Annotated in this window: 45 protein-coding genes and 2 pseudogenes; 15 read left to right on the top strand and 32 right to left on the bottom strand. The window is 72.5% G+C overall.

The features are described 5' to 3' along the window. Positions 1 to 157 precede the first annotated feature (157 nt). Complete coding sequence (locus AB0C36_RS18410; protein WP_358355256.1) at positions 158 to 1,357, bottom strand: MFS transporter; 1,200 nt, start codon at positions 1,355 to 1,357, stop codon at positions 158 to 160. 86 nt (positions 1,358 to 1,443) lie between these two features. Here AB0C36_RS18410 and AB0C36_RS18405 point away from each other — a divergent pair, with 86 nt between their 5' ends. After that, positions 1,444 to 2,634, top strand: coding sequence for an ROK family transcriptional regulator (locus AB0C36_RS18405; RefSeq protein WP_358355254.1), 1,191 nt, complete (start codon positions 1,444 to 1,446; stop codon positions 2,632 to 2,634). Between the two features lie 21 nt (positions 2,635 to 2,655). Here AB0C36_RS18405 and AB0C36_RS18400 read toward each other — a convergent pair whose 3' ends face one another. Beyond that, on the bottom strand, positions 2,656 to 3,165 hold the full coding sequence (locus tag AB0C36_RS18400; RefSeq protein WP_358355252.1) for a DUF1990 domain-containing protein: 510 nt from the start codon (positions 3,163 to 3,165) through the stop codon (positions 2,656 to 2,658). A gap of 131 nt (positions 3,166 to 3,296) precedes the next feature. Continuing rightward, positions 3,297 to 4,886 (bottom strand): glutamine-hydrolyzing GMP synthase, encoded by a 1,590-nt coding sequence (guaA, locus tag AB0C36_RS18395; RefSeq protein WP_358355250.1) that lies wholly within the window; start codon positions 4,884 to 4,886, stop codon positions 3,297 to 3,299. A 345-nt stretch (positions 4,887 to 5,231) separates the two neighbouring features. Here guaA and AB0C36_RS18390 point away from each other — a divergent pair, with 345 nt between their 5' ends. Next, positions 5,232 to 5,528: a chorismate mutase gene (locus AB0C36_RS18390; protein WP_358355248.1), complete on the top strand. Its 297-nt coding sequence runs from the start codon at positions 5,232 to 5,234 to the stop codon at positions 5,526 to 5,528. A gap of 612 nt (positions 5,529 to 6,140) precedes the next feature. On the opposite strand, the gene AB0C36_RS18385 is transcribed toward AB0C36_RS18390, so the two are convergent. From AB0C36_RS18385 to AB0C36_RS18360, 6 genes are all read right to left on the bottom strand, one after another. Next, a complete protein-coding gene (locus AB0C36_RS18385) occupies positions 6,141 to 7,715 on the bottom strand; it encodes a succinic semialdehyde dehydrogenase (protein WP_358355246.1) in 1,575 nt (524 codons plus the stop codon). Positions 7,716 to 7,848: 133 nt separating this feature from the next. Further along, on the bottom strand, positions 7,849 to 9,909 hold the full coding sequence (locus AB0C36_RS18380; protein WP_358355244.1) for a serine/threonine-protein kinase: 2,061 nt from the start codon (positions 9,907 to 9,909) through the stop codon (positions 7,849 to 7,851). Between the two features lie 260 nt (positions 9,910 to 10,169). Beyond that, positions 10,170 to 11,993: a serine/threonine-protein kinase gene (locus tag AB0C36_RS18375; protein WP_358355242.1), complete on the bottom strand. Its 1,824-nt coding sequence runs from the start codon at positions 11,991 to 11,993 to the stop codon at positions 10,170 to 10,172. Between the two features lie 131 nt (positions 11,994 to 12,124). Beyond that, entirely contained in the window at positions 12,125 to 13,906 is a 1,782-nt protein-coding gene (locus AB0C36_RS18370; protein WP_358355240.1) for a serine/threonine-protein kinase, read from the bottom strand. A 131-nt stretch (positions 13,907 to 14,037) separates the two neighbouring features. Then, entirely contained in the window at positions 14,038 to 16,197 is a 2,160-nt protein-coding gene (locus AB0C36_RS18365) for a serine/threonine-protein kinase (protein WP_358355238.1), read from the bottom strand. A 245-nt stretch (positions 16,198 to 16,442) separates the two neighbouring features. Continuing rightward, a complete protein-coding gene (locus AB0C36_RS18360; protein ID WP_358355236.1) occupies positions 16,443 to 18,152 on the bottom strand; it encodes a glycerol-3-phosphate dehydrogenase/oxidase in 1,710 nt (569 codons plus the stop codon). 263 nt (positions 18,153 to 18,415) lie between these two features. Between AB0C36_RS18360 and AB0C36_RS18355 the strand changes: the two genes are divergently transcribed. Together AB0C36_RS18355 and AB0C36_RS18350 are read left to right on the top strand one after the other, a co-directional pair. Beyond that, on the top strand, positions 18,416 to 19,363 hold the full coding sequence (locus AB0C36_RS18355) for an HAD family hydrolase (RefSeq protein WP_358355234.1): 948 nt from the start codon (positions 18,416 to 18,418) through the stop codon (positions 19,361 to 19,363). 89 nt (positions 19,364 to 19,452) lie between these two features. Next, positions 19,453 to 21,189, top strand: a complete 1,737-nt coding sequence (locus AB0C36_RS18350) for a serine/threonine-protein kinase (protein WP_358355232.1) — start codon at positions 19,453 to 19,455, stop codon at positions 21,187 to 21,189. 81 nt (positions 21,190 to 21,270) lie between these two features. Here the strand turns inward: AB0C36_RS18350 and AB0C36_RS18345 are convergent, their stop codons facing one another. From AB0C36_RS18345 to AB0C36_RS18320, 6 genes are all read right to left on the bottom strand, one after another. Then, a complete protein-coding gene (locus AB0C36_RS18345; RefSeq protein WP_358355230.1) occupies positions 21,271 to 21,594 on the bottom strand; it encodes a hypothetical protein in 324 nt (107 codons plus the stop codon). 309 nt (positions 21,595 to 21,903) lie between these two features. Continuing rightward, entirely contained in the window at positions 21,904 to 23,019 is a 1,116-nt protein-coding gene (locus AB0C36_RS18340) for a GuaB3 family IMP dehydrogenase-related protein (RefSeq protein WP_358355228.1), read from the bottom strand. A 159-nt stretch (positions 23,020 to 23,178) separates the two neighbouring features. Then, a complete protein-coding gene (guaB, locus tag AB0C36_RS18335; RefSeq protein ID WP_358355226.1) occupies positions 23,179 to 24,681 on the bottom strand; it encodes an IMP dehydrogenase in 1,503 nt (500 codons plus the stop codon). 249 nt (positions 24,682 to 24,930) lie between these two features. Then, positions 24,931 to 25,155 (bottom strand): hypothetical protein, encoded by a 225-nt coding sequence (locus AB0C36_RS18330; RefSeq protein WP_358355224.1) that lies wholly within the window; start codon positions 25,153 to 25,155, stop codon positions 24,931 to 24,933. Further along, complete coding sequence (gene shbA, locus AB0C36_RS18325; RefSeq protein ID WP_358355273.1) at positions 25,152 to 25,745, bottom strand: RNA polymerase sigma factor ShbA; 594 nt, start codon at positions 25,743 to 25,745, stop codon at positions 25,152 to 25,154. The genes AB0C36_RS18330 and shbA overlap by 4 nt, the downstream gene beginning before the upstream one ends. 106 nt (positions 25,746 to 25,851) lie before the next feature. Then, positions 25,852 to 26,463: a response regulator transcription factor gene (locus tag AB0C36_RS18320; RefSeq protein ID WP_235054757.1), complete on the bottom strand. Its 612-nt coding sequence runs from the start codon at positions 26,461 to 26,463 to the stop codon at positions 25,852 to 25,854. Positions 26,464 to 27,028: 565 nt separating this feature from the next. On the opposite strand from AB0C36_RS18320, the gene AB0C36_RS18315 reads away from it, so the two are divergent. Continuing rightward, positions 27,029 to 27,340 carry a WhiB family transcriptional regulator gene (locus AB0C36_RS18315; RefSeq protein WP_281468958.1) on the top strand — a complete coding sequence of 104 codons (312 nt, stop codon included), beginning with the start codon at positions 27,029 to 27,031 and terminating at the stop codon, positions 27,338 to 27,340. Positions 27,341 to 27,492: 152 nt separating this feature from the next. Here the strand turns inward: AB0C36_RS18315 and AB0C36_RS18310 are convergent, their stop codons facing one another. The 3 genes from AB0C36_RS18310 to groES all read right to left on the bottom strand — a co-directional run bounded on the left by AB0C36_RS18310 (position 27,493) and on the right by groES (position 30,625). Next, the gene (locus tag AB0C36_RS18310) at positions 27,493 to 28,302 is read right to left on the bottom strand and encodes an SDR family oxidoreductase (protein WP_358355221.1); all 810 of its coding nucleotides are present in this window, start codon (positions 28,300 to 28,302) and stop codon (positions 27,493 to 27,495) included. Between the two features lie 243 nt (positions 28,303 to 28,545). Next, positions 28,546 to 30,177, bottom strand: a complete 1,632-nt coding sequence (gene groL, locus AB0C36_RS18305) for a chaperonin GroEL (RefSeq protein ID WP_358355219.1) — start codon at positions 30,175 to 30,177, stop codon at positions 28,546 to 28,548. A gap of 139 nt (positions 30,178 to 30,316) precedes the next feature. Continuing rightward, positions 30,317 to 30,625 (bottom strand): co-chaperone GroES, encoded by a 309-nt coding sequence (groES, locus tag AB0C36_RS18300; RefSeq protein ID WP_235054761.1) that lies wholly within the window; start codon positions 30,623 to 30,625, stop codon positions 30,317 to 30,319. A gap of 555 nt (positions 30,626 to 31,180) precedes the next feature. Here groES and AB0C36_RS18295 point away from each other — a divergent pair. The 3 genes from AB0C36_RS18295 to AB0C36_RS18285 all read left to right on the top strand — a co-directional run bounded on the left by AB0C36_RS18295 (position 31,181) and on the right by AB0C36_RS18285 (position 33,510). Then, on the top strand, positions 31,181 to 31,780 hold the full coding sequence (locus tag AB0C36_RS18295) for a GNAT family N-acetyltransferase (RefSeq protein WP_358355217.1): 600 nt from the start codon (positions 31,181 to 31,183) through the stop codon (positions 31,778 to 31,780). A 149-nt stretch (positions 31,781 to 31,929) separates the two neighbouring features. Then, complete coding sequence (locus AB0C36_RS18290; RefSeq protein ID WP_358355215.1) at positions 31,930 to 32,226, top strand: hypothetical protein; 297 nt, start codon at positions 31,930 to 31,932, stop codon at positions 32,224 to 32,226. A gap of 105 nt (positions 32,227 to 32,331) precedes the next feature. Beyond that, complete coding sequence (locus AB0C36_RS18285; protein ID WP_358355213.1) at positions 32,332 to 33,510, top strand: THUMP-like domain-containing protein; 1,179 nt, start codon at positions 32,332 to 32,334, stop codon at positions 33,508 to 33,510. A 19-nt stretch (positions 33,511 to 33,529) separates the two neighbouring features. On the opposite strand, the gene AB0C36_RS18280 is transcribed toward AB0C36_RS18285, so the two are convergent. From AB0C36_RS18280 to rimI, 4 genes and pseudogenes are all read right to left on the bottom strand, one after another. Continuing rightward, entirely contained in the window at positions 33,530 to 34,504 is a 975-nt protein-coding gene (locus tag AB0C36_RS18280; protein ID WP_358355211.1) for a polysaccharide deacetylase family protein, read from the bottom strand. 592 nt (positions 34,505 to 35,096) lie between these two features. Continuing rightward, positions 35,097 to 35,363 (bottom strand): hypothetical protein, encoded by a 267-nt coding sequence (locus tag AB0C36_RS18275; protein ID WP_358355209.1) that lies wholly within the window; start codon positions 35,361 to 35,363, stop codon positions 35,097 to 35,099. A gap of 64 nt (positions 35,364 to 35,427) precedes the next feature. After that, positions 35,428 to 36,468: a tRNA (adenosine(37)-N6)-threonylcarbamoyltransferase complex transferase subunit TsaD gene (tsaD, locus tag AB0C36_RS18270; RefSeq protein ID WP_358355207.1), complete on the bottom strand. Its 1,041-nt coding sequence runs from the start codon at positions 36,466 to 36,468 to the stop codon at positions 35,428 to 35,430. Between the two features lie 184 nt (positions 36,469 to 36,652). Then, positions 36,653 to 37,135 (bottom strand): annotated as a pseudogene (gene rimI / locus AB0C36_RS18265) (ribosomal protein S18-alanine N-acetyltransferase); the annotation flags it as partial. Positions 37,136 to 37,641: 506 nt separating this feature from the next. Here rimI and AB0C36_RS18260 point away from each other — a divergent pair. Next, positions 37,642 to 40,116, top strand: a complete 2,475-nt coding sequence (locus AB0C36_RS18260) for a DUF8508 domain-containing protein (RefSeq protein WP_435839069.1) — start codon at positions 37,642 to 37,644, stop codon at positions 40,114 to 40,116. A gap of 141 nt (positions 40,117 to 40,257) precedes the next feature. Here AB0C36_RS18260 and AB0C36_RS18255 read toward each other — a convergent pair whose 3' ends face one another. From AB0C36_RS18255 to AB0C36_RS18245, 3 genes are all read right to left on the bottom strand, one after another. Continuing rightward, positions 40,258 to 41,472, bottom strand: coding sequence for an ABC transporter permease (locus tag AB0C36_RS18255; protein WP_358355269.1), 1,215 nt, complete (start codon positions 41,470 to 41,472; stop codon positions 40,258 to 40,260). 488 nt (positions 41,473 to 41,960) lie between these two features. Then, the gene (locus AB0C36_RS18250) at positions 41,961 to 42,692 is read right to left on the bottom strand and encodes an ABC transporter ATP-binding protein (protein WP_358355267.1); all 732 of its coding nucleotides are present in this window, start codon (positions 42,690 to 42,692) and stop codon (positions 41,961 to 41,963) included. 74 nt (positions 42,693 to 42,766) lie between these two features. Beyond that, a complete protein-coding gene (locus AB0C36_RS18245; protein WP_358355205.1) occupies positions 42,767 to 44,083 on the bottom strand; it encodes a peptidoglycan-binding protein in 1,317 nt (438 codons plus the stop codon). Between the two features lie 237 nt (positions 44,084 to 44,320). Between AB0C36_RS18245 and AB0C36_RS18240 the strand changes: the two genes are divergently transcribed. Together AB0C36_RS18240 and AB0C36_RS18235 are read left to right on the top strand one after the other, a co-directional pair. Then, on the top strand, positions 44,321 to 44,764 hold the full coding sequence (locus tag AB0C36_RS18240) for a peptidase inhibitor family I36 protein (RefSeq protein WP_358355203.1): 444 nt from the start codon (positions 44,321 to 44,323) through the stop codon (positions 44,762 to 44,764). Continuing rightward, a complete protein-coding gene (locus AB0C36_RS18235; RefSeq protein ID WP_358355201.1) occupies positions 44,761 to 45,648 on the top strand; it encodes a hypothetical protein in 888 nt (295 codons plus the stop codon). The genes AB0C36_RS18240 and AB0C36_RS18235 overlap by 4 nt, the downstream gene beginning before the upstream one ends. A 154-nt stretch (positions 45,649 to 45,802) precedes the next feature. Here AB0C36_RS18235 and tsaB read toward each other — a convergent pair whose 3' ends face one another. After that, entirely contained in the window at positions 45,803 to 46,456 is a 654-nt protein-coding gene (gene tsaB / locus AB0C36_RS18230) for a tRNA (adenosine(37)-N6)-threonylcarbamoyltransferase complex dimerization subunit type 1 TsaB (protein ID WP_358355200.1), read from the bottom strand. A gap of 287 nt (positions 46,457 to 46,743) precedes the next feature. Between tsaB and AB0C36_RS18225 the strand changes: the two genes are divergently transcribed. Both AB0C36_RS18225 and AB0C36_RS18220 read left to right on the top strand, forming a co-directional pair. Then, entirely contained in the window at positions 46,744 to 47,403 is a 660-nt protein-coding gene (locus AB0C36_RS18225) for a hypothetical protein (protein ID WP_358355198.1), read from the top strand. A gap of 322 nt (positions 47,404 to 47,725) precedes the next feature. Next, positions 47,726 to 50,140, top strand: coding sequence for a transglycosylase domain-containing protein (locus AB0C36_RS18220; protein WP_358355196.1), 2,415 nt, complete (start codon positions 47,726 to 47,728; stop codon positions 50,138 to 50,140). A gap of 112 nt (positions 50,141 to 50,252) precedes the next feature. Here the strand turns inward: AB0C36_RS18220 and AB0C36_RS18215 are convergent, their stop codons facing one another. Next, on the bottom strand, positions 50,253 to 50,882 hold the full coding sequence (locus AB0C36_RS18215) for a class I SAM-dependent methyltransferase (RefSeq protein ID WP_358355194.1): 630 nt from the start codon (positions 50,880 to 50,882) through the stop codon (positions 50,253 to 50,255). Here AB0C36_RS18215 and AB0C36_RS18210 point away from each other — a divergent pair. Beyond that, positions 50,871 to 51,343 (top strand): annotated as a pseudogene (locus AB0C36_RS18210) (IS5 family transposase). The gene AB0C36_RS18215 and the pseudogene AB0C36_RS18210 overlap by 12 nt on opposite strands. Beyond that, positions 51,340 to 51,777, top strand: a complete 438-nt coding sequence (locus AB0C36_RS43245; protein WP_435839068.1) for a transposase — start codon at positions 51,340 to 51,342, stop codon at positions 51,775 to 51,777. Before AB0C36_RS18210 ends, AB0C36_RS43245 begins: the two are co-directional and overlap by 4 nt. 294 nt (positions 51,778 to 52,071) lie before the next feature. Here AB0C36_RS43245 and tsaE read toward each other — a convergent pair whose 3' ends face one another. The 5 genes from tsaE to AB0C36_RS18175 all read right to left on the bottom strand — a co-directional run bounded on the left by tsaE (position 52,072) and on the right by AB0C36_RS18175 (position 57,398). Continuing rightward, entirely contained in the window at positions 52,072 to 52,659 is a 588-nt protein-coding gene (gene tsaE / locus AB0C36_RS18195) for a tRNA (adenosine(37)-N6)-threonylcarbamoyltransferase complex ATPase subunit type 1 TsaE (protein WP_435839067.1), read from the bottom strand. A 205-nt stretch (positions 52,660 to 52,864) separates the two neighbouring features. Further along, entirely contained in the window at positions 52,865 to 54,052 is a 1,188-nt protein-coding gene (locus AB0C36_RS18190; protein WP_358355192.1) for an alpha/beta fold hydrolase, read from the bottom strand. Next, the gene (gene alr, locus AB0C36_RS18185) at positions 54,049 to 55,176 is read right to left on the bottom strand and encodes an alanine racemase (protein WP_358355190.1); all 1,128 of its coding nucleotides are present in this window, start codon (positions 55,174 to 55,176) and stop codon (positions 54,049 to 54,051) included. The genes AB0C36_RS18190 and alr overlap by 4 nt, the downstream gene beginning before the upstream one ends. A gap of 350 nt (positions 55,177 to 55,526) precedes the next feature. Beyond that, positions 55,527 to 57,011, bottom strand: coding sequence for an NAD(P)H-hydrate dehydratase (locus tag AB0C36_RS18180; protein ID WP_358355189.1), 1,485 nt, complete (start codon positions 57,009 to 57,011; stop codon positions 55,527 to 55,529). Positions 57,012 to 57,029: 18 nt separating this feature from the next. After that, positions 57,030 to 57,398: a holo-ACP synthase gene (locus tag AB0C36_RS18175; protein ID WP_358355188.1), complete on the bottom strand. Its 369-nt coding sequence runs from the start codon at positions 57,396 to 57,398 to the stop codon at positions 57,030 to 57,032. Positions 57,399 to 57,671 lie beyond the last annotated feature (273 nt).

Genomic DNA, 57,671 nt, shown 5'->3' with positions numbered 1-57,671 from the left:
GCTATTCGCCGGCTACAAGTCGCCGATGCGATGGCGGGGTCAGGCTGGCACACGGGTGTTCCGGGAAAGTGAACAGGCCGCGAAGCCGCGCGTTTTGGACAGCGGACCGGCGCGCGGCGTCCGGTCTTCCACACGGCGTCAGGCCTTCCATACGGCGTCAGGCCTTCGGGGTCTCGGCGACCGGGCGGGAGGCGGACCGCAGGACGTTCGCACCGGCGATCAGGCCGAAGGCGAGCAGGGTGACGAGGCCGAACGACACCACCAGCGACGTCGCGTCGGCCACCGCGCCTATCGCGGACGGGGCGATCAGGCCCGAGGTGTAGGTGACGGTGGCGACGCCGGCAATGGCCTGGCTGGTGTTGGGCCCGCCGCTGTGCCCGGCCGCGGCGAAGGCCAGCGGGACGACGACCGCGATGCCGAGGCCCATGCACCCGAAGCCGGCCATCGCGAGCGCTGGATGCGGGGCGAAGACCACCATCAGGCCGCCGAAGGTGGCGAGGACGCCGCCGGAGCGGACCGTGCGTACCGCGCCGAACCGGTTGACGACGGCGTCGCCGGCCAGCCTGGCCACCGCCATGGTGAGGGCGAAGGCGGTGGTGGACGCGGCGGCGAGGCCCGCGGAGGTGTCGAGTTCGTCCTCCAGGTAGACCGCCGACCAGTCGAGGCTGGCGCCCTCGGCGAAGACCGCGCAGAAGCCGACCGCGCCGATGAGCCACGCCGACTTGGGCGGCAGCGCGAAGTGCGGCGGGGGGTGTTCGTCGGGGGCGGCCTCGACGTTCAGTACCCAGCGGGAGACCACGAGGCCGATTGCGGTGAGGACGACCGCCGCGACGGTGAACTGCGCGCGGGCGTCGACGTCGAGGTGCGCGGCGATGGTGCCGACGCCCGAGCCGATGAGCAGGCCGACGCTCCACATGCCGTGCAGGCTCGACATGATCGACCGGCCGAGGCGGCTCTCGGTCTCGACGCCGATCGCGTTCATGGCGACGTCGGACATGCCCGCGGTGCAGCCGTAGACGAACAGGACCGCGCACAGCGTGTACACGTTGGGGGCGAGCGCGGGCAGGGTCAGTGCCAGCGTCCACAGGGCGAGCAGTCCGCGCATCGCCTTGCGGGCGCCGAAGCGATGGGTGATGGCCCCGGCCATCGGCATCGCCATCGCGGCGCCGATGGCCGGGAAGGCCAGCGCCAGGCCGAGTTGGCCGGCGCCGACCGAGGCGTGGTCCTGGATCCAGGGAACGCGGGTCGCGAAGTTGCCGGTGACTGCGCCGTGCACACAGAACACCGCCGCGACCGCGTACCGGGCCCGCCGGAGGCTCTGCCGGTCGGTCTCGGTGTCGGCCGACACGAGGCTCATGGCGTTCCCTTTCTCCCTGACCCAGGACTCCTGCGTTAAACTATCAGGAACCCTGCCTGATAGAAATATCTGGAAGGATCCACCGCATGCCGCCCGCCTCACCCAGCACCGCCCGGGCCCTGAACGACCGGCTCGCCTTGCGGCTGCTCCAGCACGAGGGCCCGCTCACCGCGGGCCAGCTCAAGACTCTCACCGGCTTGTCCCGGCCGACCGTCGCCGACCTGGTGGAACGCCTCCAGGGCTCGGGCCTGATCCACGTCGTCGGCGAGGCCGGCGCCGAGCGGCGCGGCCCCAACGCCCGCGTGTACGGGATCGTCGCCGACCAGGCCCACCTCGCGGCGGTCGACGTACGCATGAACAGCGTCGCCGTCGTGGTCGCCGACCTGCTGGGCACCACCCTGGCCGAGGCCGCCGCCCCCATCGACGCGGCGGGCGGCATCGAGAACGCCGTCGGGCAGGCCGTCGGACTGGTCGAACGCACCGCCCGCGAGGCCGGGGCCACCCGCCTGCACAGCGTCGGCGTGGGCGCGCCCGGCCTCGTCGACCCCACGACCGGCGAACTCCGCGACTCCTCCGGCCTCCCCGCGTGGCACCGCCGCCTCGTCGTCGCCCTCCAGGAGCGCCTGCCGGCCACGGTCCTCGTGGCAAACGAGACCAACCTCGCGGCCACCGCCGAGCGCCGCTACGGCGCGGCGCGCGACCACGACACGTTCGTCCTGGTGTGGCTCAGCCTCGGCATCGGCGCGGCGGTCGTGCTGGACGGCAGCGTCCGGCGCGGCGCCTCGGGCGGCGCGGGCGAACTGGGCTTCCTGCCGGTGCCCGGCACCAACGGCCTGCCGTCGGCCGGGTCCTGCGACGGCGGCTTCCACTCACTGTGCGGCAGCCCCGCGATCATGGAACTGGGCGCCGAGCACGGCCTGTCCGTACCCGAAGGCGCCGACCTCCACGAGCCCCCGGCCGCCGCGCTCGTACGTGCGGCCGTCGCGGCAGGCACACCCGACGCCGACGCCTTCCTCGACGCCCTCGCCACCCGCCTCGCCCTCGGCGCGGCCTCCGTCGCCGCCGTCCTCGACCCCGGCTGCATCGTCCTCGGCGGCGAAACCGGCCACGCGGGCGGCCCCGACCTCGCCGCCCGGGTCCAGGACCGCCTGGCCCCGCTCTCCCCCGTCCGCACCGAGGTCCGCGCCAGCACCCTCGGCGGCGCCGCGATCCTCAGCGGCGCCCTCCTGGCCGCCCAACAGGCCGCCCAGGACGCCCTGTTCCCCTCCGGGACCTGACGCGCCGCGCCCGCTACCCCCTCACGCCACCAACCGCTGCCCGGCGCGCATGTAGCGGTTCGTCACCTGCTTCTGCATCAGCCGCGCGAACGGCGCACCGAGCTTGGACCACCATGTGCCGGGGCGGCTGAACGCGCGTACGACGAACCAGACTTCACCGTCCGCCGCCTTCTCCGCCCAGAACGCCTCCTCGCCGCGCTCCGGGTGCCCCGGGAGCGTCCCGTACGCGAAGCCCTTGCGGTCCGGCTCGTCCAGCACGGCAACCACCCGGCACGGCACCGGAATCCGCACCGGCCCCACCCGCGCCCCACAGGTGATGTCCACACCGACCGCGGCCCGATCGGCCCCCGCCCGCACCGTGAGCCCCGCCCCGCGCTGGATCTCCCAGCGCATGACGCCCTCGGCGAGCGCGGCGAAGTCCGCGTCCCCGCGCCCGACCCGCACCCGCCGCTCGACATGGTGATACCCGGCAGGCATCTCATCGGCGAGAGTCGCCCCGACCTCTGAGTACGTCAACGTGGCAGCAGTCATGAGCCCATCCTGCCGCCCCGCCATGACCCACCAGGTCAAACGGGTGATGCAGACAAGTTCCTCGGCGCACGCCACGGCAGTCGTAGTCTGACGGCGTTCGTCGCGACGGAGGAGGGCGGGCTGCTACCGGGTCACTCCCACTCGATGGTGCCCGGGGGCTTGCTCGTGACGTCGAGGGCCACGCGGTTGACCTCGCGGACCTCGTTGGTGATGCGGTTGGAGATGCGGGCGAGCAGCTCGTACGGAAGGCGCGACCAGTCGGCGGTCATGGCGTCCTCGGAGGAGACCGGGCGCAGCACGATCGGGTGGCCGTAGGTGCGGCCGTCGCCCTGCACGCCGACGGAGCGTACGTCTGCCAGCAGGACCACGGGGCACTGCCAGATCTCGCGGTCGAGCCCCGCGCGGGAGAGTTCCTCGCGGGCGATGGCGTCGGCCTCGCGCAGCGTTTCGAGGCGGTCGGCGGTCACCTCGCCGATGATGCGGATGCCCAGGCCGGGGCCGGGGAAGGGCTGGCGCCAGACGATCTCGGAGGGCAGGCCCAGCTCCTCGCCGACCGCGCGCACCTCGTCCTTGAACAGCTTGCGCAGCGGCTCGATGAGCTGGAACTGCAGGTCCTCGGGCAGGCCGCCGACGTTGTGGTGCGACTTGATGTTGGCGGTGCCGGTGCCGCCGCCGGACTCGACGACGTCCGGGTAGAGGGTGCCCTGCACGAGGAACTCGACCTGCTCGCCGTGCGCGTCGGCCTCGGCGACGACCTCGGCGGCGGCCTGTTCGAAGACGCGGATGAACTCGCGGCCGATGATCTTGCGCTTCTCCTCGGGGTCGGTCACCCCCGCGAGGGCGTTGAGGAAGCGCTCCTGGGCGTCGACGACCTTGAGGGACACGCCCGTCGAGGCGACGTAGTCGCGCTCGACCTGCTCGGCCTCGCCCTTGCGCAGCAGGCCGTGGTCGACGAAGACGCAGGTCAGCTTGTCCCCGACGGCCTTCTGGACGAGCGCTGCGGCGACCGCGGAGTCGACGCCGCCGGACAGCCCGCAGATGACGTGCTTGTCGCCGACCCGCTCGCGGATGTCCGCGACCTGCTCGTCGATGACGTTGGCCATCGTCCAGTCGGCCCGCAGGCCCGCGCCGGCGTGCAGGAAGCGCTCCAGGAGCCGCTGGCCGTGCTTCGAGTGCAGGACCTCGGGGTGGTACTGGACGCCGTACAGCTTGCGGTCGTCGTCCTCGAACGCGGCGACCGGGGCGCCGTCGGTGGTGGCGGTGACCGCGAAGCCCTCGGGGGCACGGTCGACCGAGTCGCCGTGCGACATCCACACCGACTGGGCGATCGGCTGGCCCTCGAACAGCGTCGAGCCGGTGTCGGTGACCTTGAGGTCGGTCGCGCCGAACTCGGCGAGGCCGGTCTTGGCGACGTTGCCGCCGAGTGCGCGGGCCATCGCCTGGAAGCCGTAGCAGATGCCGAAGACCGGGACGCCGGCCTCGAACAGCGCGGCGTCGACGCCGGGGGCGCCGTCCGCGTACACCGACGACGGGCCGCCGGAGAGGATGATCGCGGACGGCTTCTTCGCCAGGATCTCGTCGGCCGGCATGGTGTGCGGGACGATCTCGCTGTAGACGCGGGCCTCACGAACCCGTCGGGCGATCAGTTGCGCGTACTGGGCACCGAAGTCGACGACGAGAACGGTTTCGGTACCGGTCGCGTCCGGACTGGTCGAGGTCACGGAGGGCCTTCCGAGGAGTGCGGGGGTTGCCTCGATTCTACGGGCCCGCGACCGCCGGTCCGCCGGGGCACCGGGGACGGCGGTCCGCGGCGGGCACCGGATGCCACGAAGCGGAACGCACATCTCGACATACGGAAAGCGCCCGCGTGGTCGTCGGAGACTCGGCATACTGGCGGACATGTTCAGGACGGCAGACGTCTTTACCTATGGCCCCGGGGACCCCGGCGCCATCGCTGCTGCCTGAACGACCTCAGGCTTCATCGGCGCCCCGGGTTCTCGGAACCCGGGGCGTCTGCCGTCTCCGGGTATGCGAGCAGCCGGTACGCCTCGACCCAGGAGACCACCGTGACCCACACCCAGCCCACGAGCGCCGTCGCCCCGAACTCCCCCGCAACCGCTCCGGACCAGGTCATCGCGGACACGCGCGCCCGCATCGACGACCTCGACCGGCGCATCATCGCGCTGATCACCGAACGGGTGGCGCTGTCGCAGGAGGTGCAGCGCACCCGGATCGCGGCGGGCGGCCGCCGCGTGCAGCTCACCCGCGAGATGGACGTCATCGCCCGCTACCGCGAGGCGCTCGACAAGCCGGGTACGGAGGTCGCGATGGCGCTCCTGGAACTGTGCCGCGGCCGCATCTGAGGCGCGGGGCGGTCGGGCTGAACGCCGTGTGGGGCATCGAGTCGGGCGCGGCCGGAAAGCCGGTCCGAAGATCGGCGGGAGAGCCGAGCTGACGTCCTCTCAGAGGGCGATCCGGCAGGAGATCGGCCCGCACGTCACCCGAAAGGGGACGTTCTCCGACCCGTCGGCGTAACCTCCCCGCGCCGCCCGTCGTTGTGCCTGCTGACCAGCCCGCCCGTGCGGCGGCTCTGGTGCAGGATCGTCGGCGCGATGAGGCATGTCGTATGCGGCTGCCGTGGGACCTCGCGTCGGCGCCGTGACCGGGACGCAGGGGACAGCAAACCGGTCACGACCCCGCCGGCGGCCGGTGTCGGGGACGCCCGACATCGGCCGCCGAGCCAAGGCGGCAGCGTGCCTCGTACAGCGTGCCGAAGAAGGGCACGCGTCGCGGTTGCCGACGCGGTACGGCACGGCAGTTCGCACCGAATCATCACGCTCCGCCCGGAGATCACACACTATCTGCAATCAGGCCGGACGCGGGCGCTTCGGCACTCCGGCGCGCGACACGGGCACGCGACGCCGTCGCGAGCGCGTCCCGGCAGCGTCACCGGAACACGACGACACCGGCAGGCGTCAGCGCACGCCGAACGACTTCATGATCCGCAACGACAGCGTGAGCGACCGGGCCCACTGCTCGTCCGTCATGCCGAACGGCGCCGCGATCGGGATCACCCGCTGCGTGGCCACGGTCTGCGCCTCGGTGAACTTGGTGATGCCCTCGATGCCGTGCCGCCTGCCGAGGCCGGAGTCGCCCATTCCGCCCATGGGTGCGCCCGCGCTGCCGTAGGAGGCCGCGTACCCCTCGTTGACGTTGACGCTGCCCGCGCGCAGCCGCTGCGCGATCCGGGCGCCGCGCCGGGTGTCGCGGGTCCAGACGCTGGCGTTGAGGCCGTACGCGGTCGCATTCGCGCGTGCCACCGCGTCGTCGACGTCCGTGAACGGGTAGACCGCGACGACCGGCCCGAACGTCTCCTCCGCACACACCGCCATGCCGGGCGTGACGTCCTGCAGCACGGTCGGCTCGTAGAAGAGCGGGCCGATGTCGGGGCGCGGACGGCCGCCGGTCAGCACCTTGGCGCCGTGCTCGCGGGCGTCCTCGACGTGGCGCGTCACGTTGTCGAGCTGGCGGCGCGACACGAGGGAGCCCATGTCGGCGTCCCAGCCGTAGCCCGGCGCGAGGCGCATCGCCTCGACGCGCGCGAGGAAGCGTTCGAGGAACTGGTCCTGGATGTCGGCGTGCACGTACATGCGCTCGATCGACACGCACAGCTGGCCGGCCGACGAGAAGCACGCGCGGACGGCCCCCTCGGCGGCGCGTTCGAGGTCGGCGTCCGGCAGCACGATCATGGCGTTCTTGCCGCCGAGTTCGAGGGACGCGCCGACCAGCCGCGCGGCGGCGCGCTGCGCTACCTCGCGCCCGGTACGCGTCGAGCCGGTGAAGCACACGTAGTCCGCGCGGTCGACGACGGCCGGGCCGATGACCGGGCCGTCGCCGATGACGATCTGCCACAGGTCCTCGGGCAGGCCGCACTCGGTCAGGACGTCGAGCGCCCACAGCGCGGTCAGCGCGGTCTGGGTGTCGGGCTTCATGACGACCGCGTTGCCGGCCACCATCGCCGGGATCGCGTCGCCGATCGACAGCGCCAGCGGGTAGTTCCACGGGGAGACGAGGCCGACGACGCCCTTGGGGTGGCGTACCTCGACGGCCTTGGTCAGCACCGGCAGGGCGCCCGCGCGCCGGCGCGAACGCAGGTAGCCGCGCGCCCGGCGCCCGTAGTGGCGGCAGCAGAGGGCGACTTCGAGGACTTCCTCGAACGCGTGCTTGCGGACCTTGCCGGTCTCGGTCTGGATGATGTCGAGGATCTCGTCCTGGCGTTCCAGCAGCCGGTCGTGGAAGCGCAGGAAGACAGCGGCGCGCTCGGCGACCGGGCGCTCCGCCCAGCGCTCCTGGGCGGCGCGCGCCCGCGTGTACGCCAGCGCGACGTCCTCGTCCGTGGACTCCGGCAGCTCGGCGACGGCCGCACCGGTGAACGGCGCCCGGGTGGTGACCCTGGTCGGGACGGGACCGGCCACGACGCGCCGCAGCAGGCGGTCGACCGGGAGCCGGGGGTGGGCAGCGGGGATCGCGTCGCGGGCTGTGTCGGTCATGCGCCCAGACTAAGCCGGGCTACTTTGCGGTAACAAGGGCACGCCGACACAGCCGACGACACAGCCCGCGACGCGACCGACGACACGGCCGCGGGCAGCCGGCCGGACGCGCGGCCGAGGGTCCCGGGGCGGGTCAGCCCTCGCGGAAGTGCGTCACCACGTTGTCGAAGACCGCCTTCGCGGCCGGCCAGTCCGTTTCGAACGATGCCACGTAGATCGAGAAGTCGGTGCCCTGCGCGGTACGGATTCCCAGGTCGATGGCATGGCTGGGACGCAGGCTGCCGCCGTCCGGGTCGAACGGGTTGCCGGACCAGGTGAACTCCCACACGGCCGCTTCCCAACCGGGCACGTCGGTGGGGTAGTCGTCGAGCTGAAGGGTCTGGTACTGCTGCTTCTTCGTCGCGAAGTCGGCGTCGATCGCCCGGAAGTTGTCGAGCGGGTGCACGCCCCCGTTGTCCACGCCGATGCGCAGGAACGTCTTGCCGCGCGGGTCCTTGTAGTCGATCTGGCTGCCGCTCTGCGAGCGTTTCCAGCCGTCCGGGACGAACAGCGCGAAGCCGGCGGGGTCGCGGGTCCAGGTGTAGCCGGGGACGCGGGCGGGCGCCGCGGTGTTCGACGACGCGCCGGTGGGCGGGGTCAGCCCGGGTTGTGCCGCAGTGCCGGAGGGCGGGGTGATCCCCGGTTTTGTCGCGGTGCCGGTGGGCGGCGCGCTCGGCGCCGCGGGGTCGGTCGGCGGGAGGACGGCGGGCTGGCCCTGGCCGCCGGCCGTCGCCGAGTTGGTGCCGCCAGTGGCGGCGTTGTCCTTGCCCTTGTCGTCGCCGTTGCCGATGACGACGACCGTCACGACGACCGCCGCGATGACGGCGACGACGAGCGCGACGACGCCGAGAATCATGGGCTTGCGCGACGCCCGGGGGCCGGGCGCGCCGGACACGACGGTTCCGGGTCCGGCCCCGCCGCCGGTGCTTCCGCCGCTGCCCGCCTCGGACGGGAAGGCCGCGTATTGGGGTGAGGACCAGGACGCCTCGGGGCTGGGCGAAGTTCCGTACGGAGCCTGGGCGTTCGCGGCGTACGCGGGGGCAGCGTACGTGGGGGCCGCGTGCGTGCCTGCCGCGTGGGTCCCCGCGGCAGGGGTGCCCACCGACGGGACGTACGTCGGCGGCGCGGGCGGTCCGGGCACCCCAGGGCCGGAGCCGAAACCCGGACCGGATCCCGGAGCAGATCCCGGGCCGGAGTCGGCCCGCGAGGTCACGGTGGCGGACTCGGACGGCCCCGCGGCGGCGTGCGTACCCGATGCCGAAGGCAGGTGCGGCGGTACGGCGTTGGGGTGCGCCTGCGTCAGGTCGCCGCGGACGACGCCGCGCAGCAGGCGGTCGAGTTCCTTGTCGGTGAGGCGGTGCGCGGGGTCCTTGACCAGCAGGCCTTCGATGACCGGCAGCAGCACGCCCGCGCGGCGCGGCGGGTCGGGCTCTTCGAGGAGGATCGAGTTGAGCGTGCTGATCATGGTGGGCCGGTCGAAGGGGTTGCGGCCCTCGACGGCCATGTAGAGGACGAGTCCGAGCGACCACAGGTCGGCGGCGAGGCTGGGGCGCAGCCCCTGCGCGCGTTCCGGGGCGAGGAAGTTCGGAGAGCCGATGAGCATGCCGGTCGCGGTGAGCGTCTGTGCGCCGGTCTCGGTGGCTATGCCGAAGTCGGTGAGGACGACGCGCCCGCTCGCGGTCACGAGGATGTTGGCCGGCTTGACGTCGCGGTGCAGAACGCCCTTTTCCTGGGCGGCCAGCAGCGCGTCGAGGACCTTGAGCCCGATCTCGGCCGCCTCGACCGGCGAGAGGGTCCCGCGGTGCTTGAGGATGTCGGCGAGCGAGTCGGCGTGCACCAACTCCATGACGATCCACGGGATGCCGCCGTCCTCGACGACGTCGTGGATGGTGATGACGTTCTCGTGCGTGATGCGCGCCGCGGTGCGGGCCTCGCGGAGGGTGCGCTGCTGCTGGATCTCGCGTTCCTCGTCGTCGAGGTGGCCCGGCATGCGCAGTTCCTTGACCGCGACGTCCCGGTGCAGCATCTCGTCGACCGCGTGCCAGACGGTTCCCATGCCGCCGCGCCCGAGAACGCTCGCAAGCCGGTAGCGTCCCGCGACGAGCCGCGTCCCGCCGCCGGGTGTGGCACCTCCGGGCGCCGCCCCGTCCGCCATGGTTCGGTTCCTCCCCGCTGGTCCGGTGGCCGACCTCCCCCGTCGGTCCACCGGTGAAGTGTCATTCGCGGTCTCAGCCTAGGCCCTGCCGTCCCGCCGCCGCGGCCGGGCACGGACGGACCGCCGGTGCGGCCGCGCACGGCAGCGGCAGGCACCCGCCCATCACCTGACAAAGCCCCGCCAACGGAGCCGCGCGGCCCGGCCAACGGCAGGGCGCGGCGCCGCCGACACCCCGGCACGGCGCCGCCGACGCCCCGGCGTCAGTTGCCTCCGCCCTGGGCCGCTCCCGTCGGCGTGGGTTCGTCGGTCGGTCGGTGCGTGGTCGGGCTCGTCGTGGTCGGCTTCGTGGTCGTCGGCCTGGTGGTGGTCGTGGTCGGACGGGTCGTCGTGGTCGTCGGCGGCCGCGTCGTCGTCGGCGGGCGCGTGGTGCGCTTGGTCGTCGGCGCCGTGTACTCCGGCGTGTCCGAGTCCGTGCCGGTGTCCCCATCGGTCGGTGCGGTCGCGGTCGGCGCCTGTGTCGTCTCCGGTGCCGACGGCGACAGCCCCACCCCCGCCCCGCCCGCGGGACCGCTGTCCGTCACCCCCGGGTTGCCGGGCGGCTTGTCCTTCTGGTCGCCGAACGCCGCGGGTATCACCCAGAACGCGGTGGCGACCGCGGCCGCGACCAGGCCCGCGAGCACCGCGTACAGGCCCTTCGGCCGGCGCCGCGGCGGGTACGCCCCGCCCAGCGGCTCCGGCCGCGTCCCGCTCGGCCCGAGACCTCCGGAGCCGTGGCCGGTGCCGCTGCCCGGGCCGGTCGGCATGCCGCCGAACCCGCTTCCGGTACCGCCGCCTTCGCCGGTCCCGTGGAACCCGCCGATCGCGAACGGCGCCGGGGTGTCCGGCGAACGCGGGTGCCCCGCACCGCCGGTACGCGACTCCTCCGCCTGCCCGTGCACGCTCCCCGGCGGCCAGTCGGCCCAGCCGCCGGACTCGCGGGAGGCGGCGTAGCCGGCCGCAGCGCCCGCACCGGCACCCGCGGCGGCGCCGTACGCCGCGCCGCGCGCCTCCGGTCCGTGCCGGTACCCGGCCTGTCCCGGACCCACGGTCGGGCCGTGCGGCCCGTAGGGATCCTCGACCGTCCCCTGCGTGTCCGAACCGACCGGACCGGTCGGCGGCGCCGGGATCGGCGGCTGCATCGCGGACGCGGTGAGCGAACCCACCGCCGCCCCGGACGCCGCCGCCGTTGGGGCCTGCCCGGCACCGTGCTGCTTCCCCTTCAGCGCGGCGCCGAGCAGGAGTTCGGTGGCCTCTTCGTCGGGCCGGTCGCCCGGTTCCTTGCGGAGCAGGGCCTCGATCGCGGGCGCGAGCGGCCCCGCGTACGCCATCGGCTCCGGCTCGTCCTGGAGCACCGCGGTCAGCGTCTCGATCGCCGATCCGCGCTGGAACGGCGAACGGCCCTCCAGCGCCTGGTACAGCGTCACGCCGAGCGACCACAGGTCGGACGCCGGTCCGGGGCTGCGGCCCAGCACCCGTTCCGGGGCCAGGTATTCCGGCGAGCCGATGAGCATGCCGGTCGCCGTCAGCGTCGCGGAGCCGAGCACGGTCGCAATGCCGAAGTCGGTCAGGACGACGCGGCCGCCCTCGGCGATCAGGATGTTGCTCGGCTTGACGTCGCGGTGCAGGACGTCGGCCGCGCGCGCGGCCCGCAGTGCGGCCAGCACCTTGAGACCGATCTCCGCGGCCTCGGCCGCGCCGAGGCGTCCCTCCTGCGCGATGACGTCGTCGAGCGCCTTCGCCCGCACGAGTTCCATGACGATCCACGGCCGGCCGCCGTCCTCGACGACGTCGTAGATCGTCACCACGTTCGGGTGCACGACCCGGGCCGCGGCCCGGGCCTCACGCATCGCCCGCTCGCGCCGGACCTCCTGCTCCCCCTCGTCGAGGTCGTCCGGGATCCGCACCTCCTTGACGGCCACGTCGCGGCGCAGCAGTTCGTCGGCCGCCCGCCACACCGTGCCCATGCCCCCGCGGCCCAGCGACTCGCCGAGCCGGTACCTACCGTTCACCACGCGGCCTGCTGTTCCGCCGCTCGCCTCCGTCACGGGTCCCTCCCCATCGGACCGTGGAGCCGTCGTCCCCCCGAACGACAACGTACGGAGACACCTCCCCGTTCAAGACGCGCGCAACCGGATCCGGACCCGCCCGTGACGGAACCGGCACAGAGGATCTGAGGTCAACTGGTTGGTGTGAAGCTGGACTTCGCCGCGTCGAACACGCCGCGCACGATCACCGTCGCGCTGACGGGGCCGGAGACCCAGAAGTCGTACATGCGGACGCCGTCGGTGTAGCGGAGGTTCACCGACCGGCGCGGCGTACCCGAGTCGTTCCAGGTGAACTCCCAGAGGCAGCCGGGCATGCCGTTGTGGGTGCTCACGGCGAGCTGCATGCGCACGTAGCCGGGGTACGCCGCGGTCGCCGACGAACCGGTGCCGCCCGCGTCCTGGGCGGCGAGGTCGGCGCACGGGTCGCCGGAGGTGTCCACCGGGTCGAGGCGCAGGCCGAGCCGCGTGACGTTGCCAGGCGACCGGTAGAACACCCGGTCGCCGTCCGTATGCGGGCCGGACCAGCCGTCCGGCACCAGGACGCTGAACCCCGGGTCGGCCACCCGGTGGTACCCGGGGCGCGTGACCGAGCCGGTGCCGCCGGGCGGGGTGGCGGGCGGCGTACTCACGGGATCCGCCGGGCCCTGGCCGCCGCCCGCCTTGGGCGCGGAATCCACCAGGCCGTCCGGGTCGCCGTCGGCCGGGTCGCCGGCTCTGCCCGACGCGGCCGACGATGCGCCCCGGCCCTCGTCCGAGCCGTCGTTCCAACTGTCACCGACGAGCTTGACGCCGGTGCCGGCCGCCGCCGCGATCAGCAGCAGGGCCAGCGCCGACACCATCAGCCGGGTACGCCGTGCCGTGCCCCGGGCCCCCACTTGCGCCCCCACCCGCGGCGGTACGGCGGGTACCGGGGGCGGGCCACCCACGGGGGCGGGTCGGCCACGGTCGCCGTTCGGGGAGGCGTACCAGTCGGTCTGTTCGACGGCCGAAGCCGTGACCGCTTCTTCCGGAGGCATGCCGGACGGCCCGGGCAGGTCGGCGTCCTCGTCGACCCGTTCGGCGGGAGCGGCTTCGGGGCAGCCGTCCGGCCCGCCGAACCCCGCCTCCGCGAGCATGCGCAAGGCGCCGTCCGCCGTCAGGCGCCGGTCCGGATCGGGCTCCAGCAGCCCGGCCAGCACGCCGACGAGCGGCCCCGCGTGCCGGGGCGGGTCGAACGTCCCGTCCAACACCGCCTGCAGCGTGGCGAATTCACCGTTGCGGCGGAAGGGCGAGCGGCCTTCGAGCATCTCGTACATGGTCGCGCCGAGGGACCACAGGTCGGAGGCCGGCCCTGGGCGGAGCCCCTGCGCGCGCTCCGGCGCCATGTACTCCAACGTGCCGATGGTCGTGCCCGTCGCGGTGATCGTCGTCGTCCCGACGAGCGTCGCGATGCCGAAGTCGGTGAGGACCGCGCGGCCGTCGTGCGACAGGAGCACGTTGCCGGGCTTGACGTCGCGGTGCACGACCGAGGCGGCGTGCACGGCCCGGAGCGCTTCGAGGAGCTGCCGGGTGATGCGGGCGGCGTCGCGTGCCGGGAGGCGGCCCTCGTCGAGGTCGTCCGCGAGGGTGCGGCCGACGACCAGTTCCATGATGATCCACGGGCGGCCGTCGTCCTCGACGACGTCGTGGACGCCGACCACGTTGGGGTGCGAGACGAGTGCCGCGGCCCTGACCTCCCGCATGGCGCGGGCCGAGCGCCGGGCGCGCTCCTCGTCGTCGAGATCGTCGGGTACGCGCAGTTCCTTCATCGCCACGACCCGATCCAGCACCGTGTCGTACGCGCGCCACACCGTCCCCATGCCGCCCCGGCCCAGCATCTCCGCCGGCCGGTAGCGTCCCGCGACCGTCCGGTCGCCGGTCGGACCACCCGTCATGCCGATTCCTGCCCCGCTCGTGACCGTCCCCGGCGGCCACCGTACTCACATCAGTCACACAAGCGCCGCACAACTGTGCGGGAACAGGACGGCATCCGGGCGGCAACCGGGCGGCAACGGGCACCAAGCGGTCAGCGCACGATCGAGAGATTGTCCTTGGCGTGCTCGAAGTAGGCGCCGGCCGTCGGCCACAGTTCCTCGCGGCAGCGCACGGTCATCCAGTAGCGCACGCCGTCGGCGGTCCGGACGACCAGGTCCTTGCCGTGGAAGGACGCGCCTTCGGGGCCGCGCCACACGTACTCCCACTCGGCGGCGTCGTGGCCCCGGTAGTCCATCGAGGCCAGCTCGACGCGCCGATAGCCCTCGCTGTCGCGGTAGTCGCGCGAGGCGAGCGTGCCGTGCTCGCGGTGCAGCACCGACTCCTCGGGCGGCATGACGATGCCGCGGTCGACGGTGACGGTCACCGAGATCAGGCGGTCCGGGTCGTAGACCGACAGGCCGGCCTCGGTCGGCGTGCAGCTCCAGCCCTCCGGGACGGGCAGCGCGAACCCGAGCCCCGATCCGGTGCGCAGCCGCCGCAGCACCGCCCCGTCGATCAGCGGGCCGAGCACCAGGCAGCCCCCGACCAGGGCGAGCACCCAGACCAGGTCCGGTTCGATGTCGAGCAGTTGCAGCGCGCCGCCGCCGATGACGCCGGCGAGCATCGCGGCCGGGACCGATCTGGACAACCTTCGGTGCGGCAGGACGAGCCACACGCCGAGGACGGCCGCGAGCAGCGAGATGGTGTACATCCCGGCCCATGTGCCGTAATTGGCCAGCCACTTCGCCATGGCGGCGCTGACGATCGCGACGATGACCAGGACCGTGGCCCAGTGCCGGATCCACCAGCGCGGCCAGCGGCGGTAGCGGGCGCGGAAGCCGCCGCCGCGACGGGCGCGGGCCCGGGCCCGTCGCCCCGGCTTGCGTTCCGGCGCCTCGGTGCCGGTGCCGGGGTCGTCGACGTCGGCGGCCGGGACGGTCTCGCCGGTGCGGGTGCGTTGGACCCGCATGTTGGTCTGGGTGACGTCGGCACGCGCTCCGTCGTGCGCCGCGTCGGCGGCGGGTCCGCTCCCGGCGGTGGCGCCCGTACGGGTCCCCTTGCCCGTCCCGGCCCCTGCGCCCACGCCGGTCCCGGTGCCCGTGCCCGTGCCGGTCCCCGGCGCGGTGCCGGTGTCGGTACTGCTCCCGGCCCCGGCGGCGGTGCCCGTCCCGAGTGCGCTCCCCCGGCCGGTACGCCCGGTGGCATGACCGCGCCGGGCCGCCGGGTCGGTGACCGAGTGCCGTACGCCCGTACCGCCGCCGTTCGACGACGCGTCGCGCCCGGCCGTACCCGGGTGCAGCGCGTGGCGCCGCGCGGCGGGGTGCCGGGCCCGCCCCGGAAACGTGCGCGCTCCGCCGGACGCCCCGGTGGATGACGCCGCGGGAGCCGCCTCCGCCGCCTCGATCAGGCGTTCGCGCAGCAGCGGCGACGCGGCGCGGGCGGTGGGGTCCTGCACGAGGACGGACCGCAGCGCGGGCATCAGCACCCCGGCGTGGTCCAGGTCGGGAAAGCGCGCCGTGGCGACCGCGGCCAGCGTGGCGGCGTGCGTGGCGCGGCGGTACGCGGGCCGGCCCTCGACCGCCTCGTACAGCGTCACGCCAAGCGACCACAGGTCGGCCGGCGGTCCCGGCATCTGCCCGTCCACCTGCTCGGGAGCCAGGTACTCGGGCGAGCCGACCAGGGCGCCGACCTGGGTGAGGGTGGCGCTGTCCTCGACCGAGGCGACGCCGAAGTCGGTGAGCACCACGCGTCCGTTGCGGGCCAGCAGCACGTTGGCGGGCTTGACGTCGCGGTGCAGCACGCCGGCCTCGTGGGCGGCGTCGAGCGCGGACAGCAGGCGCAGGCCCATCTCGGCGACCTGGCCGGGCGGCAGCGGGCCGTCCTTCTCGATCTCCTGGGCGAGCGAGAGGCCGCGGACCAGCTCCATGACGATCCAGGGGCGGCCGTCCTCCTCGACGACGTCGAAGATCGTGACGACGTTGGGGTGGTCGATGCGCGCCGCGGCGCGCGCCTCGCGCAGCATGCGGGCGCACAGCGTGCCGCGCTCGTCGTCGTCGACGTGGGCCGGGACCCTGAGTTCCTTGACCGCGACGTGCCGGTCGAGGACCTCGTCGAGCGCACTCCACACCGTGCCCATGCCGCCGCGTCCGAGGCGTTCCCGCAGCCGGTACCGGCCCGCGAGCACGCGCCCGTCGGACTCGGGGTCGGTCATGCGCGTCTCCTGTGGTGGTTTGCGCGGCTCTTCCAGTCAACCACCCCCGCGGGCGGTTGGCGGGCTGCTCCCACCCGCAATTCCCACCAAAACCCCTGACAGTTCGTCAGGTCGGCACCGCCCGAGCGGCACCGCCGATCGGCATGGCCCGTCGGCGTGGCGAGAACGGCACAGCCGGCCGACACAGCCCGATCAACACAGCCCGATCGACGCGGCACGAGGGCACCGCCGGGCGTGCGGCGCCGTCAGGCCAGCGGCACGACTTCCTCCGCGCCCATCCGCACCGCGTCGGCCGTACGGTCGTCCGGCTGCTCCTGCGACTCGCGCTCGGCCTCGACGCGCTTGAGGTAGTAGTCCACCTCGCGGCGCACCTGCTCCTCCGTCCAGCCCAGCGCGGGGGCCATCAGGCGCGCGCACTCCTCGGCGACGCGCACGCCGCGGTCGAACGTCTCGATCGAGATCCGCGTGCGGCGGTCCAGCACGTCGTCCAGGTGCAGCGCGCCCTCGTGGGTGCAGGCGTACACGACCTCGGCGCGCAGGTAGTCGTCGGCGCCGTCGAGCGGCTGGCCGAGCGCCGCGTCGCCGTCGACGATGGCCAGCACCTCGTCGACGAGCGACCCGTACCGGTTCAGGAGGTGCTCGACCCGTGCCACGTGCAGCCCGCTGCGCGCGGCGATCGCGGTACGCGCGTTCCACAGCGCGTGGTACCCCTCGGCCCCGGCCAACGGCACCGTCTCCGTGCAACTGGCCGCCACCTTGCGGTCCAGGCCGTGCACGGCCGCATCGACCGCGTCGGCGGCCATCACGCGGTACGTCGTGTACTTGCCGCCCGCAACGACCACCAGCCCCGGGACCGGATGGGCCACGGTGTGCTCGCGTGACAGCTGGCTGGTCGCGTCCGACTCGCCGCGCAGCAGGGGGCGCAGGCCCGCGTACACGCCCTCGACGTCCTCGCGGCTGAGCGGCACGGCGAGCACCGCGTTGACGCGCTCCAGCAGGTATTCGATGTCGGTGCGGCTCGCCGCGGGGTGCGACTTGTCGAGGTCCCAGTCGGTGTCGGTGGTGCCGATGATCCAGTGCCGGCCCCACGGGATCACGAACAGCACGGACTTCTCGGTGCGCAGGATCAGGCCGGTCGAGGAGTGGATGCGGTCCTTGGGCACGACCAGATGGATGCCCTTGGACGCGCGCACGTGGAACTGCCCGCGCTCGCCGACCATCGCCTGCGTCTCGTCGGTCCACACGCCGGTCGCGTTGACCACCTGCCGGGCACGGATGTCGTACGTGCGGCCCTGCTCGACGTCCCGCACGTGCACGCCGACCACGCGCTCGCCCTCGCGCAGGAAGCCGGTCACCGTCGCGCGGGAGGCGACATGCGCGCCGTAGCCGGCGGCGGTGCGCACCAGCGTCATGGTGTGCCGCGCGTCGTCCACCTGGGCGTCGTAGTACTGCACGGCGCCGACGAGGGCGTCCTTGCGCAGCGCGGGGGCCAGGCGCAGCGCGCGTCGGCGGGAGAGGTGGCGGTGGCCCGGCAGCCCGCGGGTGTGGCCGGAGGACATGCCCATCGTGTCGTAGAGCGCGACGCCCGAGCCGACGTACGCCCGTTCCCACGCGTGGTGTTGCAGCGGGTACAGGAACGGCACCGGGCGGACCAGGTGCGGCGCGAGGCGCTGGACCATGAGGCCGCGCTCGCGCAGGGCCTCGCGCACCAGCGCGAAGTCCAGCATCTCCAGATAGCGCAGGCCGCCGTGGATGAGCTTGCTGGAGCGGCTGGAGGTGCCCGAGGCCCAGTCGCGCGCCTCCACCAGGCCCACACTCAGGCCGCGCGTGACGGCGTCGAGGGCGGTCCCCGCGCCGACCACGCCCCCGCCGACCACGACGACGTCCAGTTCCGCCTCGGACATCCGGTACAGCGCGTCCTCGCGCGCCCGCAACCCCAACGCCGTCGTCCTCAACGCGTCGTCACCCGCTCCCGTTCGTCGTCGTGCGCACCCGCCGGGCGCGTGCCGTGCCACTGGGCACGTCCCCGATGCATGTCCCCGATCATCACCCGCGCGCGCCTTTGCCGCGCGGAGGCGGCACCGCAGGTGCGCCCCGCCCGTGCCGCGGGCGCCCGTACCCGCGGTCCTCTATACCCCGGTCGGGTGAACTTCCCGTGAGCCGCGCAGTACCGTCGGACGACGGCCGGCGAGAGCACCGCCACCGAGAGCGAGGACCCGTGACCGCCGCGGCAACCCCGGCAGGAACGCCCGGCTCCCCGGAACCGGGGTGGCCCGGGCAACCCGGCGAGCCCCTCGGCAGGCGCCCGCTGATCGTGTGCGACCTCGACGGGACGCTGCTGCGGCCCGACGCGACCGCCTCGGCCTACACGCGGCGCACCCTCAACCGCCTGGCCGCCGCAGGGGTGGCGCTGACCATCGCGACCGCACGCGGGATGCCGTCGATCCGCGCCCTGCTCGCGGGTGTCGAACTTCCGCTTCCGGTCGTGGAGTTGGGTGGGAGCTACATCTCCGACGCGGTTACCGGGGAGCACTTCGTCAACCATACGCTCGACCGTGAGGTGACCGTCGCACTCGTCGACGCGCTGGCGGTCTCGGGCATCGAGCCGACGCTGACGAGTTGGGACGGTACGGCCGACCACGTGGACTTCGGGGAACTCGGCAACGACAGCGTGCGGTGGTTCCACGACGAGAAGGCCGCGCTCGGCGACCCGCGGCTGCGGTACTGCCCGGACTTCCGGGCGCTGGCGAGGTCCGCCCAGGTGGTGCTGGTACGCCTGGCCGCGCCGCACGACGACGCCGAACGGGTCGGCAAGCTGATCGCCGCGGCATGCGGGGACCGGGCCGCGGTGCTGGCGATCAGGAACGACTACTGCCCGGGGTGGACGGAGTTCAGCGTGACCGCGCCCACCGCCGACAAGGGCACGGCGGTACGCGGCTTGCGCGAGCGCCTGGGGCACACCGGGCCGCTGGTGGTGTGCGGGGACCACCTCAACGACCTGTCGATGTTCGCAGTCGCGACCGCGCCCCAGGACAGGCGGATCGTGCCGTCCGGCGCGCACCCCGACGTACTGGCCCTCGCCACGGATGTGACCGGTCCGAGCGACGCGGACGGAGTGGCACGGTACTTGGCGTCCGCGTACCTGGCGGAGACCGCGGAGGGCTAGACGCGGCGGACCGCCCTCCTGCCCCGGACCGCGTCCCGCCTGGCAAGGTGGCCCTCTGCGCAGTCACGAACATTTCCGGAGAGTGGTGCATGAACGGGGACGCGGCGAACAGCCGGCGCGTCGGCGACGGCCGTTTCGAACTCGTCGAACGCCTCGGCAGGGGCGCCATGGGCACGGTCTGGCGCGCCGTGGACACCACGCTGCACCGCGAGGTGGCCATCAAGGAGGTCCGCGTCCGCGAGGACGCCCCCGCCGACCAGATCGCCCTTCTGCACGCCCGCGTCCTGCGCGAGGCGCAGGCCCTCGCCCGCCTCCGCAACCCGCACGTGGCGACCGTGCACCAGATCGTCGACGACGAGCCGTTCCCGTGGATCGTCATGGAGCTGGTCCCCGGACAGCCGCTCACCTCGCTGCTCGCGGAGGGCACGCTCACGCCGCACGACGCCGCCGGCGTCGCGGCCGACATCCTCGAAGCGCTGACCGCCGCACACGACGCGGGCGTCCTGCACCGCGACGTCAAGCCCGCGAACGTCCTGATCCGCCCCGACGGCGCCGCCGTCCTCGTCGACTTCGGCATCGCCGCCGTCGAGGGCACCGCCACGGTCACCGGAACCGGCTCCTTCGTCGGCACGATCGAGTACATAGCGCCCGAGCGCACGGAAGGCCGCCGCCCGACGCCCGCGTCCGACCTGTGGTCGCTCGGCGTCCTGCTGTACGTCGCCGTCGAGGGCTACAGCCCGTTCCGCCGCCCGAACGACTGGGCGACCATCACCGCGATCGTCAACGACCCGCACGCACCGCCGCGCAGGGCGGGCGAACTCACCGACGTGATCGACGCGTTGCTCGCCAAGGACCCGCGGCACCGACCCACCGCCGCCGAGTTGGCGCCGCGGCTCGCCGCGATCGCGGGGCGTACCGCGGGTACGGCGGGTACAGCGGGTACGGCTCCGTCGGGCGGCACACGCGAAGTCCCGGACGCCGTCGAACCGAGTGCCGACCCGATTGCGGCCACCGGGACGCCCGCCGCGCCCCGGCCCGACGTACTCCCCACGGTCACCGGCGGTCCGCCGCCCGACCCCGGCACACCGCCCGGCAACGGCACCCTGCCGGGCGCCGGCACCACCGCGCCCCGGGACCCCGCGCCGCCGCGACCGGGCCGAGTCCGGCGCGTCATCCTCGCGGTGGCCGTCGGAGCGGTCCTCGCCGGCGGCGGCACAGCCGCCGGCCTGATGCTGGCCGACGGTGACGACGAGGGCGCGAAGTCCCAGGGCCCGCCCACCCCGACGGCGCCCGGAACGAGCTCCGGCTCGGCACCTTCGGCACCCCCGTCGTCCCGGACGTCGCCCGCACCGGTCCCCGATTCGCGGCCGGCCGTCCCCGAGGGCTTCAAGCGGCAGACCGACACCGAGGGCATCGAGGTCGCGGTCCCGGCGAACTGGCGGCTCGGCCGGGACGACTCGGGAGACATCGCGTACAAGTCGCCCGACGGCCGCTACCTCATCGTCGTACGCGCGCTCCGCGGCGACACCGCGGACCCCTTCGCCGAGCAGTCGGCCTCCGCGACCGAGACCAAGGCCTCGCCGTCCTACCCCGGCTATGAGCAACTGACGCTCTCCCGCCGGAGCGACCCGGGAGACAGCGCCGCCGTGTGGGACTACCGGTACCGGGCGCCGGACGGCCCGCGCGCGGTCCGGGACATCCGATGGCGGAGCGGCGACAACAGCTACAACCTGTGGGTGGTCGGTCCCGAGACGGACGACTGGTCCCAGTACGAGGACCTGCTCGACGTCGCCGTCGAACAGTTCCGGGACACCCGGGCCGGCTGACCCGCGGCGGCTGCCCCGGACCGCCGTACATGCACCGCTGCTTCTCGCAGCGCCGTTCCTCGGGGCCGCCGTTCCTCGCGCCTACGCCCGCCCGGGCGCCGACTTGAGCCACGTCGCGACGGTCGCCGCCAGGATGAGGAGCAGCACGTACGCGCCCACGAGTTGGCTGACCAGGCCGTCGTCCGGACGCGTGAACACGAGCACCAGCTCCACCGCCGACGCGACCGCGAAACCGAGCCACCACCGGTGGTCGGCCGAGCCGCGGGGCTGCCGGTAGGCCCAGTACGCGAACGGCAGCCACGCGCCGAACCCGATGGTCACGACGGGCACCAGCGTCCAGACCACCCGATGCCACAACGGGAGGTCGCGCGGCGAACCGGACGGGTCCACGGACGGTCTGCTCACGGTCTCCCCCTCAAGGCACCACGGCTGGCGCACAACGTACCGTCCCCCGCCACGCGGGTAGGCGGTAAGCGGAAGACTGCCCGCCCACTCGAACTATTGCCCGGCGTAAAGCCGTTGACGCATCGTCAGGACGCGGTGGAGAAATGCCGGCATCCGGTGCCGCAAACGCGCGCTCCCGCCGACCGGCCCTCCGCAAAGGCGGGGGCGCGGGTGGCGGGAGCGGGTACTCGGGGGGCCTGCGGCGACGTCAGTGCCACCGCAATGTCAGTGCTCAGCGCGTCGGTACTCGGCGCTTCGGTACTCGGCGCTTCAGTGCTGCGGCGAAACCGTCACCTCGACCTGCTGGAACTTCTTCAGGTCCGTGTAGCCGGTGGTCGCCATCGCCCGGCGCAGCGCGCCGAAGAGGTTCATGGAGCCGTCCGAGACGTGCGACGGGCCGTTCAGCACCTCCTCCAGCGTGCCGACGGCGCCGAGGTCCATGCGGCGGCCGCGCGGCAGTTCGGGGTGGTGGGCCTCCGAACCCCAGTGGTGGCCGCGGCCGGGGGCGTCGGTCGCGCGGGCGAGCGCCGAGCCGATCATGACGGCGTCCGCGCCGCACGCGACGGCCTTGGCGATGTCGCCGCTGGCGCCGACGCTGCCGTCCGCGATGACGTGCACGTACCGGCCGCCCGACTCGTCGAGGTAGTCGCGACGCGCCTCGGCGACGTCCGCGACCGCGGTCGCCATCGGCACCGCGACGCCGAGCACCCGGCGCGTGGTGTGCGCCGCACCGCCGCCGAAGCCGACCAGCACGCCCGCCGCGCCGGTGCGCATGAGGTGCAGCGCGCCCTGGTACGTCGCGCAGCCGCCGACGATCACCGGCACGTCGAGGTCGTAGATGAACTGCTTGAGGTTGAGCGGCTCGGTGCTGCCGGACACGTGCTCCGCGGAAACCGTGGTGCCGCGGATCACGAAGATGTCGACGCCCGCGTCGATGACCGCCTTGTGGTGCTGCGCGGTCCGCTGCGGCGACAGCGCCGCGGCCGTCACCACGCCCGCGTCGCGGATCTGCTTGATGCGCTGCCCGATCAGCTCCGCCTTGATCGGCTCGGCGTAGATCTCCTGCATCCGGCGGGTCGCGGTGGCCTCGTCGAGGGTGCCGATCTCCTCGAGCAGCGGGGTCGGGTCCTCGTAACGCGTCCACAGGCCTTCGAGGTTGAGCACCCCGAGGCCGCCCATGCGCCCGACGGCGATCGCCGTCTCCGGCGAGACCACGCTGTCCATCGGCGCGGTCAGGAACGGCAGCTCGAAGCGGTACGCGTCGATCTGCCAGGCGATCGAGACCTCTTCGGGGTCGCGCGTACGCCGGCTCGGGACGATGGCGACGTCGTCGAAGTGGAAGGCGCGGCGGCCCCGCTTGCCTCGACCGATCTCGACCTCAGTCACGTTGCGCCTCTCCTGCCGTCTGACCGTCGAACGGTGTGTCGTACCTGAACGGTGTGTCGTATCTGGGGAAATGCGGTGGTCATACGACCTGCCCGCGGACAAGCGTACGGGGCGGCCCGGAACCTCCGGTTCCCGACCGCCCCGAACGGAAAACCCGGCTCAGCGCGACGAGTAGTTCGGCGCCTCGACGGTCATGTTGATGTCGTGCGGGTGCGACTCGCGCAGGCCCGCGGAGGTGATCCGGACGAACCGGCCGCGCACCTTGAGGTCGGGGACGGTGGGCGCGCCCGCGTACCCCATCGACGCGCGCAGGCCGCCGATGAGCTGGTGCGCGACGGCCGCCAGCGGGCCGCGGTAGGGCACCTGGCCCTCGATGCCCTCGGGCACGAGCTTGTCCTCGGACAGCACGTCGTCCTGGAAGTAGCGGTCCTTGGAGAACGACTTGGCCTGGCCGCGTGACTGCATCGCACCCAGCGAGCCCATGCCGCGGTAGCTCTTGAACTGCTTGCCGTTGATGAAGATCAGCTCGCCGGGGCTCTCCTCGCAGCCCGCGAGCAGGCTGCCGAGCATCACGGTGTCCGCGCCGGCCGCGATGGCCTTCGCGATGTCGCCGGAGTACTGGAGGCCGCCGTCGCCGATGACCGGCACGCCCGCCGGGCCGCACGCCTGCGCGGCCTCGTAGATCGCGGTGACCTGCGGCGCGCCGACGCCGGCGACCACGCGCGTGGTGCAGATCGAGCCGGGGCCGACGCCGACCTTGACGCCGTCCACGCCCGCGTCGACGAGCGCCTGGGCGCCGTCGCGGGTGGCGATGTTGCCGCCCACGACGTCGACCTTGGTGTTGGCCTTGACCTTGGCGATCATGTCGAGGACGCCGCGCGAGTGGCCGTGCGCGCTGTCCACCACGATGAAGTCGACGCCGGCCTCGACCAGCGCCTGCACCCGGCGGAAGCTGTCGTCGCCGGTGCCGACCGCGGCGCCGACGACGAGTCGCCCGTCGGCGTCCTTGGTGGCGTACGGGTACTTCTCGCTCTTGACGAAGTCCTTGACGGTGATGAGCCCGCGCAGCCGGCCCCCGTCGTCGATCAGCGGCAGCTTCTCCACCTTGTGGCGGCGCAGCAGCTCCATCGCGTCCTGGCCGCTGATCCCGACCGGCCCGGTGACCAGCGGCATCGGCGTCATGACCTCGCGGACCCGGCGCGCGTGGTCCACCTCGAAGCGCAGGTCGCGGTTGGTGACGATGCCGAGCAGGCGGCCGTTCTCGTCGGTGACCGGGACGCCGCTGATGCGGTACCGCGCGCACAGGTCGTCGGCGTCGCGCAGGGACGCGTCCGGACCGATCGTGATCGGATCGATCACCATGCCGGCCTCGGAGCGCTTCACCAGGTCGACCTGGTTGGCCTGGTCCTCGATGGAGAGGTTGCGGTGCAGCACGCCGACGCCGCCCTGGCGGGCCATCGCGATCGCCATGCGCGACTCGGTGACGGTGTCCATCGCGGACGAGAGGAGGGGGATGCGCACGCTGATGTTGCGCGTCACCCGCGACGTGGTGTCGACCTCGCTCGGCACGACGTCGGACGCACCCGGCAGCAGGAGGACGTCGTCGTAGGTCAGCCCGAGCATCGCGAACTTCTCGGGTACGCCGTCGGCCGTGAGACTCATGACACCTTCCGGTTCCGGTTGGAAGTGATCGACTGGGAAGACCGACTGGAGCGACCCGATCGAGCCGACCGGCACTGCTGTGCGCCTCCGCCGCCTGGACCGCGGGAAAAACGACGGCTCCGCCGGGGCCGACCGCCGCGCACGCGGGTACGGCCGTCCCGGTGGTGTGCCGGTGGGATGGGGACCAATGCTACTCGGGTCCGGCGGTGCGCGGTCCCGGAGCGTCCGGTCGACCGCCTCGGCACCGCCTCAGCAGCGGTCCGTCACCGCCCGCCGCCCCCCGGGGACGGCGTCGACCTCGGCGAGCAGGGCGTGGAAGAGGCGCGCGAGCCGGTCGCCCTGCGGCCGCCCGTTGCGCAGCCGGAGCGTCTCCACCAGTTCGTCGTCACGGCGCAGGAGTCCGAGGTCCGCGAGGGCACGAGGGGTCGGTGTACCGACCCGCACTTGGCGCATCCCCGGGATCCCCGCGTTCACGCCGTCATCTCCTCCTCCGCCAGCGCGCGCAGTCGGGACAACGCACGGTGCTGTGCGACGCGTACCGCCCCTGGGGACATCCCCATGGCACGGCCGGTCTCCTCGGCGGACAGGCCGACGGCGACCCGCAGGACGAGGAGCTCGCGCAGGTTGTCGGGCAGCCGCCCGAGCAGGGCCCGGGCGTGCGCGGCGTCACTGCGGCGGACGACCTGGTCCTCGGGTCCGGGGTAGTCGTCGATCGCCTCGGGCAGGTCGCAGGTCGGCACGGCGGCCCGTACCGCGGCCCGCTGCACGTCCACGACCTTGTGTGCGGCGATGCCGAACACGAAGGCCTCGAACGGGCGCCCCTCGTCCCGGTACCGCGGCAGCGCCGACAGCACCGCAAGGCACACTTCCTGCGCCGCGTCGTCGGCGGCGTGCTCCGCCCCCGGCACCCGGCCGAGTCTCGCCCGGCAGTATCTGAGCACCAAAGGGCGCACGTACGCCAGCAGTTCATCGGTGGCCTGAAGGTCCCCCTGGACAGCCCGAACAACCACGGCACGCATGCCGTCATCCACCCGGCTGTCGGCCCTGTCCGGTCTGTCCGGCATGCGCTCGGCGATCCCGCCCATGAGATTCAGTATGCCGGTCCGCGGACCCTGCGGTTCGCCCCAGGTGTCGGCGACGGTCCTCCGCAGGGTCCCGGAACCACTCCGATCACCGCACGAGGCCCCAGCGGAAGCCGAGCGCGACCGCGTGCGCACGGTCCGACGCACCGAGCTTCTTGAAGAGCCTGCGGGCGTGGGTCTTCACGGTGTCCTCGGACAGGAACAGCTCGCGCCCGATCTCCGCGTTGCTCCGGCCGTGGCTCATGCCCTCCAGCACCTGGATCTCGCGTGCCGTCAGGGTCGGCGCCACACCCATGTCCGCGGAGCGCAGACGGCGCGGCGCCAGGCGCCACGTCGGGTCGGCGAGCGCCTGGGAGACGGTCGCGCGCAGTTCGGCGCGCGACGCGTCCTTGTGCAGGTAGCCGCGGGCGCCCGCGGCTACCGCGAGTGCGACGCCGTCGAGGTCCTCGGCCATCGTCAGCATGATCACCCTGGCACCGGGGTCGCCGGCCAGCAGCCGGCGCACCGCCTCGACGCCGCCGAGTCCGGGCATGCGCACGTCCATGAGCACGAGGTCGGAGCGCTCGGCGCCCCAACGGCGCAGCACCTCCTCGCCGCTCGTGGCCGTGGTCACCCGTTCGACGCCGGGGACCGTGGCCACCGCGCGCCGAAGGGTCTCCCGCACCAGCGGGGAATCGTCGCAGACCAGGACGGTCGTCATCGCCGGCCTCCGCAGCAGATCCGCGTCACGTTGAGCCTCCACGCCTGTACGTTCCGTTGCCTACGCGATCGGTGATCACCCGGTGTCCCAGAGTCTGTCCCCGCGCGTACACCTTGCGGGGTTCGAATCGCCGACCGCCTCACCCATCACCAACGACCGTCACCCGAAAGGGTTACGGGCTGGGGTCGCGGGTACTTCGGGGGCCGTGGGGCCCGCCGCTACCACAACGAGCCGACCCCATCCGAGGGCACGCCGACGCGGTGACCATTCCGGGCGACACCGCCTCACCCGCCCGTGGCAGGGCGCACCCGATGGTCATGACCACACATTTTTTACTGGTTTTCGCGCATAAGACCGATATATGCATGGAACTGATCATTCTGTGGCACTTTCGCACCATCGTTTGATCGCATGGTCAGGCCACCTCTTGCGGAGTCATCCGCACCAGTGACCGTGCCGACAGCAGAAGCGGCACCGCGAGAGGCACCAGAACCGGCATCACCAGCGGCAACGCAAGCGGAACAGCACGAACCCGCAATTTGCCCCTGAACACGAGGGACGACTCATGGCTGATTTCTCCCGGCTCCCCGGCCCGAACGCCGACCTGTGGGACTGGCAGCTGTCCGCCGCCTGCCGAGGCGTGGACAGCGCGCTGTTCTTCCACCCGGAGGGCGAACGCGGCGCGGCGAGGGTCGCTCGGGAAGCCGCGGCCAAGGAGGTGTGCCAACGTTGCCCGGTCCGCGTCCAGTGCGCGCAGCATGCGCTCGCGGTGCGCGAACCGTACGGCGTCTGGGGTGGGCTCACCGAGGACGACCGCGTCGAGATGGACGGTCGGCGCCGGATGCTCAACCGGACCGACGTGACCACCGCCGGCTGAGGGCCGGCGACCGACCACGCGAGAACGGCGGTGGCCCCGTCCCGAGGGGATCGGGACGGGGCCACCGCCTTCGCGTCAGGGTGTGCCGTCAGCGGCGTGCCGTCAGGGGCGTGCCGTCAGCGGGTGCCGTCAGAAGTGTGCGGCTGTGCGGCTCACATGCCGAAGGCGGACATGTCCAGCTCCCAGACGGCGGGCCAGTCCTTGCCGCGCAGCAGGGCGTCCGTACCGCCGTCGCAGAACACCACCGAGCCGACGAAGAACGTCGACTCCGGGCCCAGCAGGAACGCGGTCAGCGCCGCGATCTCCTCCGGCTTGCCGCCGCGTCCGACCGGCAGCGGGAACATCTTCATGCCCTCGGCGGTCAGCGGGTCGACCTTGCCGGCCGCGGTCATCGGCGTCTCGATGAGCCCCGGCGCGATCGCGTTGAGGCGGATGCCGGCGCCGATCCACTCCTCCGAAACCGCCTTGGCGCGCACGTAGTACGCGAGCGCGGCCTTGGACGCGGGGTACGACCCCATCATGTCCTTGTCCGCCGCCTCACGGGCACCCGCCTCGTCGCCGGCCAGGCACAGTTCCGCCAGCGCGGTGTCCCAGTTCGGCTGGCACGTGGTCGAGTTGGAGCTGATCATCACCACGGCCGGCTTCTCGGCCTTCGCGAGCAGCGGGCGCAGGCCCTCCAGCACCTCGACGGCACCGAAGTAGTTCACCGAGACGATCAGCGAGCCCGGGCGCCCGGTGGCCGCCGCGAGGCCCGCGAAGGGCGCGAAGCCGTCGAGGGAGTCGCCGGCCAGCTCGGTGACGCGCGCGACCGCCTCGGCGCGGCCCTCGGAAGTGGACAGGTCCACGTTGACGTCGCTGTCGCGCAGGTCGACGCCGATGACGCGGTGGCCGTCCGCCTCCAGGCGGGCCTTGGTGGCGGCGCCGAGGCCGGATGCCGCACCGGTGATCGCGTACGTCCCCATGGTTCTCCCTCTGTCCTGCTCTGTCCTGGCCTGACGGTATGTCAGATCTTGTGCAGTGCGCACTCTTCCAGATCCTGCTTCGGCACAGAAGGCCGAAAGGCCGAGGGCCCCGGGAACGCCGTGTGGCGTTCCCGGGGCCCTCGACTCGCGCGTGGCTCGTGCGCGAACGTGCTGCTCGCGTACGAGGCGCGCGTACTGCCCTGCTACCTGCTACCTGCTGCCCTGCGTCGGAGTCCGACGGTGTCAGTGGCTGTGGCCGTGGCCGCCGTGGCTGTGGCCGTGCGCAGCCTCCTGCTCGGCCGGCTTCTCGACGACCAGCGACTCGGTCGTGAGGAGCAGCGACGCGATGGACGCGGCGTTCTGCAGCGCGGAGCGGGTGACCTTGACCGGGTCGATGACGCCGGCCTTGAGCAGGTCGCCGTACTCGCCGGTCGCGGCGTTGAAGCCGTGGCCCACCTCGAGCTCCTGCACCTTGTTGACGATGACGTAGCCCTCGAGGCCCGCGTTCTCCGCGATCCAGCGCAGCGGCTCGACGGTCGCGCGGCGCACGACCGAGACACCGGTGGCGACGTCGCCGGTCAGGCCCAGGTTGTCGTCGAGCACCGAGGCCGCGTGCACGAGAGCGGCGCCGCCGCCCGCGACGATGCCCTCCTCGATGGCCGCGCGGGTCGCGGAGACCGCGTCCTCGAGACGGTGCTTCTTCTCCTTGAGCTCGACCTCGGTGGCCGCACCCACGCGGATCACGCACACGCCGCCGGCCAGCTTCGCGAGGCGCTCCTGGAGCTTCTCGCGGTCCCAGTCGGAGTCGGTGTTCTCGATCTCGGCCTTGATCTGGCGGACGCGGTCCGCGATCGCGGCCGAGTCGCCCGCACCGTCGACGACCGTGGTGGCGTCCTTGGTGATGGTGACGCGGCGCGCCGTACCGAGGACCTCCAGGCCCGCCTGGTCCAGCTTGAGGCCGACCTCGGGAGCGATGACCTGGCCGCCGGTCAGGATGGCCATGTCCTCCAGCATCGCCTTGCGGCGGTCGCCGAAGCCCGGGGCCTTGACCGCGACGGCGTTGAACGTGCCGCGGATCTTGTTGACGACCAGCGTCGACAGGGCCTCGCCCTCGATGTCCTCGGCGACGATCAGCAGCGGCTTGTTGCCGCCCGCCTGGATGACCTTCTCCAGGATCGGGAGCAGCTCGGCGATCGCCGAGATCTTGCCCTGGTTGATGAGGATGTAGGGCTCCTCCAGGACCGCTTCCATGCGCTCCTGGTCGGTGACCATGTACGGCGACAGGTAGCCCTTGTCGAACTGGAGGCCCTCGGTGAACTCCAGCTCCAGGCCCATGGTGTTCGACTCTTCGACGGTGATGACACCGTCCTTGCCGACCTTGTCCATGGCCTCGGCGATCAGCTCGCCGATCTGGCGGTCCTGCGCGGACAGCGCGGCGACGTTGGCGATGTCCTCCTTGCCGTCGATCGCGCGGGCGGTGCCGAGCAGTTCGTCCGACACGGCCTTGACCGCGGCGTCGATGCCCTTCTTGAGGTCCATCGGCGCGGCACCGGCGGCGACGTTGCGCAGGCCCTCGCGTACCAGCGCCTGGGCGAGCACGGTCGCGGTGGTCGTACCGTCACCCGCGATGTCGTTGGTCTTGGTCGCCACCTCCTTCGCGAGCTGGGCGCCGAGGTTCTCGTACGGGTCGTCGAGCTCGACCTCGCGGGCGATGGTCACACCGTCGTTGGTGATCGTCGGCGCGCCGAACTTCTTGTCGATGACGACGTTGCGGCCCTTGGGGCCGATCGTCACCTTGACCGCGTCCGCGAGCGCGTTGACGCCGCGCTCCAGCGAACGGCGGGCGTGCTCGTCAAACTGAAGAATCTTGGGCATGGGATGTGAGTCCTCTTGTTCCTTCGTCCTCAAGCCTGCATGTACGGGCCGCCAACGACGCCGCCCCGGGCGCCCCAGTCGGGGTGCCCGGGGCGGGTCGATGAATCAGCGGCCCAGAACGACGTCTAGAGCCGCGATGTCACTTCTCGATGATCGCGAGAACGTCGCGCGCCGAGAGGACGAGGTACTCCTCGCCGTTGTACTTCACCTCGGTGCCGCCGTACTTGCTGTACAGGACGACATCGCCGACCTTCACGTCGAGCGGCAGGCGCTGCCCGTCCTCGAAGCGGCCGGGGCCCACGGCCAGGACGACGCCCTCCTGGGGCTTCTCCTTCGCCGTGTCCGGAATGACCAGGCCCGAGGCCGTGGTCTGCTCGGCCTCGAGCGTCTGGACCACGATGCGGTCCTCAAGCGGCTTGATGGCAACCTTGGTGCTGGCGGTCGTCACGATCCGACCTCCCCCTTCGGAGATCTCACGGGGTAATTGTCAGGTGGCGACCAGGTAAGCCCGTCGTCGCGGGTGCCGGACCTGCCCGTCGCGTTGGCACACTCATAGGGAGAGTGCCAATGCAGACCCTAGGGTCCGCTTAGCACTCCGTCAACTAGAGTGCCAACGCGCGCCGCCCGGATCCCCCCTTGGGGGGAAGCGCAGGGCACCTCCGCCGGACACCGCTTGGGCCGCCCCTGGGCCGTGATCTTGGGGCGCGATCGTGGGAGTCGGCCCGTCGACGGCCCTGCTCGTATGCTCCCGGCTGGGCCTGCCCGTGCGCCAGATACTCGCCATATGACAGGCACCGGAGGCCGGGACGAAGCGCGGAGTCGGCCGCGAAGAAGTTCTTCAGTGCGTAATCCCGTGGGCCTTCATGACGGAAAATCTGCTCATGACAAGGGGTATCGGGTGCTTTGCACGGGTGAGTCCTGACGGGCCGGCCCGATTGCGGAAGTGACAAGGGCGGTGCAATTGCGTCGCGGGTGGGCTGTCCCGCGATTTACTCTCGCGGGCATGACGTCACGTGATGCGCCTGGAAGCTGCCGGATCGCTCTTGATGGGGCCGGGGTGGTGATCCGGGAGGAGACCGGTGACGATCACCGCGATGTGCGCGACGTTCACAGGCGGGCTTTCGGTGGCGACGAGCGGATTCCGGGGCTCGTGGAGGCACTTCGCGTTGCGGAGGCTGCGTTGGCGCCGATGTCCTTTGTCGCCGTCGTCGACGACCGGATCGTCGGGCACGTCCTGCTGAGCGCTACGCGGTTGGACGCTCCGCGCCGGATCGTGGACGTCCTGTCGCTGTCACCGTTGGGCGTGGCTCCGGAGTTCCAGCGCCAGGGCGTCGGTACGCAGCTCATCGCCCACGCCCTCGAAGCGGCCGACAACCAGGGGGTGCCGTTGGTGTTTCTGGAGGGTTCGCCGCAGTACTACGGCACGCGCGGCTTCGAGCGCGCCGGTGCGGTGGGCTTTCGTTCGCCGTCGCTGCGTATTCCGGACGCCGCTTTTCAGGTGGCCCGGTTGTCCGCTCACGAGCCGTGGATGACGGGAACTTTTGTGTATTCAGAGGCTTTTTGGGCATTCGACTGCGTCGGCCTGCGTGACCCTGCGGGCTGAGGGAATGCCCGACTCGACCCTCGCACATCCGGAAGGTGCCCGGCCGGGGGCGGTCGCTCGTTCGGGTCAGGCTGAGGGGCGGGTTGCGGCGTGTGGTGTTCGACTTGGCTGGATCGGGGGATCAGTGTCCGCGTTCCAGGGAGTGCACCATGGCGATCGTCGTTGTCTTCGAGTTCCCCGGCATGACTCAGGCGCAGTACGAGGGAAGCGCCGAGAAGGTGACGGGCGGACGCGGGGCGGTGACGAGCCTTTCCGACTGGCCCGTGCCGGGGATCATTTCGCACACCGCCGCGCCCACCGCCGACGGATGGCTCGTCGTCGACGTGTGGGAGTCGGAGGAAGCGTTCCAGCGGTTCGGTGAGTTCATCATTCCGGCGCTGGAGGAACTCGGCGTGGCGGACGCGCAGCCGAGGATCTACCCCGCCCACACCGTGGTCACCGGCTAGTCGGTACGGCAGGTTTCGGGTCGAGGGGCGGCCGGCATGGGTCGAAGTGCTCGGGTCGGCTGACGTACGTATCCGGCCGGCGGGGGCGGCACGGAGAATGTGGGGGTGGACGTCGAGGGATTTGCGCGGTTGTTGTCGGCCAAGGGGCGCGGGCTGCTCGCGGAGTTGGCGGAGTATCGGCCCGCCGACGAGTTGGCGTGGGCGACACGGCTGCGGCGGGCGCATGAGCCGGAGTTGGTCGCCGCGGCGCTGACGCAGGCCCGGTTGCGGCAGCGCGGGCGGGCGAAGTTCGGGGACGACGCGGCGCGCATGTTCTTCACGCCCGACGGGGTCGAGCAGTCCACCCGGGCCGAGGTCGCGGCGCACCGGGCCGCGCGGATCGCGGCGGCCGGGGTCACTCGGGCGGCGGACCTGTGCTGCGGGATCGGTGGGGACGCGCTGGCGCTGGCGCGGGCGGGGGTACGCGTGGTCGCGGTCGACATGGACCCGCTCACGTGCGCGGTTGCGCAGGCCAATGCGGAGGCGCTGGGCCTGGCGGAGATGGTCGAGGTGCGGTGCGACGACGTCACGCGGGTCGCGCTGGACGGGTTCGACGCGGCGTTTCTGGATCCGGCGCGGCGGACCGCGCGGGGACGGGTGTTCGATCCGGAGGCGTACTCGCCGCCGCTGTCGTTCCTCGACGAGTTGGCCTCGCGCGTACCGTGCGGTGCCGCGAAAGTCGCGCCCGGGATTCCGCACGAGGTCGTGCCCGACGGGATGGCCGCCGAATGGGTGTCGTACGGCGGCGACGTGAAGGAGGCGGTCCTGTGGTGGGGCCGGCTCGCGGACGGCGAAGGGCGGTTGCGCGCCACGCTGTTGCCGGGCGGTGCCTCCCTGGCGGCCGACGACGCACGCCAGGCGCCCGACGGTCCGGTGGCGCGCTACCTGTACGAGCCGGACGGCGCCGTCATCCGCGCGCACCTGGTCGCCGAGGTCGCGGAGGAGGTGGGCGGGTCACTGGTCGACCCGATGATCGCGTACATCACGGCGGACACGCTGGTGGAGACGCCGTTGGCGACGGCGTACGAGCTGACGGATGTGCTTCCGTTCAACCTGAAGAAGCTGAAGGCCCTCGTACGCGAGCGCGGGATCGGCAGCCTGACCGTCAAGAAGCGCGGTTCGGCGGTCGAGCCCGAGGAGGTGCGCAAGCGCGTGAAGCCGAGCGGGCCGGGGGCCGCGACGGTGTTCCTGACGCGCGTCGCGGGGGCGCCGACGATGCTGGTCGGGCGGCCGGTCGGGCGGTAAGGACCGGGCCGGGGGTCCGTCAGACGTAGTCCTCGAGACGCGCGACGGTGAAGCCCTGTGCCTGGATCTTGCGGAGCAGGTTGGCCATCATCTGCGTCATCGTCTTGCCCTTGAGGTCCGAGGGCCCGCGGAAGTGCGCCAGGATGATGTCGCCGGGCTTCAACTGCTTGTCGGCGTCGAGGTATTGCATGTCGCTGATTTGCATCGACTCGCGCCACAGCACGATCGCGCCGACGCCGCACTGGCCGGCGACCTGCTCGGTGGTCGCGTTGTAGTTCCCGAACGGCGGGCGGAACAGGTACGGCCGTACCCCGTACTCCTGTTCGATCCGGTCCTGGTTGCCGCAGATCTCGCGCTTCTGCGCCTCCGCGTCCAGCGTGCGCAGGTTCGGGTGGTCGAGCGTGTGGTTCTGCACCGAGTGGCCCATGTCCTGCAACTTCCGGAAGTACTCCGGGTCCTGGCGCACATAGCTGTCGTTCAGGAACATCGTGAACGGCACGTTCATGTCCCGCGCCATCTCCAGGAACTTCGGGTCCTTCTCGGCGCCGTCGTCGATGGTGATGAACACGATTTTCTGGTCGGTCGGCACGCTCTTGATGACCGGCGGCGCGGCGGGGTTCGCCTTCACCGGCTTGGTCGCGGGCGGCGCGGGGGCGGCCAGGAAGGGCTGGAGGCCCCACCTGGCGGCCTTGGCGGCGGCATCGCCGGGCGGTGGCGCGGCGGGCCCGCCGCCGGGCGGTACGGCGGCCTGAGTCCCCTGCGGGGCCGGTGCGGCCTGGGTGGTCCCGCCCGCGGACCCGGGGCCGGGAGCGACCCCGTCGGCCCCGAACGGCTTGTGCTCGCCCGACTCGCCACCGCAGGCGGAGAGCACGAGGGCGGACACCAGGACGAGGACCGCCGCCGCACGCCTGCCCGCGCCGCCGCTCGTAAGGCCACGCGTACGGCCTCCTACGCGGCCGACCACCGGGCCGTCCGCCCGAACTCGTGTACCCACCGCCACCGTTCCCGCGCCTTTCCGTCGTTCTGGCGGCCACTCCGGCCACCCGCACTCGACCACACCGGCCGACGCTCGAACTTACCGACGCCGCGCCCGCCGACGCCCGCGCTTGTCCACACCTGCAATCGTTGACTGTCCGCACCTGCCGACGGTCCGCCCCCGGCGACCGCCCGCCCATGTCGCGGCGCGCGCACGGCGTGCGCACCGGGCGCACAACCTCCGTACGCGCCGCGCCCGCGCATCGGTTGCCTCGAAACTTCACCCGCTTGCGGCGATCCGTCCGGAAGATGCCGTCTTAAGCTACGCCACGCGCATACACCATCACCCATATGACAGGTACGGGAATGTCGATACGGGTGTAAACAGCAGGGTGACCGGGGCACACTCAAGTCCTGAAGGCATGGCTCGTGCGGCGGCGCGATGCCATGAGTGCGGCCGTCCCGCCCCCGGCTTGTGATTCGGCCTCCTCGCCGGGGGCGGGTACGGAGTCCGGGATTCCGGACCGACCCGCCCACCGCGGCGGCCGCCGCCCACCTTCACGGCACCAGGAGATGACGAGGACACCCCGCGCCCACGACGGGGCGCGGGGTCAGCGTTGCACCTGCTCGAAGTCCCACTCGTGCGGCGGCCGGGCGACCAGATCGCGCGGCGGGTCGGGCAGCCCCGAGGGCTCGCCCGTCCACAGGCTGATGACCACGACCCTGCTGTCCGCGCTGCGGAAGACCTCGACGCGTTCGAGGCCCGAGGTGCCCTCCAGGGACGGCAGGGCCGTCGCGTACACCCAGTCCACCAGCGCGTCGCCGCTGCCCGGGTTCGCCTTCGCCTCCCACATCGTGGCCGTGATGCGCGCGGTCATGGACCGCCCCCTCCCTGTCGGTTCCCCGTCGGTACGTTCACCCGGGCACACACTCGCCCGTGCCCTACGCCTGCGTCACCGTGACCGGCATCGACGAATCCGCCGGGATGCCGAGCGTCGACGGAGCCCGGTCGCGGCGTACCATCTCCGCGCCCAAGGCGGCGACCATCGCGCCGTTGTCCGTGCACAGCCCCGGGCGTGGCACGCGCAACGTGATGCCGGCGGCCGCACAGCGCTCGGCGGCCATGGCCCGCAGCCGCGAGTTGGCCGCGACACCGCCGCCGACCAGCAGGTGGTCGACGTCGTTCTCCCGGCACGCGCGAATCGCCTTGCGGGTCAGGACGTCCACCACGGCCTCCTGGAACGACGCGGCGACGTCCGCGACCGGCACCGGCTTGCCGTCGCGCCCGCGCGCCTCGACCCAGCGCGCGACCGCCGTCTTCAGGCCGGAGAAGGAGAAGTCGTACGCGGCATCGCGCGGCCCCGACAGCCCGCGCGGGAACGCGATCGCATCCGGGTCGCCCTCGCGCGCCCGCCGGTCGATCAGCGGCCCGCCCGGGAACCCGAGCCCCAGCACGCGGGCGACCTTGTCGAACGCCTCGCCGGCCGCGTCGTCGATCGTCGCCCCCAGCGGCCGTACGTCGCTGGTCACATCGGGTACGAGCAACAGCGACGAGTGCCCGCCGGAGACCAGCAGAGCCATGCACGGCTCCGGAAGTCGGCCGTGTTCGAGCTGGTCCACACACACATGGGCGGCGAGGTGGTTGACGCCGTACACCGGCTTGTCGAGCGCCATCGCGTAGCCCTTGGCCGCCGCGACGCCGACGAGCAGCGCGCCTGCGAGGCCCGGACCCGAGGTGACCGCGATCGCGTCGATGTCGGACATCGCGACGCCCGCGTCCTTGAGCGCGCGGTGCACGGTCGGGACCATCGCCTCCAGGTGGGCGCGGCTGGCGACTTCGGGGACGACACCGCCGTAGCGGGCGTGTTCGTCGACGCTCGACGCCACCGCGTCGGCCAGGAGCGTGGTGCCGCGGACGATACCGATACCGGTCTCGTCGCACGAGGTTTCGATGCCCAGGACGAGCGGCTCGTCAGCGGCCACGGTCGCCGGCCTCCTCGGGTACCGGCCCGCTGCCGTTCGAGGCGTGCCGTACGCCGGAGCTGTCAGGCAGGTCGGCGGCGTTCGGTGCCTCGGAATCGTGCGGTACGTCGACCGCATGCGGTGCGCCGGAGCCGTGCGCTGCATCGACGGCATGCGGTGCGGCGGCGGCGTGTCGCGCGTTGCTCGCGTGCCGGGCCGCGGAACCGTCGCGGGTGATGTCGCAGCGCATCACGAGGGCGTCGACGTTGGCGGGCTGGTAGTAGCCGCGGCGTACGCCCAGCGGGACGAACCCGAAGCGCTCGTACAGCCGTTGCGCCCGCGTGTTGTCGACGCGCACCTCCAGAAGGACGTGGTGGCAGCCGCGCCGCCGGGCCTCGTCCAGCAGGTCGGCGAGCAGGGTGGCGCCGAGCCCGGTGCCCCACTGGTCGCGGCGTACGCCGATGGTCTGCACGTCGCCCTCGCCGCCGGCGCAGGCCAGCCCCGCGTATCCGGCGATGGCGCCCGAGGCGTCCTCCGCGACGACGTAGTGGCGCGTCTCCGGGTCGGCGAGCTCGGACCAGAACATGCCCGGTGACCAGGCATCCTCGGCGAACAGGTCGTGTTCCAGCGCGAGCAGTTGCTCGATGTCCCACCAGCGCAGTGCGCGAACCGTCGGGGCGGTCGTCATGACGCGAGTCTATGGCCATCCGCCGGAAGCGCCCGGATTGCACCGCATCGACCGCGTGCCCGGCGCTACTTCCGCCGGACACCGCCGACGCCCTACTGTCTGCGCAACGGTTCTACGCGCGCAGAATGCGGCCGACCCGGCGCCCGGGACGGCTCCAGGTTCGCCGACCGACCGCCGCACGTTGTTCCGCCGCCCACGCACCGCAGGTCGCCCGCACGACGGGCGGCGTTCACCGGCAGTCCGCAGGATTCGCCACACGACCGGACACCGGCCCACGACATGCAGGCCCGCCAGAAGCAGTTCCACACGACGTAGTTCCACAAGACGGAGTTCCACAAGACGGAGTTCCGCGAGACCCAGCTCCACCAGACCCAGCTCCACCAGACGCAGCTCCACGAGACCCAGCTCCACGAGACGCAGGCATCAGCGCGCACGACCCGTTCGGCCCGGCCCATACACACGTTCACACCAGGAGGACTCGGGTGACACCACGTCAGTTGTCGCCGCTGCCGCCACGCACACGGCGGGGACGGCGTACGTCCGGCGCCGTCGCGGCAACCGTCGCCGCCGCGGTGGCCGCGACACCCGCGCTGCTCGCGCCCGCGACGGCCGCGGCAGCCCCCTCGCCGAGTGCGGTGATCGCCGAGGTGTACGGCGGCGGAGGCAACGCCGGCGCCACGCTCCAGCAGGACTTCGTCGAACTCGGCAACCGGAGCGGCGACACCGTCTCCCTCGCCGGATGGTCGGTCCAGTACCTGCCCGCCGCCCCCGGCCCCACCAGCCGCTGGCAGGTGACCGCGCTGACCGGGAGCCTCGCCCCGAACGGCCGCTACATCGTGGCCGAGGCCAAGGGCACCGGCGGCACGCTGGCGCTGCCCGCCCCCGACGCCACCGGCGCCATCGCCATGTCCGCGACGGGCGGCACGATCGCGCTGGTCAATTCGACCGAGGCGCTGACCTGCCTGACCGCGGCCGACTGCGCCGCGGACGCCCGGATCCGGGACCTCGTCGGTTACGGCAGCGCCGCGGTCCGCGAGGGCTCCCCCGTCACCGGCGCGTCCAACACCGCGGGCGTGGCGCGCGGTACGCCGCTCGCCGACACCGACGACAACGCCGCCGACTTCGCGTCCGGCGCCCCGACACCCCTCAACTCGCGCGACGAGGGCCCGCGCGACCCCGGCACCGACCCGGGAGCGGCCGCGCGTATCCACGAGATCCAGGGAACCGGGCGTGTGTCGCCCAAGAACGGCCGGCAGGTGTCGGCCGTTCCCGGCGTGGTCACCGCGATCCGCCCCTTCGGCTCCGCGCGCGGCTTCTGGTTCCAGGACACCCAGCCCGACGCCGACCCGCGTACCTCCGAGGGCATGTTCGTCTTCACCGGATCGGCCACGCCGCAGGGTGTCGCGGTCGGCGACGCGGTGACCGTGAGCGGCAAGGTCGAGGAGTTCTACCCCGGCAACGCCGACGCCAACGGCCAGTCGCTGACCGAACTCACCGGTGCCACCTGGACGGTCACGTCGTCCGGCAACGCCGTCCCGGCGGCGGTCGTGCTCGACGCCGCGACGGTGCCCGACGCGTACACCGCGGACGGCAACCTGGAGACGCAGCCGCTGCAGCCCGGCGCGTACGCCCTCGACCTGTACGAGTCGGTCGAGAGCCAGCGCGTGCAGGTGGCCGACACCCGTGTGGTCGGCGCCACCACCTCCTTCAACGAGCTGTGGGTGACGGTCGAACCGGCGCAGAACCCGACGGCGACCGGCGGGACGCTCTACGGCTCGTACGCCGCGCAGAACGGCGGCCGGGTCAAGGTCACCTCGCTGATCCCGTTCGCCGAACGCCCGTTCCCCAAGGCCGACGTCGGCGACACGCTCATCGGCCCGACGGCCGGGCCGATGACGTACGACAGCTTCGGCGGGTACGGCGTCGCCGCCACCACCCTGGGCACGCTCACCTCGTCCGGCCGCACGCCCGAGACGACTCGGGACCAGAAGAACACCGAACTCGCGGTCGCGACCTACAACGTCGAGAACCTGTCGCCGGTCGACGACCAGGCCAAGTTCGACCGGCTCGCGCGCGGCATCGTCACCAGCCTGGCCACGCCGGACATCGTGGCCCTGGAGGAGATCCAGGACAACAGCGGCCCCGCGAACGACGGCACGGTGGCCTCCGACCAGACGCTCGCCAAGCTCGTGGACGCGATCGTCGCGGCCGGCGGCCCGCGCTACCAGTGGCGCACGATCGACCCGCAGGACGGCACGGACGGCGGCCAGCCCGGCGGCAACATCCGCAACGCCTTCCTGTTCGACCCGGCACGCGTGCAGTTCGTCGACCGCGCGGGCGGCGACGCGACCACGCCGGTCGGCGTCCGCAAGACGTGGCTCGGCCAGGCGCAACTGACGTTGTCCCCGGGCCGCGTGGCCCCCGCGGACGAGGCCTGGGCCAACAGCCGCAAGCCGCTCGCCGCCGAGTTCCGCTTCCGCGGGCGCACGGTGTTCGTCATCGCGAACCACTTCGCGTCCAAGGGCGGCGACCAGGTCCTCGACAGCCGCACGCAGCCGCCGAACCGGACGTCCGAGGTCCAGCGCCTCAAGCAGGCGGCCGTACTGCACGGGTTCGTGGGCGACATCCTCACCGCCGACCCGCGCGCCAACGTGGTCGTGCTCGGCGACCTGAACGACTTCGCCTTCTCGCCGACCCTCAAGACGCTCACCGCCGACGGCTCGCTGAAGGCGCTGGTCGAGACCCTGCCCGCGAACGAGCAGTACGGGTACGTCTTCAACGGCAACAGCCAGATGCTCGACCACATCCTCACCAGCCCGCGGCTGACCCGCTTCGAGTACGACATCGTGCACGTCAACGCGGAGTTCGCGGACCAGGCGAGCGACCACGACCCGCAGGTGCTGCGGGTCAGGCCGAGTACCGGCAGCGATCTCCTGGACTGGCTCGACCAGTTGCGGGAGCCCTGGCTCGACCGGCAGTAGCACGCGAACGTACGGAGGGCCGCGGCCTCGGGGGCGTCACGCCCGGGGCCGCGGCCTTGTGCGTTGGTGGCCTCGCGGTGCCTGCGTACGGCTGAAGTACGGCCGCCGTACGGTCCGGCACCGCCTGCCGCCCGCCGCCGGTCAGCGCCGCAGTGCCTCGACCGGCTCGATCCGCGCCGCGCGCCAGGACGGGTACAGCCCCGCGACCAAACCGGTGACCAGCCCGACGAACGGGGCCGCCAACACCAGGAGCGGGTGGACGATCGGCGTCCAGTCGCGGGCGGCGGCCGTGGCCACGACCGTCGCGGTGCCGAGGCTGGTGCCGATCAGACCGCCCACCACCCCCAGGGTCGAGGACTCGGCGATGAACTGCCCCGCGACGTGGTGGCCACGCGCACCCAGTGCGCGGCGCAGGCCGATCTCGGCGGTGCGCTCCATCACCGCGACCAGCGTGGTGTTGGCGATCCCGACGGCACCGATCACCAGGCAGATCCCGGCGAGCAAGAGGAAGAGCGTGTCCAGGTCGGACGTGACGTTCTCGCGAAGCGACCGCGGGTCCGGCGGCGCGACGGTCTTGAAGTAGTCGGGGTGGTCCGGCCGCAGGGCGTACGGCGCCTCCTGGGCGACCTGCCGGGCGGCACCCATCTCCGTCGAGACAAGCATCGCCGCCCGCGCGCCGGGGTCGGGCGGTCCCCAGATCGCCTCCGCGGCCGTGTGCGGCACCACGACCGACATCAGCAGGTCGGGCTTGCGCTCGGTGTCCGCGAGGATGCCGACGACGGTGAACGGGATGTCGTCGATGAAGACCGCCGGCAGCGTCTCCAACGTGCTGATGCCGAACCGGGCCGCGACACCGGGTCCGACGACCGCCACCAGCTCCGCACGGCCGTCGTGGAAGGCATCCCACGAGCGGCCCTGTGCAAAGGTCGCGCCGGCCGCCCGAAGCACTCCCGCCGACGCGGCGAGGACCGGAGTGGCCTGGCTCTGCCGGTCGTCGCCGACCGGGGCGGCGCGGACCCCGCCGCCCGCGGACAGCCGGACGTCCCAATACGTCCCGGCGGCGGTGACCCCGTTCAACGCGCCGACGCGCGCGTCGGCGTCGGGTGGCAGCGCCACCGGCACGTGTTCGCTGTCCTCACCGCCGGTGTCCTCGACGGTGACCTCTGTCGCGGTGAACTTGTTGAATCTGTCACCGATTTGGCCGCTTGCGGTGGCGGTGATGCCGAGCACGGCCACGAAGGTGCCGACGCCGAGGACGGTCCCCAGGGCGGTGAGCATCGAGCGGGCCGGGCGCTGCAACATCCCGGCCAGCGACTGCGCCACCAGGTCCCGCCACGCGAACCGGGAGCGCGGCAGGTCCTGTTCGGCTGCCGGGCGCTTCCGGTCGGATGCGGCGGTACGCGCGGCGGCGGGCGGAGTGGTCGGCGCGACGGCAGGCGGGGTGGCCGGCTCGACGGCAGGCGGGGAGACGGGCGCTGTGGGGGCAACTGCCGCCGGTACCACGGGCGTACGCGGCGGGCCCACCGGGCGGGGCGGTACGGCGGGCTGGGGCGGCGGCACGGCGCGGGCAGGCGACCATGTCGGTGTCACCGGCTCGCGCGCCGGAGCCGGTTGCGTTTGAGCCGGTCGTACCGGAGCTGGTTCCGCCGGAGCCGGCTGCGCCGGGGTCGTCGGCGCGGCGGGCGGAGGTCCAGCATGCAGATGTGCAGCATGCGTAGGTGCGGCGGTTGCGGGCGCGGTGGTTGGGGTTGCCGCGGGGGGAGGCACGGTCGACGCCCGTGCCAGGGCCTCCCGCGCGGGCCCGCGGTCGAGGTCGAGCCAGGGGTTGCGCGAGGACGACGGCCTCACGCGGGTGCCCACGGCCGCGCCTGCTCGGTCAGCAGGCCGTCGCGGATGGCGACCGTACGCGTACCTCGGGCGGCGACCGACGGATCGTGGGTGATCAGCATGATGGTCATGCCCGCGCTGTTCAGGTAGTCGAGCAGGACCAAGATGTCCTCCGCCGTCGTGGAGTCGAGGTTTCCGGTGGGCTCGTCGCACAGCATCAGCGCCGGCCGGCCGGCCAGCGCACGCGCGATGGCCACGCGCTGCCGCTCGCCGCCCGACATGGTCGAGGGCAGTGCCCGCACGCGGTGCCGCAGACCGACCATGACCAGGGCCCGGTGGGCGCGCGCGAGGCGTTCCGCACGCGGGATCCCCTGGTAGACCATCGACAGCTCGACGTTCTCGATCGCGCTGCGGTGCGGCAGCAGGTGGAACGACTGGAACACAAACCCGATCCGCGCCCCCCGCAGTGCGGCGCGGCGGCTCTCCGGCAGCTCTCCGGTGTCGACGCCGTCGAGGAGGTAGCGGCCGCCCGTCGGGCGGTCCAGCAGGCCGGCGACGTTCAGGAACGTGGACTTTCCGGAACCGGACGGACCGACGATGGTCATGTATTCGCCGCGGAAGACGCGCAGATCGGTCCGCCGCAGCGCCTGCACCTCGGGCGGGCCGGGGTAGGTGAGCGAGACGCCGTCGAACTCGATCACCGGGACCTCGCGGGCATCGGCGGCGCCGACGACGGTGTCGGTAGCGATGCCGGCGGCGACGCCGACGGTACGTCCGGCGGCGATTTCGCCGGCGGCCGGCCCGCCCGCGGCCGTCCCGTACGTCACTTGTCCGCCCCCGCCGTGGCCGCCGCACCGGCCGGACCGCCCGCCACGCCGATCATCACGCGCTCTCCCGCCCCGAGCCGGGCGTTCGCGACCGGCGTCACCTGGACGTACCCGTCGCCGGTCGTTCCCGGCCGGACCTCGACACGGCGCTTGGCGCCGTTCGGCTCGACCACCGTCACCACCGTGCGGCCGTCGGCACCGGCCGACACCGCGGACAGCGGCACAACGAGCACCGGTCCCGCCGACGCGGCCGCCTCGACGGTCAGCCGCACGTCCTGTCCGGCGAGTTTCGCGTTCAGGGGCTGCGTAGGAGTCGCCACCATCTCGTACGTGCGGGCACCGGAGCCGGACTTGGTCTCACCACCGTCGCCGTTCGCCGCGTTCGGGTCGGACGGGGTGTCCGCGACCGAGGTGACCTTCGCGGCCGCTTCGAGCCCGGTCACCTCGGACAACACCTTGACCTGCATGTCGGGGCGGACCAGGCCCTTTTCGTGCGGGGCCAGGGCGCCTCGGATCACCAGGGCGCCGGACGAGATGCCGAGCACCTTCTCCGCCGCCGGCTTGCCGACCTGGGCGTTGACCGAGTCCACGCGACCGGGGAACGCGCCGAGGAACACCACCTCGGAAGCGGGCACCATGGCACCGGACTTCGCGGGGTCCGGGGGCGTCTCCGTCTTGCCGTCGTCGGAGCCTTGCGCCTGCGGTGCGGAGTATCCGATCCGCTGATATAGCGCGGCCACCGCGTCGCGGGTTCCGACGCCGTAGGAACCGCTGGGATCCGCACCGGTATTGAGTCCGACCGCGGAAAGCGCCTGCTGCAATTGGGCGACGTCCTTGCCCTCCGCACCGGGTTTCAAATCGCGGTACGCCGGAACGGCGCCCGGCAACACAAATACCGGCCTTCCGGAAATCTCCACGAGCACCTGCCCGGCCGCGAGCGCGTCACCGGTTTTCACCCGCACAGCGGTTACGACGGCCGAACCGCCGGAATCCTCCAGGCTTTTCCCGGCCCCCTGCGCGGTCACGTCCACGGATTGCGCCGCGGTCACCCGGCCGCGCAGCACGACGGTGTCCACCAGCCGCCGGGATTCGACTTCCGCGGTAATGAGGGAGTGCGGCGGGGCGTCGGCCTCCGCGGCGTGCTCACCAGGCGATTTGACGAACTGCGCCGCGCCGAGACCGCCCAGCGCCACAACCAGTGCGGTCACCACGGTGATGACGAGCATTCGGCGTCGCCTGTCGACGAACCCCTCGGCCGCGTACGCGTCCTCCGCGTTGGTCAGCCTGAACGCCGGGCCCTCGTTGTGGCGCATCCTCTAGCCTCCGGTCCCCGTTCCGTGGCGGGGAACCCCGACGGAATCACCCGGTACTCGGGTCGTCTTCGAGCGAGTGCCGGATCAGATTGCCAGGTGCGACGGCGTCGCGCGGCACGAACGCGCGTTGTGGATACTGGCGTTGACGCTCCGGAAATCACCGTGCCAGCCTCACCGTCGGCGCGCCCTGCGCCATTCCGAACTTCCGCCGGCAATCCCGTATGGGGGAAATTTGTGATGTCGCGCAACCGAAAGTTCACCGCATTGGCACTGGGGGGCGCGGCCGTACTCGGCTCTATCGTCCTCACCGCGACCCCGGCGTCTGCGGGCCCGGGCACCTGCAAGAGGGGCGTGGACGTCTGCCTGTACTACAACTCCGACTTCAAGGGCGCGAAGTACGGCCTGTCGGAGACCCGTTCCTACAACGGTCTGAAGTTCGCCGGCGGCAATGGCGCCGGGCAGGCGGTCAAGAACAACGCCGCGTCCGTGCACAACATGAACGTCCGCCTGACCGCACGCATCACGTACAACTCGACCGGCTCCCAGTGCCGGGCCGCGTGCCAGGACCTTCCGCCCGTCGCCAAGGCCAACCTCAAGCCCTCGATGAAGAACGAGAACGCCGCGCAGTACCTCTACAACAAGCACGGCGGCCCCGGCGGGGACCCTGAGGCCAGGCGGTGACACGGAAGTCGCGCGTCGTTCGGCAGGTCGCCGTCGCCCTCGGAGTGGCCGTCGCGGCAGTGGCCTGCTCGTCGGACGATAAGGCCGACTCCGCGGCCGCCCCGCCGGCGGTCGGCAGCATCCCGCAACTGGCGACCATGGAGGGACAGGCGCTGCCGCTGGAGACGTACATGCTCCAGCCGGACCAGTCGGCCAAGATCCTCGGGGCGCGCGAGCGCATGGTCGAGCAATGCATGACGCGCCAGGGGTTCGACTTCTCCTTCGACCTCGGCGCCTCTTCCGGGGGCACCTCGTCCGCGGACTTCACCAAGTCCCAGTCCGAGATGCGGTATCTCATCGACGCCAGAGCGGCGGCGAGCTACGGCTACCACTCGCCCCCGCTCTCGGCGGCGGAGCAGGCTTCCCCGCCCGAGCCGACGGCGGCCGAAGCACAGGCCCTGCAAGGCACGGACGGCAACGGCGGCTGCTTCGCCGAGGTGGACGCCAAGCTCACCGAGCGCGGCGTCATCATCCAGGACCCCGCCCTTGTCGTCGACATCAACAAGGGCGGCATGCAGCGGTCCCTCGAAGACCCGCGCATGAAGGACGCGTTCACGCTGTGGTCCCGCTGCATGCAGGAACGCGGCTACGCCTACGCCACGCCCCTCGACGCCTCCAACGACCCCCGTTGGGAGGCGGCGGAGACGGCGAGTCCCGAGGAGGTCGCCACGGCGGTCGCGGACACCGAGTGCATGGTCGCGAACAACGTGGCGGGTATCTGGTTCGCGGTCGAATCCGCTTATCAGAAGCGGGAGATCGAGGCGAACTTCGAGAAGCTCGAAGAGGTTCGCAAGGCCATCGACACCAGCATGCGAGTGGCGGAGGAGATCACCGCCCAGGCCTGACCGGGCGGACGTGACGCCGCGTTTCCGGGTGACCCCCGGGGACGCGGCCCTCCGCGCGTCCGGCCCGATTCGGGAGACGCCCCACGGCGGCCGTGCGTTGTGGGGCCGTTCACCGTTCGGGCCCGAGCGTGCCCGCGGCCCCGTTCACCAGGTCTCAGGACGGCGTCACCGGCTTGTAGTTTGCGGGGACCTTGGCATCCGGGCGGCGCAGGTACAGCGGTTCGGGGGCGAGCAGTTCGCCGCCGTCCTTGAGGCGTTCCACGGCGAGCCGGGCCAGCGCGGCCGCGTCCACGTGCTCGGGGCCGCCGACGGAGGTGAACGCGTCGGCGTACAGCGCGGCGCCCGCCCCGACCGCGGGGAGGCCCTCGACCGAGGCGGCGATGTCCGCGGCCCGGTCCACGGACGGGCCTTCGAGGCGCGTGCGGGCGTCCGCGTACCGCGCCCAGTAGACCTCTTTGCGGCGGGCGTCGGTCGCGGCGACGAACGGCGCCTCGCGGCCGGTGGCGTAGGCCAGCGCGTCCAGCGTGCAGATGCCGTGCACGGGAATGCCGAGGGCGTCGCCCAGGGCGCGGGCGGTCATCAGGCCGACGCGCAGGCCGGTGTACGGACCGGGCCCGACGCCCACGGCGATGTCGGTCAGCTCCGCGCGACCGCGGCCGGCATCGGCGAGGGCCGCCACGATGCCGGGGACCAGGAGCTCGCCGTGGCGTCGCGCGTCGATCTGCGTGCAACCGGATACGACCTGGGACCCGTCGTGGAGAGCGACGGTCACGGCAGGGGTGGCGGTGTCGAAAGCGAGCAGCAGCACCGCCCAAGGCTATCCCGACGGCGTGGCGCGGCGGACCGCGTCGCACGGACCGGGCCGCGGTGCTGGCACGATGTGTGCCGTGGGGTAACGCGCCGCCGAGTGTGCGCGAGGCCGCGCGGTGCGTGACGCCGTGGGTGGCGCCGCAGGTCATGCGGCCGGTCGGACCGGTCGTACGGGCGGTGCGGCGGCCGGTGCCGCGGACGGTGCGGCAGGTCGTACGGCGCGCTGTGCCCCAGCTGTTCGGGCGGGTTTCGGGTGGGTAGAGCGGTCGGGCGAGAGGCGAAGTCATGGCGAATCCGGGGACGACGGTCGCGGGCATCACGCTCGTGGCGCTGGTCGGCGTGGGGGCGCTGGCCTGGAAGGCCGCGGACACCTCACCGAAGGACCGCAAGGCGGACGTGACGAGTTCGAGCACGCCGATCGCGTCGCCGGGTGCGACGCAGGCCCCGCCCCAGGCGACGGCCCCGCCGGCGGTCCCGGCGAACTCGGGGACCGGCAAGCGCGTCGTGTACTCGGTCGGTCAGAACCGCGTCTGGCTGATCGACGTGGTGAACAGCAAGGAAGAGGTGCTGCGCACGTACTCGGTGGTGGCGGGCAGCGTGCTGACGCCGGCCGACGAGTACCGGGTCAAGGGCAAGACCGTGGGGCCGCAGCGCGGCGGCGACGGCCTGCGGATCGAGAACACGGTGGTCATAGGGACCTTCAACGGGATGACGCTCGGCTTCAGCGCGACCGACACGCCGTTGGAGCAGGTCGCGGCGGGGAACGTACCGGCGACGAGCCCGTCGCCCACGACGACGCGCAAGCCGACCGGGCGGGCGACCGCGACCAAGAGCCCGACGGCGACGACCCGGCCGAAGAACGCGGGTGTGCGCGAGACACCGGGGGACGGCAAGGCGCTGTTCGAGTTCGTGGACATCGGCACGCTTGTGGTCGTCGTGGCCTGACGTCGTCGGCTGGTCGGCACGTCGGCTGGTCGGCACGTCGGCTCGGCAGACCGGGCGCGGCACGTCGGCTCGGCGGACCGGGCGCGGCCTGGTCGGTGCGTGGGCCTGGTCCGTGCGTGGGCCGGGGCTGTGTGTGGGCGCGGGCGGCGTGTGAAGTAGCTCTCGCGGGGATGCCCCGTACGGCCCAGTGACCTGGTCGTACGGCATCTCGGCACGCGTGTTCGCACCACCACAACATCACTTTTTCCGATTTGTCGACATACCATCGCCATCAGGTTGACGGCAGGTTGGTCGGTACGGCGGAAGTGGTGACGGAGTGGCGATGCACAACCAGGGTCCCGGCGCGCCCGCCGGCGGCCCGCCCTCCGCACCCGCCGTCACCGCCCCGCGCCGCCGCCGCTTCATCGACTACCCGCGCTCGAACAAGTCCGGGGTACGCCGCTGGATCCCCTCCGTCAAGCACTTCGCGACGGCGTTCCTGTTCGTCCTGGGTCTCCTCTTCCTCGGGGTGGGCGTCGTCTACGCGATCACCCCGATCCCCTCGCACGCGAACGCCGACGCCACCAAGCAGAGCAACATCTGGCAGTGGAGCGACGGCAGCGAGATCGTCCGGACCGGCGCGACCAACCGGCAGAACGTGCCGCTGTCGGACGTGCCCAAGCAGGTGCAGGAGGCGTTCCTCGCCGCCGAGAACCGCAGCTTCTACACCGACTCCGGCATTTCCCTCACCGGCACGGTGCGCGGCCTGCTCAAGTCGGTGACCAGCGGCGGATCGTCGTTGCAGGGCGGTTCGACGATCACCCAGCAGTACGTCAAGAACCTGTACCTGACGCAGGAGCAGACCGTCTCCCGGAAGTTCAAGGAGGCGATCATCGCGGTCAAGATGGACCGCGAGGAGTCCAAGGACGACATCCTCGAGGGTTACCTGAACACGGTCTACTTCGGGCGCGGGGCGTACGGCATCCAGGCGGCGGCGCAGGCGTACTACGGCGTGAACGCGTCGCAGCTGACGGTCGAGCAGGGCGCGTACCTCGCCGTGCTGATCAACGCCCCCGGCGTGTACGACGTCAAGAACACCACCGAGCGCGGGCGGGCCAACGCCGTCGCGCGCTGGAACTACGTGCTCGACGGCATGGTGAAGTCCAAGTGGCTCACCCCCGAGCAGCGCGCCGCGACGGTGTTCCCCGAGCCGCTCGACCCCAAGACGCAGCCGGGCCTGGAGGGCATGAACGGCTACCTCGTCGAGACCGCAAAGCAGTACCTGTTGGACAACGACGTCGTCGACGAGCAGGAACTCGCGGCGGGCGGCTACACGATCCGCACGACCTTCGACAAGGCCAAGACCCGGGCCATGTACGACACCGTGCAGAACACCCTAAAGGACAACCTCGACCCGGCGACGCGGGCCAAGGACGTGGGCGTGCGCGTCGGCGGGGCGTCGGTCGACGTGGCCACGGGTCGCATCGTGGCGATCTACGGCGGCCCCGACTACGTGAAGCAGTACGTCAACAGCGCGACGCGGCGCGACGTGCAGGTCGGGTCGACGTTCAAGCCGTACGTGCTGGCGGCCGGGCTGCGCGACGGCGTGCAGGACAACAAGAAGCGGGTGCCCATCACCCCGCAGACGCGGTACGACGGCGACGACGACGTGGTCATCACCTACCCGAACGGCAAGCCGGTCATGGAGGGCGGCAAGCCGTGGCAGCCGGGCAACGAGGACGACCGCAACTTCGGCATGATCACGCTCTCGCGGGCCATGGACGTGTCCGCGAACACGGTGTACGCGCAACTCGGCATGGACGTCGGGCCCGAGAAGGTGGTCGAGGACTCGATCCGCAGCGGCCTGAGTCCGGACACACCGGGGCTGGAGCCCAACCCGTCGCTGGCGCTGGGGACGGCTACGCCGAGCGCGCTGGACATGGCCAACTCGTACGCGAGTTTCGCGGGGCGCGGCTCGCACGTGGACGCGTACTCGGTCGAGCAGTTGACCCACAACGGGGACGACGTGGGACTGCCGGACCACGACCACGAGCAGGTGTACAGCGAGGGACAGGCCGACAGCGTCAACCAGGTGCTCCAGTCCGTCGTCGAGTCGGGGACGGGTACGCGGGCGCAGGCGCTCGGCCGGCCGGCGGCGGGCAAGACGGGCACGACGGACAGCAACAAGTCGGCCTGGTTCGTGGGGTACACGCCGCAACTGTCGACGGCGATCGGCATGTTCCGGCAGAACCCGACGACCAACGATTTCGAGGACATGTACGGGACGGCGGGCCTGGCGCGCGTCGACGGCGGCAATCTGCCGACGCGGATGTGGACGACGTACATGCGCTCCGCGATGGCGGGCCAGCCGGTCGTGAACTTCCCGGTCCCCGCCGACGACAACTCGGACGACGGGCAGACGCCGGCCACCAGCGGTCCGCCGGAGTCGTCCGGACCGCCGAGCACCGGCAGCACCGCGCCGGGGACGACCACTCCCCCACCCGCGACGTCGAGCGGGCCGCCGACGTCGTCCGCACCGCCCGCCACGGGCGGCTCGTCCAGCTCCGGCCCGCCGACATCGCGCCCGCCGAGCAGCGAAGGCACCGGCGGCTCCACAGGCGGCAGCACCGGGGGTAGCGGAGGCAGCACAGGCGGCAGCACCGGAGGAAGCGGCGGCTCCACAGGCAGCAGCACCGGCGGCTCCACCGGCTCACCCCCAGCCGGCGACGAAGACACAAACCCCGACACCGCCCCCTGACGCAGACGGGCGCCTAGAGCCTGTCTGACAATTCCCGTCGGATCGGCGAGCGTCCGCCGAGCCGGCAGTTCGGAGGTGCTCCAACCGTCCCGCGGGTATTGCCGGGCAGGATCTAAGAACGGCGGGCCAATAGGTGGGCGTCGAGGAAGCCCCGTTCGGATCCCGGATCGTGGAGCAGCCGGGCGAAGGGAACGAGACCGGCATCGGCCAGTAGTTCGGCGAGGCGGTCCGCCGGCCAGCTGTAGGCAGGCGCCACCTTGTGGTCGAACCGGACCGGCTCCGGTTCGTCGGTGCCGAAGAAGGACAACAGGAGCAGGCCGCCTGGAGCGAGGACGCGTACCTGCTCGGCGAGCAGCTCCGGCAGTTCCTCCGGAGGGGTGTGGATCATCGAGTAGTGGGCCAGTACACCGCCGAGCACGCCGTCCTCGATCGGCAGAGACTCCATCCGCGCCTCCTGGAAGGACAGCGCCGGATGGGTCCGCTGGGCATGGTCGACCATGCCGGAGGAGAGGTCGAACCCGAAGGCGTTCAGGCCCAGTTCGTGCAGCATGGCCGTCAGATGTCCGGGCCCGCAGCCGACGTCGGCTGCCCGCAGGTTGCCCGTCGCGCGCACCAGTTCGGCGAAGGTGCCGATCATGGCCCGGGCAAACGGTTGTGTCTCCAGCCGGTCCGCGAACAGTGATGCGTACAGCTCGACGACTCCGTCGTAGGCCGCCCTGGTCTCGTCCTGATGATTCGTCACATGCAGGACTCTATTGCCGGTCTGATCATTGATCCTGTGGCAGGTCGAGGTGAGCTGACGGATGCGGCGTGGGAGCGAATAGAGCCCGTGTTGCCGCGCGCGGATGGGCGTGGTCGTCCGTGGCGTGAACACCGGCAGGTGGTCAATGGGGTGCTGTGCGGCTGCGGACCGGGGTGCCATGGCGCGATCTGCCCGAGCGGTACGGACCCTGGCAGACCGTCTACGAGCGGTTTGCCCGCTGGGAAGCGGACGGGACCTGGGCGAAGCTGCTGGAACACGTTCCGGTCCGCGACGACGCGGTGGGCCGGGTGATGTGGACCGTCTCCGTCGACTCCACGATCAACCGGGCCCACCAGCACGCGGCTGGTGCCCGCAAAAAGGGGCCGCTGACGGGGACGAATCGGAAGATCCGGGCTGCTCGCAGGCTCGTCAGGCCCTCGGCCGGTCCCGGGGCGGGCTGACCACCAAGGTCCACCTCGCCGTCGACGGCCGGGGCCTGCCGCTGTCCATCGTGCTCACGCCCGGCAACGTCAACGACGCTACCGCCTTCGGACGGGTCCTCGACAGCATCCGCATTCCGCGCGCCATCACGGGCCGACCTCGCACGACACCGGCGAGGGTGCTTGCCGACAATGCCTATCCAGCCGGGCGATACGCCACCTGCTGCGGAGCCGGGGCATCGTTGCCACGATCCCCGAACGCCGAGACCAGACGGCCAACCGCCGGCGACGCGGAACCCACGGCGGCCGTCCACCCGCTTTCGACAAAGACATTTACCGCAACCGCAATGTGGTCGAACGATGTTTCGCCCGTCTCAAGCAGTTCCGTGCGATCGCGACGAGGTTCGGCAAGCTCACCGATCGCTAACGGGCCGGAATCGTCGTGGCAGCTCTGATCCTGTGGCTCCGCGAGCCCGCCGGGTGATCATTTGTCAGACAGACCCAGTTTGCGGCTGGTGTGTTGGCGGCCGCGGTCCGAGTGAAAGATCGTCCCGGCGACTGGGTGGGTCTTGCGGACAGCGTCGCCGCAATCACGGCCTGACCACCACAGCGACGGTGTCCGTCAAAGCGGAACAAGCTCAGCGCACGACCGAATCGCTCCCCGACCAAACGCGCGCGTCTCACAGCTGACACGCCGTTACGGGCAAGGCCACCACGAGCTGACCGACACCTTCAGAACTTGCGACCGGCTACAGGGCGAGTGCCGTCGTCAGGTCGACGGCTGCCCAGCGGGGGCCGGAGGCGCGGACGGTGACCACCCGGGGGTCGTCGCCCACGGTCTCTCCCAAGTCCCCTTCGGCGTTGAGTGGGCCGTCCTCGGCCGGGGCCGTGCCTTCGCTTCGCTCGATGACCACCGTGAGCCGGTCCTCGGTCAGGTCCTCGACCTTGCCCTCGCCCCACTCCACGACCGTGACCGACTCATCCAGCGAGGCGTCCAGGTCCAAGTCGTCGACCTCGCCGGCGACGTCGTCGGTCGCGCCCAGGCGGTAGGCGTCGACGTGGACCAGGGCGGGCCCGCCGACCAGCGACGGGTGCACGCGCGCGATCACGAACGTCGGCGACGTCACGGCCCCGCGTACTCCGAGACCCGCGCCCAGGCCCTGCGTCATGGTGGTCTTGCCCGCGCCCAACCCGCCGGACAGGACGAGCAGGTCGCCGCCACGCAGCACACCCGCGAGGCGCCTTCCGAACTCGCGCATCTCCTCGCCGGTGGCCACCACCACGCGGACCTCAGGCACCGTCCCGCTCACTGCTTCCTGCCCCTGCACGTAAGACATCCCCAAACCCGGTCGGCCGCCGCGCTGCGCCGTTCCCGCTGTGTCCGTTCCCGCTGTGTCCGTTCCCGCTGTTGTGCCCGTTCGGCTGCCGCGTCCGCCGCCGGTTGAGTCCGGCGACCGCCGCGGTACGTCCGACACCGGCCCCGGCCGCGCCGCTCGCCGCGCCGGCAATTGACGCCACCCCGAACCTACGCCCAACGACGCGCTACCCCGCCGCGTCACGTCCGGCGCCGGAGCCCAACGATCCGTTTCGCCGTGAGCCACCGGACACGCCGCCGCCCCGGGCCGGTTCGCGCGCGGCACGCGCGAGGAGCCCGCGCAGCGCCGCATTGACCACCTCCGGATGCTCAAGGGGGGTCAAGTGGCCGGACTCCGGGACGATGACCAACTCGGAACCGGACAGCGCCTCGTGGATCGCCTCGCTGTGCGACGCGGGCGTCATCAGGTCGCCCTGCCCGCCCACCACGACGGTGGGCACGCGGTCGATGACCGGCAGCGCCGCCAGCTTGTCGTGCGTCTCGAACGCCGGGAAGAACTCGGCGATCACGTCGATCGGGGTCGCCGAGATCATCCGGTCGGTGAAGCGCACCAGGATCGGGTCCACCTCGGAGTCGAACGCGTACCGCTCGGTGAACATGTAGACCAGGTCGCGCGCGGCACGGCGGCCGGCCTCGACGATCGCGGCGCGCCGGCCGAGCGTACGCATGACCCCCGGGGCGATCCGGTGCACCAGCCGCGCGCCCGCCGCCGGGATGCCGAGGGTGACGGTCGCCCACTTGCCCGCCGACGTGTTGAGCAGGCCCACGCCGACGATGCGCTTGCCGAACAGCTCGGGGTGCCGGTCGGCGAGCGCCATGATCGTCATGCCGCCCATCGAATGGCCGAGCAGGACGAGGGGGCCGCGCGGCGCGAGTTCCTGGATGACGGCGTACAAGTCGTCGCCGAGCTGGTCGATGGTCGAGGTCTCGGGCGCCCCGCGGCCGGACCGGCCGTGGCTGCGCTGGTCGAACAGCACGAGCCGGTACTCGCCCCGCAGTTCGGCGCGCTGGAAGTGCCAGCAGTCCATGTTGAGCGTGTAGCCGTGACACAGCACGACGGTCAGCGGCGCGTCCGCCGCCTCGTCGATCTCGGCGAACAGCTCGACGCCGTCGGCCGCGGTCACGATGTGCGGCGCGCCGCGCAGGGTGCCGTACTCGGCGATCGCGTCCATCTCGGCCTCGGCGCGTCGCCGCACCCGGCCGACGGTCATGCGCTCGAGTGCGACCCCGGCCGCCGCGCCGACCGCGAGCACGCCGACCGCGGCCCCGAGGATTCCGGCGCGCTTGCCGACACTCGTGCCGCCCACCACTGTCGCCGCCACCTCGGTGGCCAGCGCTCCCGTCGGATCGCTCATCGGGCCCCCAGGTACACCCGCGGCACGCGCGACCCGATCCGCGTGACGATCTCATAGGCGATGGTCCCGGCCGCCTGCGCCCAGTCCTCGGCCGTCGGTTCGCCCCCGTCGCCGGGGCCGAACAGCACCACCTCGTCGCCCGGCGCGACGGACTCGTCGTCGCCGAGGTCCACCACGAACTGGTCCATCGCGACGCGGCCCACGAGAGTACGCCGGGCGCCGCCGACCAGCACCGGACCCGCGCTGCTCGCGTGGCGCGGGACGCCGTCGGCGTACCCGAGCGGGACCAGCGCGAGGGCGGTGTCGCGGTCGGCGTGCCACGTGTGCCCGTAGCTGACGCCGTGCCCTTCCGGTACGCGCTTGACCGACGCCACCGACGCCACCAGCGTCATCACCGGGCGCAGGCCGAGCTCCGCGGAGCTGTGCAGGTCGGGGACGGGCGAGACGCCGTACGTCGCCAACCCGCTGCGCACCAGGTCGAAGTGCGACTCGGGCAGCGTCAGCGTCGCCGGGGAGTTGGCCATGTGCCGCACCTCGGGCGTGACCCCGCGCTGCTCGGCGACCGCGACGGCGTCCCGGAACGCCGCCAGTTGGAGGGCGATCGACGGGTGTCCGGGCTCGTCCGCGCAGGCGAAGTGCGACCACAGGCCCACGACCTGCACGAGTCCGTCGGCCTGCGCCTTCAGGGCGGCCTCGACCAGCGCCTCCCAGTCGTGCGGCTGGCATCCGTTGCGGCCCAGGCCGGTGTCGGCCTTCAGGTGCACGCGCGCGGTACGCCCGGTCGCCCGCGCCGCCTCCTCGACCTCGGCCAGCGCCCACAGGCCGCTCACCGAGATGTCGACGTCGGCCGCGATCGCCTCCGCGAACGGGTCGCCGGGCACCCACAGCCAGCTCAGCACGCGTCCGGTGTCACCCGTGCGGCGCAACTCCAGTGCCTCGGTCGGCAGCGCGGTGCCGAGCCACGCGGCCCCGGCCTGCCGGGCGGCGCGCGCGCACTGGACCATCCCGTGGCCGTACGCATCGGCCTTCACCACGGCCATGACCTGCGCCGACCCGACCCGGTCGCGCACCGCGGCGACGTTGTGCCGGAGCGCGTCGAGGTCGATCCGGGCTTCGGCACGCATAGGGCGGTGGATCCCCTCGTTCGGCGGTCGGACTGCTGATCGGCACCCGATGCCGGCGGCGATCGGTATCCCAGTGTGGCAGGCCCGGATAGATCACGCTGGCGGGGACGCGGCCGCCTACCGACCGGTTGAAGCCCCGGCGCGCACGGCGGGCGCGCGGCCGCCCGCAAGACGGAAGCCGACGCACGCCCCGCACATCCGTACGCCTCCGCCCGCGCACCACCACCGCGGACCCGAAGACGTCCGTCCGGCGCCGCCGCCGACGGTCATCCGGAGCCCGCACACCACGTCAGATACCCGCACACCTCGTCAGACGCCCCACACCCCGTCAGATCCCGCACACCCGATCGTCAGGCGCCGCACACCTCGTGCCACGCGCCCGGCAGAGCCCTCAGGACGTCCGACGCCGAGCACGGCGCCCCTTCGTCGGCGGCCAGGTGTCCCGCCAGACCGTGCAGGTAAGCGCCGCACACCGCCGCCTCGGTGGGCGACAGCCCCGCGGCCAGCAACGCGCCCGACAGGCCGGTGAGTACGTCGCCGCTCCCGGCCGTGGCCAGATAGGGCGTGCCGGTGGGGTTCACCCACACCTCGCCGCGCGGGTCGGCAATCACCGTCGTGCTGCCCTTGAGCAGGACGGTGGCCGCGTACCCCGCGGCGAGGCGCCGGGCGTACCCGATCCGGTCGGCCTCCACCCCCGCGCGCGTCGACTCCTCGCCGAGCCCGGCCAGGAGCCGCACGGCCTCACCCGCATGCGGGGTGAGCAGCGCGCCCGGGGTGTTCCGCAATGCTTTCGGTCCCGATTCCGCCAGAAGGGTGAGCCCGTCGGCGTCGACCAGCACCGGCACCTCGTCGGCGAGGACGGCCGCCAGACGCTCGCGGGCCTCCTCTCCCGTGTCGATGCCCGGGCCGACGGCGTACGCCTGGACCCGCCCGGCACCCACCATCACCTCGGGATGCGCGGCCAGCACGGCGTCGCCGACCGCGCGTGGGCCGACGTAACGCAGCGCGCCCGCGCCGCCGTGCAGGGCCGCGCCGGTGGCGAGCACCGCGGCGCCCGGATAACGCTCGGAGCCGGCGGCCAGGCCGAGGACGCCGCGCGCGTACTTGTCCGTCTCACGGGCGGGCCGGGGCAACAGCCTGGCGATGTCGGCGTGTTGAGCGGCCCGCAGGACGGGCGCGGGCGGTTCGAGGCCGATGTCGACCAGTTCCACCACACCTGCGTACGCGGCGCCGGGGTCGACGAGCAGCCCCGGCTTGTGGGTTCCGAAGGTGACGGTGACGTCCGCGCTCAGTGCGGACGGAAGCCCTTCGACCACCGCGGGCACCGCGCCGGTGTCGGCGTCGACGCCGCTCGGGAGGTCGACCGCGACCACTACCGCCCCGGCCTGACCGACGGCCTGGGCGAGTTCCGCGGCGGGGGCACGCAGCCCGCCCCGACCGCCGATCCCGACGATGCCGTCCATGACGAGGTCGGCCGCCGCGACGAGGCGCTGAGCGGCCGCTGGAAAGCCCGGTGCGTCGGCGGGGAGCGACCACCCGCCCGCGCTCCGCAAGGCCGCCAGACCGCCCGCGTGGGCCCTCTGCGGGCTCAGCAGAAGCGCGTCGACGCGTGCGCCGCGGCGGGCCAGTCGGGCACCGGCGTACAAAGCGTCGCCGCCGTTGTCGCCGCTGCCGACCAGCAGCACCACGCGGCTGCCGTAGACACGGCCGAGAAGGCCCGCACACGTGACGGCAAGGCCGGCGGCGGCACGCTGCATGAGCGTTCCCTCCGGCAGCACGGCCATGAGCGCGGCCTCCGCCGCCCGGACCTGTTCGACGCTGTGGGCTTCGCGCACCCGACTGTCCCTCCCGCCCTATCCCTCCGCGATGACGACCGCCGAAGCGATGCCCGCGTCGTGGCTCAGCGACACATGCCAGCCGGTGACGCCGAGTTCGGCGGCCCGCGCGGCGACCGTGCCGCGCACCGTCAGCACGGGACGCCCCGAGTCCTCGGTGCGGATCTCCGCGTCCTGCCACTGCAATCCGCGCGGCGCGCCGAGGGCTTTCGCGAGCGCCTCCTTAGCCGCGAACCGCGCGGCGAGCGAGGCGACCCCGCGCTCCTGACCGGGCCGCACGTACCGCTCCGCCTCGGTGAACAGCCGGCCGGCAAGGCCCGGCGTCCGCTCCAGCGACAACCCGAACCGCCCGATATCGGCGACGTCGATCCCCACACCCACAATCACGGCGCCAGCATGGCATGTCCCGCAGGGGCGACATCCGCGACGTCCGGGCAAGCCCCGCACACGCAGGGATCCGCGGATCAGCCCGCAGGCATCGCCAGGGGGTGTCTTCGAAGTCCCGTCGGATAGCCAGCGGGCCGTGGTGCGCGCGCGCCGGGCCTGGCGGCCCCCAAGCGAGGCGCGCGGGCCGCAGCTCGGCCTGAGTTTGGCTTGGGAGGGCCGTCAGGGCCCGGCGGCAAGGTCGGTAACGCAGTCTTGGGAGGCGAAGGAGGGCCG

It is taken from the genome of Streptodolium elevatio, assembly GCF_040649515.1.
Taxonomy (GTDB): domain Bacteria; phylum Actinomycetota; class Actinomycetes; order Streptomycetales; family Streptomycetaceae; genus Yinghuangia; species Yinghuangia elevatio.
Note: the sequence above shows the minus strand (reverse complement) of the source record. Positions and strands in the feature narration are given on the sequence as shown.

What these genes read in the sequence shown, in the direction of transcription:
- AB0C36_RS18410 (WP_358355256.1), bottom strand. Translation starts at nt 1,357, where the DNA reads ATGAGCCTCGTGTCGGCCGACACCGAGACCGACCGGCAGAGCCTCCGG.
- AB0C36_RS18405 (WP_358355254.1), top strand. Translation starts at nt 1,444, where the DNA reads ATGCCGCCCGCCTCACCCAGCACCGCCCGGGCCCTGAACGACCGGCTC.
- AB0C36_RS18400 (WP_358355252.1), bottom strand. Translation starts at nt 3,165, where the DNA reads ATGACTGCTGCCACGTTGACGTACTCAGAGGTCGGGGCGACTCTCGCC.
- AB0C36_RS18385 (WP_358355246.1), bottom strand. Translation starts at nt 7,715, where the DNA reads ATGACCGACACAGCCCGCGACGCGATCCCCGCTGCCCACCCCCGGCTC.
- AB0C36_RS18380 (WP_358355244.1), bottom strand. Translation starts at nt 9,909, where the DNA reads ATGGCGGACGGGGCGGCGCCCGGAGGTGCCACACCCGGCGGCGGGACG.
- AB0C36_RS18370 (WP_358355240.1), bottom strand. Translation starts at nt 13,906, where the DNA reads ATGACGGGTGGTCCGACCGGCGACCGGACGGTCGCGGGACGCTACCGG.
- AB0C36_RS18365 (WP_358355238.1), bottom strand. Translation starts at nt 16,197, where the DNA reads ATGACCGACCCCGAGTCCGACGGGCGCGTGCTCGCGGGCCGGTACCGG.
- AB0C36_RS18350 (WP_358355232.1), top strand. Translation starts at nt 19,453, where the DNA reads ATGAACGGGGACGCGGCGAACAGCCGGCGCGTCGGCGACGGCCGTTTC.
- guaB (WP_358355226.1), bottom strand. Translation starts at nt 24,681, where the DNA reads ATGAGTCTCACGGCCGACGGCGTACCCGAGAAGTTCGCGATGCTCGGG.
- shbA (WP_358355273.1), bottom strand. Translation starts at nt 25,745, where the DNA reads ATGCCGGACAGACCGGACAGGGCCGACAGCCGGGTGGATGACGGCATG.
- AB0C36_RS18320 (WP_235054757.1), bottom strand. Translation starts at nt 26,463, where the DNA reads ATGACGACCGTCCTGGTCTGCGACGATTCCCCGCTGGTGCGGGAGACC.
- AB0C36_RS18315 (WP_281468958.1), top strand. Translation starts at nt 27,029, where the DNA reads ATGGCTGATTTCTCCCGGCTCCCCGGCCCGAACGCCGACCTGTGGGAC.
- AB0C36_RS18310 (WP_358355221.1), bottom strand. Translation starts at nt 28,302, where the DNA reads ATGGGGACGTACGCGATCACCGGTGCGGCATCCGGCCTCGGCGCCGCC.
- groL (WP_358355219.1), bottom strand. Translation starts at nt 30,177, where the DNA reads ATGCCCAAGATTCTTCAGTTTGACGAGCACGCCCGCCGTTCGCTGGAG.
- AB0C36_RS18295 (WP_358355217.1), top strand. Translation starts at nt 31,181, where the DNA reads ATGACGTCACGTGATGCGCCTGGAAGCTGCCGGATCGCTCTTGATGGG.
- AB0C36_RS18290 (WP_358355215.1), top strand. Translation starts at nt 31,930, where the DNA reads ATGGCGATCGTCGTTGTCTTCGAGTTCCCCGGCATGACTCAGGCGCAG.
- AB0C36_RS18275 (WP_358355209.1), bottom strand. Translation starts at nt 35,363, where the DNA reads ATGACCGCGCGCATCACGGCCACGATGTGGGAGGCGAAGGCGAACCCG.
- AB0C36_RS18245 (WP_358355205.1), bottom strand. Translation starts at nt 44,083, where the DNA reads ATGCGCCACAACGAGGGCCCGGCGTTCAGGCTGACCAACGCGGAGGAC.
- AB0C36_RS18240 (WP_358355203.1), top strand. Translation starts at nt 44,321, where the DNA reads ATGTCGCGCAACCGAAAGTTCACCGCATTGGCACTGGGGGGCGCGGCC.
- AB0C36_RS18225 (WP_358355198.1), top strand. Translation starts at nt 46,744, where the DNA reads ATGGCGAATCCGGGGACGACGGTCGCGGGCATCACGCTCGTGGCGCTG.
- AB0C36_RS18220 (WP_358355196.1), top strand. Translation starts at nt 47,726, where the DNA reads ATGCACAACCAGGGTCCCGGCGCGCCCGCCGGCGGCCCGCCCTCCGCA.
- tsaE (WP_435839067.1), bottom strand. Translation starts at nt 52,659, where the DNA reads ATGTCTTACGTGCAGGGGCAGGAAGCAGTGAGCGGGACGGTGCCTGAG.
- AB0C36_RS18190 (WP_358355192.1), bottom strand. Translation starts at nt 54,052, where the DNA reads ATGAGCGATCCGACGGGAGCGCTGGCCACCGAGGTGGCGGCGACAGTG.
- alr (WP_358355190.1), bottom strand. Translation starts at nt 55,176, where the DNA reads ATGCGTGCCGAAGCCCGGATCGACCTCGACGCGCTCCGGCACAACGTC.